Origin of the sequence: Microcoleus sp. B6-A1 (assembly GCF_036705085.1) — a bacterium.
In the GTDB taxonomy this organism is placed as follows: Bacteria; Cyanobacteriota; Cyanobacteriia; order Cyanobacteriales; family Microcoleaceae; genus Microcoleus.
In genome coordinates, this window is the sequence record NZ_JAUBTU010000034.1 from 1 (window position 1) to 56,438 (window position 56,438).

Here is a 56,438-nt window from a genome sequence, read left to right on the forward strand (position 1 = left end):
TCACGCTTTGTCTCGGATGATTCACTTTTACCCCCTCAATCCGCGTATGTGCCAGTTGGGGGTGCGGAATGTGGGTTTTAACAATTGGTATTACTCAGGTTTGCACGGAAAACTCCTCTGGATCAATATCCCAATTTACCCAGCGAATTGCTTCTTTAGCCGTTAGCGAAGCCCTCGAAGAGGATCGCACATCAGGCGGCACTCGCAAAGCGTGAATGTGTCCCGTGCTAGGACAAGTCATTTTTAACAAATAAATCGGCTCGACATCGGCGTTATCGATTTTTAATAGCGTGTATTCTTGCCAAGTATCTAATTTTACTGCTTGCAATTGTTGACAAATGCGATCGTAACCAATCCTCTCAATTAACACTCGACGCAGTTCGGCATTTTCTTCCGATAGAAGCCATTCTGCTTGCCACAAATCCGGGTGAACTTTTCCGTATTGTTCGGGTAATTTAACGCCGTGGTGAAAGTATAAACTGTAGCCGTCCGCAAAGGCGATCGTCGGTTCTCCTTCAGCGTGTAGCCGATTTTTAGCGTCAAAGCGAAGGTGCAGGGGGCGATCGCAAATTATGCAAATTTTCTCAAACGGAAATATCCAACCGCACTCCTCGAACAACTGTTCCTTGCAGCGAAATATTTCTTGTGCTTTGCGATCGAGAGTGATACCAAATTTCGAGATCAAAAATTCAGTCAAATGGATTTCCTTCACCAGAAGCGTAGGGGCTAGTGGCTTTAAATATTTAGAATATGAGAATAAATGAGCCAGCGATTCTCGGTAATTGGCTAAGAGTCCCTGAAATTCTGACACGAGTATACGATCTGCATCCGGTTTTAGTATTATTTCATTCCACAGTTCATCCCACAACACTAGACCCAACAATCCTACCTTTATCGATTGAAATAGATCGGGTAAAAACGACTTTCCCCATACTAAATTTTCCTCCGCTATTGGCGATATTTGAAGTTTCGAGCTGCTGGATATTTTGAGCTGTTTAAGTAGTTTTAGAGAAACTGCCTGCGGACTGCTGCAAATCATAATTTGGGCAGATTCTAGACCAATAGCTGCATATAATTTTTTTACTGTTTCTGTAGCTTGTTGAGAATCCATTGGCGCTGTAGAGAGGGTCTGGTAATTGTGTGTAAGTTCCCTCGACTGATTTAAGTCAGTAATGGATTGTTTTGGAGAGATATTTTGGTCAGATTAGTGAGTGCCGACAGCGGAGTGATGTCTGTAATTTGATTGCTGCTGATATCTAGTTCTGTCAGGTTGGTGAGTGCCGACAGCGCAGTGATATCGGTAATTTTATTGTTGTAGAGATACAGTCTAGTTAGGTTGGTGAGTGCCGACAGCCCAGTGATATCGGTAATTTCATTGTGTGCAAGACGCAGTTCGGTCAGGTTGGTGAGTGCCGACAGCAGAGTGATGTCGGTAATTTGAGTGTAGGCGAGATTCAGCGTGGTCAGGTTGGTGAGTGCCGACAGCCCAGTGATGTCGCTAATTTCATTGCTGCTGATATCTAGTTTTGCCAGGTTAGTGAGTGCTGACAGCCCAGTGATGTAGGTAATTTGATTGCTACTGAGAGAGAGTTCTGTCAGGTTGGTGAGTGCCGACAGCCCAGTGATATCGGTAATTTGATTGCCGTAGAGATGGAGTATGGTCAGATTGGTGATTTCCGACAGCGAAGTTATATAGGTAATTTGATTGTGGCCGAGATTCAGTTCTGTCAGGTTGGTTAGTCCCGACAGCCCAGTGATGTCGCTAATTTTATTGTAGCCGAGATTCAGGTAGGTCAGGTTGGTGAGTCCCGACAGCGGAGTGATGTCGGTAATTTCATTTTCGTAAAGATCCAGTTCAGTGAGGTTTAAAAGTACCTTCTCGGCTTCATTGCAGTCAGAAGTCCCAGCCCGTTCTAACAGCACTTCAACTGTATATCTTGCCGATTTTGAAAGACTATCTTTGTGCAAGCACCAATCGGCAAAGCTACTAAAATTAATTGGTTGTTTTGCTTCTTGTTTTCGCATAATAAATTCCGATTCAAGTTTGGTAAAATTAAGGCTTTCACAAGCGGGTTCTCCGGCCCACCCACCATAAAATTCACAAGACTTACCCAGTCCGATGGAAGAAACCGGGTTTTTCACCGAATCTGAGGGCTGCAACGAAGTATTCGTAAAAAACCCGGTTTCTGCGCCCCCCATGCGTAAGTCCTGTTAACCTTAATCTGCGACATACCTCCAACCTTGGGGCTCATATTCGCGCTGAATTCGCACCATCCAATTACCTTCGGGAATTGCGATCGCATGGTGTTCTTCATGGCTCAATAAAGCTGTCGGTGAAAGCACCCGCAAGTACAGAGTGCCGTCTTTTTCGTAAAGTTCAGCTTGTCCCTCAATAATCTGGTGAGAATGTCCGGTGACTTCACCTTCGGCGAGAGTGAGGTGAGGTTTTTTTTCTCCTTCGATTTTCGGCACGGGGGTCAGAATTACGTCGCCTTGTCGGATGGGTTGCATAGGTTTTTTCTCAATTTTGTTTACTGGTGTCGGTTGATCGAGCTTTTCTACCGTAATTTAATACTACATATGTAATACATAGCGGTCAAGAGCCACAAACCAAATTCCACTTTTCCTCTAAACCGCCGAAATCCCGCGCCGAAACTCCTTAACTGCTTCCACCCTAGAAGCCATCAGCAAGCAGCGAGACAGCAGGTTGATGTCTAAACCGGGCAGAACTTCGCTTTGGTCAATTTTTTCATATCCGTGCGATCGCAAATGATACAAACCAAACACCCCGTCTTCCCAAAACCAAACTTCGGGGACTCCCAAGGCTTGGTAACGATTCAACTTGCTTTCTCCCCCACTGGTAAAGACTACTTCGATGGCCAGATCGGGGGTAATACCTGTTGACTTGCCAATTAAAAAAGATTCATCAGCTTGTACTGAGACTTCCTGTCCCTTCTCTTGGGTAAAGCTACCTAATGGGTTAAACTCGATGTCTTTTTCAACAAAGTAGTCCATCAGCAAACTTGCGATCGTTCTGCTGAAAGATTCATGTTCTTGCGAAACTGCCAAGATTTCTACCTCACCTTTGAAATAAAAAAGTCGGATGCCGGGGGAATCAGAAAACCCCTGCTCGATTAGCTTGAATTGTTGCCAATCAATTCCGGAGTGAATTAGGCGCTGGTCTTTTGGTTTGTCTAAGGTTGCTGTCATGGCACGACCTCCTTTAACTATTTTATAGCAATTTGAATTCACCCAATTTTGCCAGCACATTGGTATGGTGCGTCCGATCCAAAAAACCTGTTTAAATCGAAACGATCGATGTCAGACGCACCATACAAGCTGATTTAACTATTATATTATCCTTGAAATGTGGCAACCGAAACCCGATCGCGCCCTGCTTCTTTCGCCCGATAAAGCGACTCATCGGCCATCGCAATTAGCTCCCCCGGCTGCGAGCTCGCCTCTGGAATGCAGCAAGCTACACCCAAACTCAGCGTCACATATTCGCTGACAGCAGACTTAGCGTGAGCTATGTGCAAACCCCGCACCTGTTGTGCGATCATTTCAGCTACGCAAGTGGCACCTTCAATATCCGTATTCGGCAAAACTACTACAAATTCTTCTCCACCGTAACGCGCTACTAAATCTGCCGGTCGCTTTACCGAATGTTGGATCACCGCCGCCACTTGCCGCAAACATTCATCCCCCGCTTGATGGCCGTAAGTGTCGTTGTAAAGTTTGAAATAATCAATGTCGCCCATAATCAAAGACAGCGGTGCTTCTTCCCTTGCCAAACGCCGCCATTCCGTATCCAGGTATTCATTAAAAGAGTGGCGGTTTCTTACCTCAGTCAAACTGTCGTAATTTGCCAAATACTGCAAGGCTCCATTCACTGTTTCTAACTGCTGTTTCTGCTGCTGCAACTGACGGTTGAGCTCCGCCAACTGCTGTTCGGCTGAGTGCGATCGCAACAAATTTCTCACCCTCGCCAGCAATTCCCTCTCGTCAAAAGGCTTTGAAATATAATCGTCGGCACCCGCATCCAAACTTTCGATCCGAGCTTCCATCCCCGATCGCGCTGTCAAAAAGATTACCGGAGTAGATTTCAATTCTGGCGTTTTCCGAATCTCCTTGAGCAAATCCAGTCCGTTTTGTCTGGGCATGATTTGGTCGCTCACAATCAAATTTGGCTGCAAACTTTTGGCTTTTTCTAAACCTTCAACCCCGTCAATAGCCACGGCGACTCGATAGTACGGAGTCAATAAAGTTTGGAGGTAAGCTAGCAGAAAATTGTTGTCTTCTACTACCAGCAACAGCGGTAATTCTCGGCTGTCACTTGTTAATTGTTCCAGATGATTTTTGTCGTCAAAACTGTTAGGTTCCGGCAGTGGGGCCTGGGGTGTGGTCGCCCGGACATTTCCCGAACCCCACTCTCCGGAGCCGAATCCAGTCAGTCCAGCCAATTGGGCGATCGCGCTCACCAACTGATTCGCTTCCACCGGCTTCGACAAATGCCTCTGAAACCCCGCCTCCAGCGCTTCGGCCGAATCTTCTTCCTCAATCCCTCCCGTCAGCGCCACGGCCGGCAGCAGTTCCCTGTGCTCGGACATTTCCATTGCTCTGATGCGGCGGATCAAATCGCAGCCGTCGGCTCCCGATACCGTCATATCGCTCACCAACACGTCGGGCCGCGACTGTTGCAACTCGGCCATCGCTTCGGCGGCGCTACCCACCGCTATTACCTGGGCTCCAAATGCTTCGAGGCCAGTTTTGAGAAATTTCCGGATCTCGGCGCTGCTTTCCACCACCAGGACTTGTTTTCCCGCTAGGGGTTTGGAAAGCGATCCGGGTCTGCTTTCCCTTTGGGCGATCGCAGTAGTGCGATCGTCGGGTGCATTTTTGTTGGCAATCGGTAGCAGCACCCCAAAGGTCGCCCCCTGACCGATACCGGGACTCGAAGCCCAAACACTTCCCCCGTGCAGTTCCACCAACTGCTGCACAATTGAGAGCCCCAGCCCCAGCCGATTTTGTTCCTTAGCCTGGAAGTTGTCTGCGGGGCGGAAGTAGTCAAAGATGTGCGACAGAAATTTGGGATCGATGCCGCAACCGCTGTCGCTGACCCGAATCAAGACGCCGGACGGACTAGGCTCGATCCGCACTTGAACTGGGTATGGTGTCGATTCTGGGGTGAATTTGATGGCGTTGGCAAGGAGGTTCCACACTACTTGCTGCAAGCGTTCTGCATCCGCCAAAATGTAGTCAACGGCGGGGTCGAAATGTTTTTCTACGCGGATGTTTTTAGCCTCGGCGTCGGGACGGAGGGTATCGATCGCAGATTCTATGATAGACGGGAGGTGAACTCGGCCGATGTTCAGGCATACTTTCCCCCGCAGCAACCGCGAGAGCTCGAGGAGATTGTCTATTTGTCGGTTTTGTAATTTGGCGTTGCGCTCGATGATTTCCAAAGCGCGGCTGGTGGTGGCTTCGTTGAAATTGCGCGATCGAGCTAGCTGCGCCCATCCCAAAATCGCGCTCAGGGGCGATCGCAGTTCGTGGGAGGCGATCGCCAGAAATTCGTCTTTTGCCCGGTTGGCTTCGGCTTGGGCTGCTTCAACGGCTTTGCGATCAGTGATGTCGAATCCGATCGCCAAATACTGACAGGGTTTTCCCTTACACCCCAACAGTGGAACTACGGCTGCGTATACCCAATAATCACTTCCATTCTTGGCTTTATTCTGAATGTCTCCTTGCCAAACTTCACCTTTGGCAACAGTTAATAGCAGATTTTTGATTATTTCCGAAGATTTATATTCCGAATGGAGGATGCCAAAGTGGCTGCCGATTAGTTCGACCTGGGAATAGTTGGAGATGGAGCAAACTCGTTCGCTGACATAGTTGATAATTCCTCGCGCGTCAGTCCTCAGCGCCAGTGTCGATCGGTCGATCGCTATTTTAAAATCTAAACATTCTTGTAGCGACGAATCTAGTTCTTTTGTCGTATAAAATTGATCGAGCCGATCGGGCGCGTTTTGTGGCTGGCGATCGGGCTTATCCTTACTCCGTTGTTGGATTTCCATTGCTTCTATTTTCCCCTGACGGCTGACACCTAATCTACTCGCATCCTGATTCATTATCACAATTTTCTTTCCCGCGCCGGCGGGTGTAATATTTTGTATCTCTTCATCTTCCTGACAAATTGGCAGGTACCACATCCACTCGGGAGTCACCTTAATTTTTGTTTATAGTTGGCTAAATTTTGTCAATCTGAGGACTGATTTTTGCCTATCTAGACAATCAGCGGCTGCTTGCTAATTCCCTTTTATATTTTATATTTTATATTTGACTAGGGGGAATCACTGAGAAATTTATGGTGTGGAACACACACCGACAGTTACATTCTTGTTTTAAACGGGTATCATAACCGTCAACTTTTTGGGAGCATCTCATATTTGTAAAAACACTTCTTCTGGCTCCTTCTTTCTTCCTCCTGACTCTTTCCTCCTGACTCCTGACTCCTGACTCCTAACTCCAATTTTGGGCTGAGCTGCTTTCATTGAGATGCTCCCAACTTTTTTGTGACAATTACTCCTGGTAGCTGGCACAAAGTCTCGTCTTCAGAAGGCTTTCCGGTCTGTGCCATTGTGTCTCATCTCCACAGAAGGAGATATATGTGCAGGGCTAGACAGTTCCCAAATCACGGGCGGGTTTGGGCGCACAAAGTCCCTGTCTGGCGATCGTCCGTAAATTCTTTTAAATTATTTTCTTCAACATCTTGACAGCTCTGTATATTTTTTGTATTATCAGATGTAATATGCTTTCCGAGAAGAGAATCGGCAAAGTGCCTTGACGCACTCAACTATTAACAATTTGAGGAAAATCGTCTGTGAATTTAGACGCTGTACGCGAGCAATTTGAACAAAGAGCCTTTGATTATGACGGCTTAATTCCTCGCCTCATTCCGCGCTATGGCGAGCAACACGATGTAATATTGCAGTTAATCCCATCTGAAACTAATGGTAACATAAAAGTTCTGGATTTAGGCGCGGGAACTGGCATACTGTCGGCTGTGATTCTGCAAGCATTTCCTCAAGCAAAAGTCCTAGCCTTTGACATGGCCCAAAATATGCTGAAAACTTGCCAAACTAACTTGTCCGCTTTCCAAGAACGGCTGACCTTGCAGCAAGGAAACTTTGCCGAAGATGATTTCGGCAGCGGTTACGATTTGGTAGTTTCAGGGTTAGCAATCCACCACCTCGACAGCGTAGGCAAACAACAGCTATTTCACAAACTTTTCCACTCGATGAATCCAGGGGGAATCTTGCTAATTCGAGATATTGTCACAGGTTCTACCCCCCGACTGACTGAGCAATATGAAAAATTATGGCGGCAGTATATGAAAGCTAACGGAGAAGACGATGCAGCCTGGTTTCACAACTATCTAAAAGAAGATATTCCCTCCTCTGTGGAAGAGCAGACAAAGTGGCTTGCAGAAGCGGGTTTTGCCGACGCAGGATGTCACTGGCGCTATCTCAATTTTGCTGTTTTTGGCGGAGTTGTCCCAAGGTAAAATGCATTCGGCAGAAGGCAAACTTTTTGAAAATTATCAAAAGATAAAGGTCGTAAAGAATGGGACAGCAAACACTTTTTTATTCCGGGCGCCTAACCTAATTTTGTAGTTTTTAATGGCGCAAATTACCGCTATTATTCGCGCGCAAGACCATTTTTTACATCCGGGAATCATTTTCCAAAAACCTGTAGAGGTGGGTTCACTCAACCGTTCTCTGGCAGTGCCAACAGATTCACTCTACCCGCCCCCCACCAAACGATATAACCCGCTAGTGACATTTTGCAAAATGTGATTTAAAAGCTCAATAAATAAAGTAAAGTCATGAACGATTCTCGATTAATAAAAATCAGCAGATATCTCAGCAGACACCTGCGCCACGCGCCCTCGCGTATCGGCATTGACCTCGCTCCAGGCGGCTGGGTTCCTGTTAGCGAACTCCTCGATGCGTGCCAAAACAATAACTTTCCAGTTCAGCTTGCAGAACTCAAGGAAGTAGTCGCGCAAAACGACAAACAGCGCTTTTCATTTGACTCCACAGGCACTCTAATTCGTGCTAACCAAGGACACAGCGTAGAGGTTGACTTGCAGTTAGAACCTGCTGTTCCCCCGGATATTTTATATCACGGAACAGGTAGCACAGCCGTCGAGTCTATTCTCACTCAAGGAATTAGGAAAATGTCGCGGCATCACGTTCATTTGTCGGTGAATATCCAGACGGCGCGCCAAGTAGGTGCAAGACATGGCATCCCGGCAGTCTTTACTGTAGATGCCACAGCTATGCAAGGTGATGGTCATACATTTTACTGCTCGGAAAACAAAGTTTGGTTGGTAGATTTTGTGCCGCCCGCTTATCTCAAAATAAGTTGATAAATTCCAGTTTTTTTGTAGAATGTTTACCACAAAAAATGTAAAATAAGAGTAAGTAGGATTTTTGCAAAATGAGTGCGGAAGATATGGGCGATCGCGAAAACAATTTTCATCAAAACAATTCTCAAAATAGAGGTCTGCTAGGCTCTGGTTGGCGACCTTTTTATCGTCAGTTTGATTGGGAACACCTGGTACATTTAGCGTCTAGCGATCCCTTAGAACTAGCTCAAAAAACTTTAGGTGCAGCTAGCGACATTGCCGACGCAATGGGACGACACCAATATACTTGGTGGGCAAATATGTTAAATGTATTTTCGGAAAATACTCGCTACGAAATTGATGAATTTTGGGATTACATTACTCCGCAGCCAGTTTACCCGGATTACCGCTACAAAGATGTTTTAGTTACCGAAACGCCTGTGGTGCAATTGGTCAGCCGCGCTAGCATTCCCATCGACTACGTTCTCAACAAACTCCAAGAGATTACTGTTTTCAAAGTTCTGGATTTGCTAGGGAAACCGGATGCAATTACTCAGTCTTTTATGGAGCGACATTTTTCTTATCCCCCGGAGCGATTTGTTAGCTGGGAACGCTTAGAAGTTTTGGGTACTGTTTATGCTTCTTGGGCCCGATTCGGCTGCTGGCTGCAAATTGACAGCTACGACAGGGGAAGACGCTGCTACACTCTAATTTGCCAAGATATTGCGCCGCTCGTTAGCAAGGCAACTTATAATTTAGCGGTGATTCTGGGCGGGTACAAAAGCCGCGTCGGACAGGTTCACAGCCAGTTCCCAATTCGCACGTTTTCTGCGGAGGTTCAAAGTTTTACCGATACAGTTCAGCAGGCAATTCTAGATCAAAATCAGTTGGCTGTTTTGGTAAGTGGCGAACCGGGGACGGGCAAAACTGCTTGGACGCAAGCGGTAGCAAAGGAAATTTTAGTGCCGCTGGGTTATGTGATTTTTATCTTAGACCACGATGCTGTGGAAAATTTTGTGCCTCCGAGTTATTTAGAGCGGATTTGTATTATTATCAATGAGGCTGATAATTTGGCTCAAGATCGATCGACTGCAGAGGCCCAACGCACTAACAAAACTGAACATATTTTGAGTTTGCTGGATGGAACTTTGTATCAAAGCGTCATTGACGAACACGGCATTCAATTTCAGCAAAAACTCGTGGTGTTGATGACTTGCAACACCACTGAAAGATTAGATCCTGCAATGTTACGGAAAGGGAGAGTGGATTTTACCAGTGAATTTACGCACAAATTTGTTTGAGCGCTCTCTTGCATTCTCAAGCTATCTGGCGATCGCACTGGCTACAGGATCTAATACTATGTTCGATGTGGGATTTTTACTTAAAGAATTGGGAATGACTGAGGAAGCTCATGGTTTGGATGGCGGGCCTACAGTTGCATTCTTTTGGGAACTTGTATAAAATACCGAACAATCATCAGGAAATTTTCTGACTCTCACAGTGTGGGGGAAAATTTCTTGAGTACCTATAGATCATTTGTGTCAACAATCGCCTAAAACCCTTTGTCTCTCTCGTTTTGGCCGAGTCTCGTTCCCCTCTTACGCCCCGGAATAGTCGGGGCAGACAAGAGATCGCTCCAGTCCCCTCCGACTATTCCGGGGGCGCCGGCGTGATATATGCCTAATGGTCAAACAGCAGGCGGGCACTACCTTTAGCCTTAAGTTGATAGCAATGCCTATAGACATATCCCCATCAAAAATGATATCAATGATGGGTGATACCCTCTAAGGGTATTGTCCGAGAGAGCAAATCAGGGGAAAACAGCATTTTTGGTCTCAAACAGAGTTTTTCAAACTTGACAGCTATGGAGGAAATCCCAAACCGTGCAAACTAAGCCAGTTCAGCAAAAAAGTCAGGGACTGGGAAGGTACGTTGACGGGAATGTCCCTATCGCCCAACAACCCGCAGAGGCAGCAGTGTCGGAGAGTAAAGAGCGATTTCGGCGGTTTGTGGAGCGCTCCGCCGAAGCCGTGGCAATGGTAGATTGTGAAATGCGCTATCTGTCGGTTTCCCGTCGCTGGGAAACAGATTGCGGGTTGGGCGACGGCGAGGCGATCGGCCGATCTCATTGGGAACTGTTCCCCAATCTCCCGGAATATTGGGAGCAAAATTCCCAGGCTTGTTTGACGGGAGTTTTGGAATACAGCGAGTTTGTGGCAGGGCGATCGATCGCCTCTGTATCAGGAGAAATCGCAAGCGGCTGTGTCAGCGAGTCGGTAAGATGGGTATTTCAGCCTTGGAAAAATAGCGAAGGTGCGATCGGCGGTTTGATTTTGTTTGCATCTAAGATAGCTGAGGCTCCCGCTCAAACCAATTGCTATAATAAATTTCAGTCCGAGGTTAAAAGAAAGCAGTTAGAAACAATACCACAACTAACTCAAATTGCCCTCGAAAATGCTGCTGATACAATCTTTTTTAGTACCTCCGACGGTCAAATTTGCTACGCGAACAAAGCCGCTTGCCATCTTTTCGGCTACTCGGAATCGGAACTGCTAAACATGAGAGTTAGCGACATCGATTCGCATTTGCCAGCATCGGATTGGCGAGAACACTGGGCTCAACTCAAGCAGCAAACCAACCTCACTTTTGAAACCAGTTACAAAACCAAAGACGGCGCCAGTTTTTCCGTCGAAGTTAAAGTCAATTATTTAGTATACGGCGGCTGCGAATACCGCTGCGCGATCGCCCGCGACATTTCTGCTCGCCTCGCAGCAGAATCAGCGCTCGTACAGGCAAAAGAGCAACTTCAAGCCGTTTTAGACGCCGTGCCCGGATTAGTTTCTTGGGTAAGTTCCGATTTGCGCTACTTGGGAGTAAACCGACATTTAGCTAGCGCTTATAAAATGCCGTCCGAACTATTTATCGGTCAAAAAGTAGGTTTTTTAGATACAAGTCCCACATTTAACGATTTAGTATACGATTTCTTTGCCAACCATAAAAAGAAGACATCTCAAGAAGTAACAGCGAGCATCAGAGGAGAAAATAAAACTTATCTAATAGTAGCTCAAAAATACCATAACAATACGGCGGCGGTATTTGTGGGATTGGATATTACAGAAAGCAAACAGTCTCTTTTAGCTTTGCAAGAATCAGAAGAACGCCTGCGACAACAAGCGTCTAAATTAGAGCAGACGCTGTTAATTTTGCAGCAAACTCAAACTCAACTGATTCAAACAGAAAAGATGTCATCTCTGGGGCAGTTAGTAGCAGGAATAGCGCACGAAATCAACAATCCAGTTAGTTTTATTTCTGGCAATGTCAGCCACGCCACTGGCTACATTCAAGAACTGCTGCGAACGATCGACCTTTACCAAAAGTATTATCCCCATCCCGTGCGGGAAATTCAAGATTTGATAGAAGAATTAGACTTAGACTTCATCAAAAAAGACTTGCCCAAACTGCTAAATTCCATGAAAGTCGGTTCGGAAAGGATTCGCGATGTCGTGCGATCGCTCCGCTTGTTCTCGCGTACCGACGAAGCCCAAATGAAGCCTGCTGATATCCACGAAGGTTTGGACAGCACTTTGCTGATCTTGCAAAATCGCCTGCAAGCTAAAGGGGGACGGCCGGGGATTTCTCTAGTTAAAGAGTACGGAGATTTGCCGCGAGTTCACTGCTATCCGGGGCACTTAAACCAAGTGTTCATGCACTTGTTGACAAATGCGATCGACGCTTTGGAAGAAGGGGGGAGAAATGCCGAAAAGTATGGTAAGATTCAAAATCAGTCTTACTTGGCTTCAGCCCGGTCGAGCTCTGAAATATTCAATCCCGAAATTCGGATTCGCACCTCCGTGGTAGGGGAAAACGAAGTTGCGATCGCCATTAGTGACAACGGCCCTGGCATGACTGAAGAAGTCCTCGACTGCATCTTTGACCCTTTGTTTACCACTAAATGTCCAGACACGAGCACTGGTTTGGGTCTAGCAATATCCCAGCATTTAGTAGTAGAAAAGCACGGCGGTAAGTTGCACTGTGTTTCGCGTCCGGGAGAGGGAACGGAGTTGATAATTAAAATTGCGATCGGTAACGATTAATTAGCTATTGACAAATAGGAAATAAGATGGTAATTGAGTGGCTAAAATTTAAAGTACCTCAAGAAAAGTGGGAGCAGTTTATTCAGCGAGATCAGGAAGTTTGGACGGCAGGACTAAAAAGTTGGGACGGTTTTTTGGGCAAAGAAGTTTGGGTGGATGCGGTGGAAAATGAGGTGGTGATGTTGATTCGCTGGGAAACTAGGGAGAAGTGGAAGTCGGTTCCGCAAAGCATAATAGATGAGTTGGATAGCCAAATGGGCGATTTGCAAATTGCGATCGCCGAAAGTCGCGAATATCAAGTTCGCAAGTTTTTACATTAGTTAGTCAGCAGTCAGTTGCTCGTGTTAATTTTTGAAAGATTAATCATGAGTTTTACCTTGATTGCACCGCAGACATCGATTTGGTATTTGGTGGGAGGGGCGATCGATCTCGGTAGAATCATCGCAGTGTTTGGTATTTGGTGTGAGGGGCGATCGCACTTTCATTTTATGCGCTCGCCCTTGATTGACTATTTCATGCGATTACTCTGGCGGTTCAGTACCTAGAGGGGCTTGACGGCGGTGACGAACGTGTATTATTGCGACGGTATCGCCCTCCACCACAAACAGAATTCGATAGGTTCTTCCTTTACCAACCCACAGTTGTCGAATTTCCCTACCAATGATGGCAGCTTCGGGTGCAACTGAGCAACGGTAAGGAAACTGTTCCAGGGATGCGATCACATCTTGGAGGTCGTAGTACCACTGATTTGCGGCATCAGCACTCAGATAATCGCACATCCAACGGTAGGCGTTTTCAATTTCTTGAAAGGCGGGTGGTTGGATTAGGACTTGATAACTCATAGACGAGGGGGGATGTTGAACTGCTGCTGTAGCGCTGTCATAGCTCTCTCGGCTGGAATACCTTCACCTCGATCGAAGCTTTCAAGTCCTTTGCGGATGCCGATGATAGCTTCGAGGTAGTCGATACGCTCTAGCAGTTGTTCGTAGGTATTAAGTTGGGGGTTTGGAGTGGATTTTAGCGATCGTACCAAACTGAGAAGATCCGCAAGCAGTTCGTCAGGGGTGCTATCGATTTCTTGGATGAGGAGTTCTTTGAGGGTCATCGCGGCATCTCACGAGGATTGATACTTTGATTGTAACGGCGATCGCTATTAGTTTTGATGGGCGATCGCACTTGGTAGAATCATCGCAGTGTTGGGTATTTGGTGTGAAGGGATCTCGCGATCCCTTGGACAAGCCTTGCAAGAGCGCGATCGCACGCTACGCAATCTGCCCGCTCAATGGCAATGATTTTGAGATATACTTGTACCTAAATATAGGAGGTAAACTTTACACTTTGAGTTTAGATCCGAGTAGTTTAGATGAAATTCGAGAAGATATCGCTAAAATTGCCAGTCGCTATGGGGTCTTTCAATGTGTTGAATGCAGTCAGGCTATCAAAGAGTTCTTGACCATCAGAAACCTAAATGGTAAGCAGATTAAACTGGATTTAGAAAGGCAAGACCTACCTTGGTCAGTGATTTATGATTTACGACGACAGCAGCAAATTGCTACTAATGGCTACCATCAAGGGATATCAATTACAATCGACGAACAGGAAATTGTGTTTGATAATATAGATTGTAGTGGCGTGAATCGGCAGGAATGGCTACAAAATTTAACATCACCTACTCTGGAACTGGGTATGGGAAGTTTTAAGATTATAGAAGAGGAATTTTGAGCAGCAAAACTTACAGTTATTTTCAAAAAAATGAGGTGAAAAATGCACGATTTATATACGCTGATTGAGAAAATTAAGAAAGCTCCTTCAATGTACTTGGGACGACATTCAATTATTTGTCTTCAGGCTTTTTTATCGGGTTACAGCATTGCTAAATATGAGTTAGGAGAACAGCCAACGAAACAAGATAGCGATTTTATGCAGTTTCCTGAGTGGATACGAAAAAGATTCAACGTGCAGACTAGCCAATCTTGGGCTAACGTCATTCTGTTTTATTCGGAGGATGAAAGCAAAGCACTCGATCGGTTTTTTGAGCTGTTAGATGAGTTTATCGCTCGTCATTCTTCGGCTGATGCTTTAGGCGAAGGGGGATTGGATATAGAGGAAAAAGTGCAAGTTTTCAGGAGTTGATAGAAAGGACGATCGATCTTGGTAGAATCATCGCAGTGTTGGGTATTTGGTGTGAAGGGCGATCGATCTTTCATTTTAGGCGATCGGTCATCTGAAACAAGAAAGGGCGATCGCTCTTTCATTTTAGGATATTCCTCATCAGAAGAAAGAAAGGGCGATCGCTCCGGGTTGAAAAAATAGTCAGGGCGATCGATCTTTCATTTTAGGCTCTAGATCGTCTGAAAAAAGAAATAGCGCCTTGGAAACCGTTATTTTTCAATAACTACTGTTCTAGTAATCAAATCATGAAGTGCCTGATTATTATCAGTGAAAGGAACTGAAAGAAAGTCAACTAAAACTAATACAGTGAATAACACAAAACAGAAATACCTTCCGGTTGCTCGGCCAAATGAAATTTGATTTTCATTTAGGTCAGATACAATAATTCCAAAAGCTCTTTTACCGAGTGTTGCTTGTCTAGGAGAACTATGATTTATCGAGTGGTAAGGCCAACCCACAATAATAAATATCAACCAAAATAGTTGATCGCTAGCTCCTGTAGAGGTAGTCGTAATGTCTTTAAATAGCGCTGGAAATAGAGCTGGAAAAAATCCGGTTACTAATCCATAGATGATTGAGGTTAAGACCAACCAGATAATCAAGTCAAGGAAAAAAGCCAAGGAGCGCTTTCCAATGTTCGCATACTGCATTTCTAAAATCCTTAAATCTACTATTTGATACTTCTCCTATAGCTCTTATAAATCCTAAATTTTTTAATAAAAAAATGTTCTATTTTGCCTGAATCTTTACTCTTATTTCACTGTTTTTACTGCTTTTTAGTACATTTTTGTACAAAAATGTACTAAAAAGTAGTAAAATGTGATCGATAATACATAAACTATTTCAATTTTCTTGAACCGATGAATCTTAAAGAAATGTTAAAGCTGGCTGATGGGATAGTATTTGCCAAAACTGGTAAGCACCTTGACGATTTACAAGCAGCGATACTCCAAGGCACTCTACAACGCGAGACATACAAGCACATAGCCAAAGACTTTGACTGTTCTGAAAGTAGCGTTCGGCAAGTCGGATCGCAATTATGGCAGATACTTTCAGAAGAGTTGGGAGAAGATGTTAATAAAACGAATGTTCGATCGGCAATGGAGAGGTTGCAAGTCTCGATAGTTTCACATTATGCACAAGACTCTGTGCAAATAGGCTTCGTTAATTTTTGTGGAGAAAACAGAGACCCGCCAGATATCCCAAACTCCCACTCACCAAATCAGGAAACAGCTAACGCAAAACCAACCAAAACTTTACATCAAGATTTAAGCGAGATGCCGGAGTTGGGTGCTTTTTACGATCGCACCCCTCAACTCCAAACCCTCACAACCTGGATTCTACAACAAAACTGCCGCCTCATCACCCTCACCGGTATCAGCGGAATCGGCAAAACATCCCTAGCAGTACAACTCGTACAACAAATCAAAGACGAGTTTGAATACGCAGCTTGGTACACACTAGACGAATTTCCCACCATCGATAAATTTCAATCTAACCTAATACAGCTTTTTTCCCAGTCAGAAAAACAAGATTCATCCCCAACAAACCAGAAACCCTTACCGCTGATTAAATATTTACAAAACCATCGCTGTTTAGTAGTCTTAGATGACATTCACAACCTTTTCTGTAGTGGCGAATTGGCAGGAAAATATAAACCAAAATACGAAGAATATCGCTCCCTATTCAAACAAATAGAAAAATTATCCCATCAAAGTTGCTTGCTGCTAGTCGGTTGGGAACCGCCGAAAGAAGTTCCTCAACTCACCAGCGAAAATACTCCCATTCATACCTTACAACTCACTGGCTTAGACACCGTAGCCGCAGGAGAAATTCTCAGAGATAAAGGATTAGTAGAAATCGATAACTGCGAAGCACTCATTCACCGCTACCAAGGCAACCCCTTCTGGTTAAAAAGCGTGGCGACTTTGATTCAAGAGTTGGGAATCGGCGCGAGTGAGTTATTAATAGATGATACCATATTGTTACCCGAAGATTTGAAAGATGTTTTACAACAGCAGTACGATCGCACTTCCGAACTAGAAAAACAAGTGATGTCATTGTTGGCGACAGAAAACCAGCCAGTAAACTTCGCCAAATTGCTACAAAACGGACAAATATCATCATCCGATTTGCTAAACGCATTGCAATCTCTATCGCGGCGCTGCTTGATCGAAAAAGAAGCAAGTCTTTACACTTTGTCAACTGTACTGAAGCAATATATCAAAGGGTTGTAACTAACATCTTGCACCATTCTCGATAAATCTTTTAGGAACAGGCAAGATGCCTGTTCCACAAGAAAATTCATCTTTTGTGGAACGGGCCGGAGAGCCCGTTCTTGAGAATGGTGCGAGATTGTGGGTTTTAGGCAATTATTGTTGGTGAACCCGCCCCTACAAATTTTTGACAGAGGGTAAGATTTCAGTTATACCCAATCCGGCTTAAATACCTCCTTTATTTCTTAGTCTGCAGAGGCAGACTTTGTTTGACAAGAAGCGGTTTCAACCGCCCCATCATAAAGAGTGGTGACTGTGCTATCATAGAATACAAAACTTATTTAGTCGAGTTATATGACCACAATAACTACAGTCACAACAGCCTCAAAACTAGCTGATTACTACATCTGGTTCGCGAATGATGTAGGCTCCTATCTCAGCAACCACAAGCTACAAAAACTATTGTACTACGCCCAAGCATGGTATTTAGCCTTTGAAGATACACCGCTTTTTGATGAAGATTTTGAAGCTTGGGTGCACGGGCCAACTATCCCGGCTTTATTTTATGAATACAAAGAACAATTTGACTGGAAGCCAATTCTGAAAGAAGTCGAAAAACCCGAATTTCCCGAAGAAGTACAAGAGTTTTTAGACGAGTTATCCGACGAATATTTCTTTTGCGATGCCTATGAGTTAGAATTGATGGTGCGCCGCGAAGACCCTTGGATTAATGCTAGAGGTGATTTGCCAAAAGATGAACCTTCTCATGCTATTATTACGAAGGAATCAATGAGAGAATTTTACAAAAGCCGTGTCATCGAAGAAAATTAAGAAAGCAGATATACGCCGCCAGGAATCTTTATCTAGCATCAATCGTCTCGATGTAAAAATACCGGAAGGAGTTAGTTTTTCTTTCAGGTATTATCAGGATGATAAAGATAAGTTTTCAATTAGCGGTAGAGATGCTAAGTATCTAGCGTCTTTACTGAGAAGGCTGCGCGATTTGTCACAATTGAACGCTCAAGAAATTATCAATAATCAAAGTAAAAGTCTGCGCTGTCATGGCATAGTTTGGAAAAATACTACTGAACCTAATGGCTTTGGGATTCCCAATGAAGATATCCTAATCAATATCCCCTACCAGTTTCAAATATCTGCTAATGAATACGGCAGAGTGCATGGCTTTTTTAGTGAAAATGTTTTTTATATTGTCTGGCTAGACCCCGACCACAATCTTTACAGTTGAAATTATAATAAATTTTGAAAAAAACACAATATTCCACATTCCCGCCAACTTCGGCGAAATGGGAAATCTAAAAAAAGAACGTTACTCATCAGTCATTTTCAGGACTTACGCATCAAAGCCAAAGAAACCGGGTTTTTCATGGAATCTGTGGCTGCGACAAAATATTCTCGCAAAAAACCCGGTTTCTGAACCCCATGCGTCCAAGACTAATTTTAAGAAAATTTTGCATAGAGAGCTGAAATAAAATTAACGCTTAAAAAGCCTACTCCTAGTACGAGAATGATAAAGATGGCGATACTGAAAATAGATTTTAGCCGATCGCCAATTCCGGGTCTTTCTGAGTTCATTGGTCAATTTTTGCTGTAAATTTGAGAGGGGCAATTGAGAAAGAGTAAATTATACCAATGCGCGAACAAAAAGGCAACTCCCGACACGCTCCAAACGACGATCGCCCTCAGTAGGTCGCATTTTTTAACTTTTAATCTAAAATCTAAAATCTAAAATCGTCTTAGGCATTGTTCGGTTAGCCCGGACAGCTATTGTCGATCGCCCGAACCCGATGGCGCTAACTCCTGTAAAATAGAGGGCGCGTTGGGGCGAACCTTTTAACAGCCGGAATTGGGCGCGATCGCCACAGGCTCCCAAATACATAATAATATGGCAGTCATCCTTAACTTACTCACAAAGGTAAAAATAGAAGAGTGCCAAGAAATAATCTAAAACATATAACTGAAAAAGGATAGAAATCGATGCTCCACCCAGTCTCGCAACCTTACCCACAACGAGCAAATACTATGACCCAAAGAGCCGTGCGGAAGCCAAAACCCTCTGTTGCAAACCACTTGACACCAAGTTTTCCTCAAAGGCACTGGCTGGAGCTGGCAGAGTACGCCTCTCTGGCGGCCTCTGGTGTGGGTTCCCTGGCGGTGGCAGTGTCGGGTCAAGCTTTTTACGGGGTTGCTCCCCTAACCTTGGCTTTGTCGCTGAATGTTGCTAACCGGTATCGGTTCGAGCAGCAAGTGCGGGTGCATCAAAATTCGGAAATGGCCCAAGTCCAAAAGTCTGTCAATAAAGTCGAAAAAACGGCGGTGACGGTAATTGTTAAATTACGCAGGCAGTTGTCTGCAGATATTGCAGCGCTGCGCCAGCAAATGGCCGCACTGCCTAGGCATGAGGCTGTTGAGGAGTCGATAGACATCCAGAGGCAGTTGCTGAGTTTAGGAGAGTCGGTAGCTTCTTTGCAAGAAATCGTGGCGTCTGCTGTGCTCGATGTCCGCCAGCAGGTGAGCGAACAAGTGCAAGATTTATCGGTTGGCCAACGGGCGAATCTCCAAGCTGTGGAACAGGCTATAGAGCAACTGCAAAGCGCCACGCAAGGCTTGGCAGAAACTTCTATCAGCCGAGACGACTGGGAAGTAGTAAATACTAGATTTTTGGAAATCCAAAAAGTCATGGCCAATTTGCAAAGCCAACTGCAAGCTCCCGCACACCAATCGACTGCGGATTTGTCTATTGTCCAAGCTCAAATCCACCGTTTGGAACACGAGCAGCAAGAAGTTGTCAAACCTCACCTCAAGCGCTTAATCTCAGTTGTCAAGGAGTTGCAGCACACACAAGAGACCCGTCATTAGTCATTAGTCAGCAGTCATTAGTCATCAGTCATTAGTCAGCAGTCATTAGTCAATAGTCATTAGTCAGCAGTCAGCAGTCATCAGTCAACAGTCATTAGTCAGCAGTCAACAGTCAACAGTCAACAGTCAACAGTCAGCAGTCATTAGTCATCAGTCAGAAGGAATACTTTTCCCCTCGGACACGCTCGACACTCTCCGACTCTCCGACTCACGCCCGATCGAGTCCTACTTTTTCGACAACTGTGTTAAAAGATTAAAAGCTAATCTGTCTAGTTCACCTATTTTCAACCTGTTACAAGAAAATTAAATGACTGCAACCGTAACTATTGCTGATAACCCGTTACTAATCGGTCAAGGATTGCCTCCATTTGACGCGATCAAACCAGAACACGTAGTCCCCGCTGTTACCCAACTGCTGACCGAACTAGAAGCCTCGCTAGCTGACTTAGAAGCCTCTGTAGAACCGACTTGGAGCGGCTTAGTAGAACCATTGCAGCGACTCGGAGAGCGTTTAAATTGGAGCTGGAGCATTGTCGGACATTTGATGGGTGTGAAAAATAGCCCGGAACTGCGATCGGCTCACGAAACAGTGCAGCCGGAAGTAGTAAAATTTTGGAGCAAGCTCAGTCAAAGCAAACCGCTTTATGAAGCTTTTAAAGCGCTGCGGGCTAGTGAAAATTGGGACAGCTTAGAGTCAGCTCAAAAGCGAATTGTCGAAGCCGCTCTCCGAGACGCCCAACTCTCCGGCGTCGGTTTAGAAGGCGAGCAAAAAGAGCGTTTTAATGCCATTCAATTAGAATTGGCCGAAATTACTACCCAATTTTCCAATCACGTCCTCGACGCTACCAAAGCATTCAGCATCACCCTCACAAACAAAGACGAAATTGACGGTTTGCCGCCGAGTTTGTTGAGTTTAGCAGCTCAAGCCGCTCGCAGCGCTGGCGAAGAAAATGCAGATCCCGAAAACGGCCCTTGGCGGATTACTTTAGACTTTCCGAGTTACGGCCCTTTCATGCAGCACAGCACCCGCCGCGACTTGCGCGAAAAGTTGTACAAAGCTTTTGTCGGCAGAGCAAGTAGCGGAGAATTGAATAACTGGCCGTTAACCGATCGCATTTTAGCTTTGCGCCAGGAAAAAGCTGCTTTGCTAGGGTTTAGTAGTTATGCCGAATTGAGCTTGGCGAGCAAAATGGCTCCCGACGTTACAGCAGTGGAAGCTTTGTTAGAAGAATTGCGTCAGGCTAGTTATGATGCTGCTGTCAAAGATTTGGAAGAATTGAAGGCTTTTGCTGCGGAAAAAGGCGCGGCGGAAGCTGGAGATTTGAAGCACTGGGATATTGGTTTTTGGTCGGAACGGCGCAGGGAAGAAAAGTTTGCTTTTAGTGCCGAAGAATTGCGCCCTTATTTTGCTTTGCCACAGGTATTAGAGGGGTTATTTGGATTAGTAAAGCGGCTGTTTGGCGTGACAGTAACTGCGGCGGACGGTCAAACTCCTGTGTGGCACAAAGATGTGCGCTATTTCCAAATAGATGATGAAGCAGGAAATACGATCGCCAATTTCTATTTAGACCCCTACAGCCGCCCCGAAGAAAAGCGCGGCGGTGCTTGGATGGACGAGTGCGTGGTGCGCGCTAAATTTGTGGAAGCGGGAAAAACAACCACGCGGTTGCCGGTGGCTTATTTGGTGTGCAACCAAAGTCCTCCGGTTGACGGCAAACCGAGTTTAATGACTTTCTTGGAAGTCGAAACTTTGTTTCACGAATTCGGTCACGGTTTGCAGCATATGCTGACAACGGTAGACTATCCGGGGGCTTCGGGCATCAATAATGTTGAGTGGGATGCAGTGGAATTGCCCAGTCAATTTATGGAAAATTGGTGTTACGATCGCGCGACTTTGTTCGGGATGGCAAAGCATTACGAAACCGGGGAAACTTTGCCGGAACACTATTACCAAAAACTGCTAGCAGCGCGCCACTACATGAGCGGCACCGTCATGCTCAGGCAAGTACATTTTAGCAGCGTTGACATCGAATTGCACCACCGCTATCGATCGGGCGGCAGCGAAACTGTGGCCGATGTCCGCAACCGTATCGCTAAAACTACCACTGTTTTGCCTCCTCTGGAAGAAGACGCATTTTTGTGCGCTTTCGGACACATTTTTGCGGGTGGCTATGCGGCGGGGTATTACAGTTATAAATGGGCGGAAGTGCTCAGCGCTGATGCTTTTGCAGCTTTTGAGGAAGCGGGTTTGGAAGATGAAAGTGCGATCGCCTCTACAGGCAAGCGCTTCCGAGATACAGTGTTAGGATTGGGCGGCAGTTTGCACCCGATGGAAGTGTTTAAAACTTTCCGGGGACGCGAACCGAGCACTAAAGCTTTGTTGAGGCACAGCGGTTTAGTTGCCGCTTAATTTAAGTGTGCAATTAGTGGGGATTAATGCGGGTGAATTTATCTGCATTAATCCCTGTTTTTTGTTAAACAAGATTTACACATATCCTGTATGTGTAGGGTGCGGTGTGCATGAATTATTACCGCTATAATTCATATCAAATCCAGTAGCATCGTAATTATATCTCTCTGTTCTCTTCCTCTGTGTTCTCTGTGTCCTCTGCGGTTTAATCATTCCAATTCAACCGGAATTCATATCATGCGTCAAACCACTTTTTGCCTAACTTGTGCTGAATTCAAAATGTTTGTAGTAAAAACTAAAAGGTTCAGATTTTTATACTAATTCCCCCCATTCTTGCTAGCTATAATCCTGCTATCATCTGTAGGGAAACGGCAATGCCGTGTCCGGCGCGGGACTCGACAAAATTTCATAATAGTTATAAAATTGAGAATTCTAGCAACACTTTTTTATTGGTATTAATAGGACTAAAGTCCTCACTACAAACCAATTTTATTGTAGAAAATCATGCAATAAACATCTGTAGTTTGGCACATCATCCCCAATATTTTTGTGGAAAATCGGGCAAAAAGTGCGTTAGCGAAGCCCGCCCCTACGGGGGCTACGCCAACGAAGAGGATCGCCAGCAGCTTTTAGTTTAGGTTTAATGCTCATCAAACTAGCATTTGTGAATATTTGTTGTCATTGATCACTGATTATACTTAACTTTCCCTCTCCCTGAAATTAACTTTATATTTCGCAACATTGACGGACTCTTTTCTCGCTACAGCTAATGCTTTTATTTGCAACTAAAAATCGACGCTTTTACCAAATCTTTAAGATAGAGCTACAACAGCGAGTCTTTTTTGAATTTTTGATAAAGAACGGCGTACTGGGTGTCAAAAGGGTAAAAATTTTAGGTAGAAACTAAAAAACTTAGTTGAGATTAATTTGAGGATTATCAGAAAAAATCGTTGTATATTATATGATAAAAAGTAAGGATTGATAGTTAGTCGTTCACCCATAGATTAAGATTTTCATGGATATTCAATTAATTAATATCGGTTTTGGTAACATTGTGTCTGCTAATCGAGTGATTGCCATTGTCAGTCCAGAGTCAGCGCCAATTAAGCGGATTATTACTGATGCGCGGGAGCGGGGACAACTGGTTGACGCTACTTACGGGCGCCGCACGAGAGCGGTAATTATTACAGATTCGAGTCACGTCATCCTCTCGGCGATTCAGCCGGAAACGGTTGCTAATCGTTTTGTGGTGAGCAAAGACGGTCAAAGTCGGGATGATTGAGGTTTGTCAGTTGCAATTTGAGCGCTTACAGTTTAGAGTAAGCGAAAACTTGAATTGTTACACGTTTCTCTTCTAAAAATGAAATCTGGTAAATTAATTGTTCTGACGGGGCCTAGCGGTGTGGGGAAAGGCACCTTAGTACGATCGCTCCTCAATCGCCATTCCGAATTATATCTTTCGGTATCGGTGACAACTCGTGAGCCCCGTGAGGGAGAAATTGAGGGACAGCACTACTATTTTGTCAGCCGCAGCCGCTTTGAACAAATGGTTGAGGCTGGAGAGTTGGCGGAATGGGCCGAGTTTGCCGGTAATTTTTACGGTACTCCTTATTTTGGTCTCAAGCAAGGAATTGGTGAGGGAAAATGGGTATTGCTCGAAATTGAGCTCGAAGGGGCTAGGCAAATTAGAAATAAGTTTCCAGAGGCGCTGCGAATTTTTATTTTACCTCCTTCTTGGGAAGAATTGGAGCGGCGGCTGCGGAGTCGGGGTCAAGATTCCGAAAGTGCGATCGCCCGTCGGTTGGTGCGGGCTAAAGAGGAAATTGAAGCTGCGGGGGAATTCGATTTCCAAGTTGTTAATGACGACTTGGAATTTGCTTTGAAAAAGCTAGAATCAATACTTAATTTGGAGTAATTTTTAGGTGGGGATGAGTGAATTTTGAAGTTTTATTGAGACTAATGCCCAACAGCACGACACGGAAGTCACGGATACACTGATAGTTGTTTTTTCTTCTCACTTCTGAATCACCATTAAGAATTAATCCGTGTATCCGTGTCAAAATCAGTGTCGTGCATTCCTTGTTCCTTCAATCTTACCCATTTCTCCGTCCTGGCTAAAACTTCGCTACTTTGTTTGATAGCAACACAAACTTTGAAATTCAATTCCAGAATATTCAATGAAGGCGAAAATTTTCTCAACGGTTCAATTTCGCGAGCCGAACAGCCCAACATTTCCATATAAGCTAGCGTCCAGCCAATAGCTGCAATGTCCCCTACATTGCCTTCTCCGGCGCAAAGGTAACAACCCAATTCGCCCTCGGGCCCACACTCAGGACAAACCCAATTGCCCAGTTGTGAATGGGGCAGGTTTGTGCGGGATGCGGATGCAATTGTTAATGCTTTAATATGATTTTGAACTACTTGTTTAAAACCTCGGTTTTGGTCGCTGCGGTGGTCGGAATTACCGTGCGATCGCCCGATTGCTACTGCTTGCTGTTGTGGCGAAGCAAGAGAGGCTGTTTGGTTCTCCCTGGTTACTCTAGATTCGCCTAGGTTCGCTGTTAGCTGAATACCATAGTCTTTCGACTCCGCAGTCTGAGAGTGGTTGAGTGCGCTGGAGGAATCGGGTTCGGAAGTTGTGAAGGATTGTTCTATGCGATCGGCAAAATCTTGCATTGAGAGGTGATGTTCGATCGCCAAAGACCAAGTTCTTTTATGTCTGAGGTCGCCATATTTTCTGGCTTCTTCCTCAGTAATGCCGATCGCCGCCGCCTCTTGGCGCAGCACATTCATCGAAGTCATTGTATCTGATATCATTAGTTTGTTTGCAGTTAAAATTACGATCGCCCGTTCAGCCTACAAATAAATTACCTTAGATATAGTACAATAGTCCGGACTATTTTGAGATTGTATTCTGAAACCCTTGATTTTTCGTTAGCAAGTCGATTCGGCAATCGCCCTGAAACCCTTATTTTACGCTTGGCAATCACACACTGCCCGAAGCATTGATAGTAGCTAAAATCTAAAATCTAAAATCTAAAATCTAAAATTGGATGACTTCAATTCTTCCCGATACAGCTTTATCTGTGGCCGGACTAACATCATACCTGCAAGACTTGTTGGAGGGCGATCGCAACCTGCAATCAGTTTGGCTGACAGGCGAGGTGTCGAACGTTTCGCACCACCCCAGCGGCTGCTTTTTCACTCTCTGCGACACCGACAAAAGCGCTGCTATTCGCTGCGTGGTGTGGAATTCTCAGCGGCAAAAATTGGTGCAAATCCCGGAAAAAGGGGAACAGTTGCTGGTTTTGGGAAGCATCCGGGTTTACAAAAATCGCGGCGAGTACCAGTTGACTGTTGTGCAATCGCTACCGGCTGGGGCAGGATTGCAGGCTTTGCGGTTGCAGCAATTGCGATCGCGCTTGGATGCTGAGGGTTTCTTCGATCCCGCCCGAAAGCGTCCGATTCCCGCACACCCGCAAATTGTGGCCGTGGTGACATCCGATACTGGCGCTGCTTGGGGAGACATTCAGCGGACTCTAGCCCAAAGATATCCGGGTTTGCGGGTGTTGCTGTCGCCGACTGGAGTGCAGGGAGAATTGGCTGCTGCTGCGATCGCCCGCGCGATCGCCCGGGTAGAATTGGACGGTAGGGCGGATGTGATCATTTTAGGGCGGGGCGGCGGTTCTGCGGAAGATTTGGCTTGTTTTAATGATGAGAAAGTTGTCAGGGCGATCGCCAATTGTGCGATTCCAATTATCACCGGTATCGGGCACGAAAGAGACGAATCTCTCGCCGATTTAGTAGCAGATAAACGAGCGCACACTCCCACTGCGGCGGCCGCTCAAGCAGTACCAATTTTAGCAGATCTTTACTTTGAACACAAGCAGCGAATGGTCAATTTAGCAAGTGCTGTGCGGGCAAGATTTCAGACAGAAGAAGAGCATTTGCAACTGTTACAAAATCGATTAAAACGTTTGCCTGCGACATCCCGAACTTTGCGGCAAGCAACTGGTAAACTAGAAGTATTGCAAGAAAAGTTATCCGCACTGAATCCGGCGGCGGTATTGCAAAGGGGTTATGCGGCGGTAATCCAAAGTGACGGTACGATCGTCCGCACAACTTACGGTTTGGAATTGGGAGAGGAATTGACTGTGAGGTTGAGTCGGGGCGTGCTGAAAGTTAAGATTGTAGAAGTATTGGATGCGGAAGAAAAGTTATGATTGATTCGCAGTTGCGCCAGTCTGACTGGAATTATGAGGAAACGGTCGATCGAATTGAAGCGATTATCGATCGGGTGGAATCGGGAGAATTGCCTCTTGAGGAGGTTTTCGAGCAGTTTGGGGTGGCTGTGGAGTGTTGGCAGGAGTGCGAAAGCTTTTTGGCGCGGGGGAAGGAACAGATGGATTTGTCGATCGAGCTTTTGGCTGCGGAACCCGATTTTTAAGCGCAGGTGAACGGGGATTAATGTAGGTGAAATATGTTGATTCGTTATTGGATAATTTGTGCGATCGTAGGGGCGGGTTTTACCAACCATCTATGTTGAAAACTAAATATCTCCTAAACCCGCCCCGCCTAGATACTGGTTTTTAAAGAGCACAACAAGTAATTGCGATCGACCTCAGTTTTATGCAAATTCCCAGAATAAATTATATCAAACCCCATTGATGACAAAGGATTTGCTCAGCTCAGACCCATACAAATTTTACATTCAAGGCGCTATAAAATTATTGTGGGGTGGGCATCTCGCCCGCCCCAAAAATAAAATTTAGATGATCGACAGCTTACAATTTGTCGATCGACCTTTTGGCTTTATCTGCCAGATTTTTCACCGCATTTTTAGCATCTTCTGCAGCGTGGCGGGCGGCAGCTTCCGCTTGTTTGGCTTTACCTTCAACCTGGTCTTTTCTGTTTCCCGTGATGTTGCCGAAAATTTCCTGAGCTTTGCCTTCTAAATTTTTGCCGATCGCCTTCGCTCTGTCTTCTGTACTCATGATAAGCTCCGTTTGGCAAGTTGCTTTAGTAACATTGTAAAATCAACTCGCCTGCAATTGCCTTTAACTTCATATTAATTTATATTCTGCTTGACATCGATCTTCTGCTGATGATTTACTTAGTACAAATTACTCACTCAAAAAGCGAAGGATTCCTTTTTTTTACCACTGAATACGTCGGCCAAATTCGTCATAACTGAGATGTTGCACCATTCTCAAGAACGGGCTCTCCGGCCCGTTCCACAAAAGATAAATTTTCTTGTGGAACAGGCATCTTGCCTGTTCATAAAAGCCTAATTGAGAATGCTGTAAAATATGAGTCCTAAACAACTATTTCAAACTCGCCGCAGCAACTTTAATCGGTTCCAGCAATTCTAACGGCAAATGCAGCATATTCAATTGGGTGCTATCTGCTGCTTTCCTTTCCGGATCTGGGCCGTGATAATCGCTGCCACCCGTTGCCAGCAAACCGTAATGAAGACACAAATCTTTCAACTTTTGGATTTGGCTAGAACTGTGGGTGGGATGGTATACTTCAACTCCCATTAAACCCGCATCTACTAATTCTTTTAAGACTTCCTCAACAGCGCCGCCGCGAAATAAATAAGGGTGAGCCCACACCGGTACTGCGCCGCAACTTTTCAGTAAATCAATGCCTTCGACGATCGAGAATTTCTCGTAATGAACATAAGCCGGGCCGTCATCTCCCAGCCAGCGATCGAATGCTTCCCGCGATGATTTCGCGTGACCGGCTTTTACAAGTGCAGAGGCAATGTGAGGCCGTCCCGGTGCCATTCCTGGGGATGTTTTTGGCAGTTCGATCGCGTATCCCATTGCTGCTAATTTTTCGACCATTTCCTGCGATCGGCGAAACCTTCCTTCCAGGCGATCGTTCAAAGGAACTCGCAACTTATTTGCATCAGGATAAAAACCTAAAATGTGCAGGGAACGGCCGTTGTGAACGGTGCTGAGTTCGAGTCCGGGGACTATTTCTATACCGTGCAAAGCAGCAGCGGCGAAGGCTTCATCCCAACCCGACATCGTATCATGATCCGTGACAGCCAAGGCGCGAACCCCCGAAGACGCAGCCGCGGCTACGAGTTCGGCAGGGGTGAGAGTGCCGTCGGAATAAGTTGTGTGACAGTGGAGTTCTAGCATTTTTTTCGGTAAGTTAAAGTCTGCGAAATCGGCAATTATTCCCCTCACTCATGCCACATATATCGTCCCTGCGATCGACAAATTTTTGGGTAATTTCCATCTGTGAGCTGTAATAACTTTTCGCGCATTTAATGGGGAAATTTCTGTTTATTAAAAGCTTGCGTGGGGTGGGCATCTTGCCCGCCATTTCTGTTAAATTTAGATGCAGAACACCTTAGCTATTTCTTGATTTCTCGCATTGGGTAAAGGACACCCTCTGGCAATTTGGGAGGAACCGGCGATATTTCAATACTTTGTATGTTGTGAACTGGGATAACTACCAGTTTATCTGCCAATTCGAGAATTACCGGGTCTGCTGTCAACATTTTGTGCAGGCGAGTGCCTAAAGTTGCTTGCTCTCCTACTGTTCCCTCTGGCGCAATGAACTGGAAGTGTTGCTGTTTGCCGTTGGTATAGTGGATTGTCAGATTGATAATTCCTTCTTGGTTGGTTGCTTGCATAATTTTTTTCCCTAACAGTCGATCGGGACTTCGCAAAATTAACAATAAATCAAAACTGGCGATCGCACCACGATTGGAAAGCTCGTTGGAAAGCTTTTGACAAGACCCGGCTGTCGGTACGAAAGTCCGGTTACTGCTAATTTTATCACAAAAACTGTACGGAAACTCGCCAACTTACCCAGTATACAATTGCCAGTCGCGCTGTCTTTGCTCCTTAATGCGCGAGATCCTTCGCCAGCAATATTTGGTCGATCGGGCTTTCTTGTATGCCAGTTGGCAAAGTGGCTCAATTTAGCCTGTGTAGCGACTTGACTCAAAGCGGTCTCAAGTCTTACAGCAGAGGCATTTGAGCGCTTTGGGTGTCAAGGTTTTTCGAGGTGGGAACTGTGGAGGTTGAGATAGCGGCATTCTGCTGTCACTGCCGTAGAGGATTTTTTTATAAATTAATAACATAACATTCAGGTACAGCTTATGAAATCCACACTTTGTTTTCCCGAAACTTCTATTGAATCTAACACCGTTGCTGTTAATAATAATGCTAGTGACTCTTGTATCCTTGCAGCTTGGATTGACTTAGTAGGAGGAGATTTTGAGAGCTTGGGAGGAGATGATTGGCTTCCCTTGTGCGGCGACATTGATGACGGCGAAATTTACCGGGAATGGTTTTTGTGGCAAGACAGCGAAGTGACTCAAGAGTGGGAAGCTTACGATCCCATTACTAATTATCGAGTTGTGGCACCTAGCCGAGAAATGATGATTTCTCAAATCGACCAAATAGAAGATTCCAGAACAATTTAGTTGAGCGGGAGAATGTTAAAACTTGATTTTCAACTTTAATAAAAATTATGTAAACAAACCCGGTTTCTCCCAACCACATTAAAGAAACCGGGTTTGTCAGACCAAAACTCTAGGTGTGGGTTGAGTTCCAGGGGCCGAACCTAATAATTTAGGTCGCTACTGCTTTTTGTTTTTCTCGTTCTAATTTGCGCTGCTTCAAGGCGGCAAGATTTTGTTTAATTGTGTCGATCGCAAATCCAGCCCCCTGCTGTTGGTATAATTCGCTGGCACGGATCAAATCTGCAACAGCCTCGTCATCCGATCGCAAATTCGCACAAGCCAATGCACGATTGTGGTAAGCTTCTGCTAAAGTTGAAACTTGTTCTACAGCGCTGGTAAATTTATCTTTGGCTTTGCGGTACTTTCCCGACTGATAAGCCTCAATTCCTTGTTGGAAATAAACGGAAGCTTTGCTGCCGCTGTCGGTATCGGGAAATTCTGGGTTAGTTAAAATTGGTTCTTTAAAGAGTACAGAAATGCTGCCATTGCCGAAGTAAGCCCAAGTCATTGTTCCAAACCCAATCCCCAGCACGAGGGCAATAATGACAGACAGAGCAATAAAATTGGTGAGTTCCATAGAGCAATATTTGTTGTATTATAATATGATAAGTTAATTCCTAACTTCTGCAACAATGGCTGCACGGATTTACCTTAACTGGAAATGGTTTTTCCGGTCGCTAGCTTTAGTATTGTCGATCGGCTTAATTACTGCAACTGCAAGTTCTGAGGCAGCAACCAACGCGCAAACTCAAGCAGGGTGGCAATTGTTGCAGCGGGATGAAACGGGGTTGGTGGTAGCAATGCGACACGCGATCGCCCCAGGTACGGGAGATCCTGCTAACTTTAAGTTGGGTGACTGTTCCACCCAGCGCAATTTATCTGCACAGGGAAGAACCCAAGCCAAGCAAATTGGAGCCGAATTTCGCAACCGCAACATCAAAGTGGCCAGAGTTTTATCGAGTCAGTGGTGTCGGTGTTTGGAAACAGCAAAACTGATAAATATAGGCAAAGTCGAACCGTTCCCAGCCCTGAACTCGTTCTTTAGCGACAGCAGCAAAGAAGCCAGCCAAACAGCAGCAATTCGCAAATTAATTGTGGACAACCGCAACACTAAAGGCGCAATTATTATGGTAACTCATCAAGTAAATATTACCGCGATTACTGATATTGTACCGCAAAGCGGCGAAGCTGTGATTCTCCAAGGCTCTCCACATGGTAAAATCCAAATAGTCGGACGAATTGGAGGATTTTAAATCAATAAAAAGTTATAATAATATTACCAATTCCCCATTACCAATTTATATGAGTTTCCAATACAGCGCCGCCCTAGTGACTTTAGCAGACCTTGATAAAGAAGTTCTAGTTAAATTTTACACAAAATTTCTCGACATAGAACCCAACCCTTACATTCCCAATACTTATGCTGAATTTCAACTCCCAGGCTTAAGACTCGGCATATTCAAACCCAAAGATTCCCACAAATCGGAATTTGCAAGTCGAGCAAAAACAGGCATGAGTTTGTGTCTGGAAGTCAGCGATATCGAAACTGCGATCGCCCGAATTTGGGCTTTAGGTTATCCGCCCAGCGGAGAAATTATCAAAGCTTCTCACGGTCTAGAAATCTATGCCTTCGATCCTGCCGGGAACCGCATAATTTTACATCAATCCCATGAGAATGTAGGATGAGGGCTAATGATTTGTGAACTCTCGATCTTCTCTTCTATCCTCTTCTCTTCCTTTGTGGAACAGGCGTCCCGCCTGTGGTTCTTCCCGTCTTCGCGGTTCGTCAAAAAAAACATCAACTACCTAATCAGTTCAGCAAAACTATAAAAACTGATAATTAATAACAACAAAGCTGTCAGGTGAGTTAGCTGAAATTGAGGCCGTGGATCGATGGATTCCCGCACCAAAATTGAAAAAGACGAACCAATTATATAACTTAAAGACAGCGTTAAATACTGCCACTGCAATGTTACACTCCACAGCCCAAGCAAAATCATCGCCAAAGTCAACATCACCAACTCAACAAAGCGAGGCGGATTGTGCTGAGTAGACAGAATCAAAGTGTCAAACCAATATTGCCAAGGTCTCATGTTTTAGCGATCGAGCTTTTGGATTTAGCCTTCTAGCTTAACCTACGATCGCCATTCAGTTTGTTGCTGCAAACACCTTAAAGCCTCCGCCGTCTCAACCTGCGGAAATTGCCCGTAAAAGCGGCTGACACTGTAAAAAGGGTGAGGAGTCTCCAGAACGATCAACTTATCGCCCATTTGGGCCAAAAATCCCATCAAATCTGCCGGGGCCACAGGCGCGCAAATCCACAAAGCCAGCGGTTGCTGCGACTCCAAAGCCTTAGCCGCCACAGCCATCGTCATCCCTGTAGCAATGCCGTCATCTACCAAAATCGCCAAAGCCCCCGCCGCGCTGATATTGGGGCGTCCCGGAGACAAATCTGCCAGCAGAGATTGAGCATTATTTTGAGCCAGGGGCAGGGCTGATTTTTGCAAGCGTAAATTGTGCTGCTTTTGCTTTTCCCAGAGGACGTGACCGTCAGCAGTTGCAGCCCCGATCGCCAATTCTAAATTATCTGGGCGAGTAATTTTCTTGGCAACAACCACATCCAAAGGACAGCCCAAGCGGCGCGCAATCGGCACAGCAACGGGCAAACCCCCGCGCGGCAAGGCGTAAACAATCGGTTTCACCGCCTTCTGTGTCATTAAACTCAACTTGCCGAACTCGTCCACAACTGCCTCGGCCAGTTTTTCGCCTGCATCGGCGCGATCGTCAAAAAACGGGTTAGAGAACATATTTTTGCCTGTACGAGCTCAACCAAACAATTGGAGATTGTGCCAGTGTTAATTGGAGATTGTACGCTCGACAGCATCACCTACAAGCTTCTAGCCAATCTCAAATCACCAAACCCGATCTAAACTATAAACTCTAGACTCCAAAATATCTCCCTAATTGTAAAATTTATGTCCAGCGACTTGCAACTCAGCCTTTTTGACAACAATCAAAGTGCCACTTTCCAAACTGACTCAATACCAGCAAATGCCAAAATTCCCATTCCTCCCGGCACTTATCAAAATATGGAACAAATCGGCGAGCACTGCAACCGCTGCTACCGCTGCGAATTGGGCAACAGCCGCACTCACGCCGTCATCGGGCGCGGCAATCCTCAAGCCTCAATTTTGATTGTGGGAGAAGCGCCCGGACAAAACGAAGACGAAACCGGATTGCCCTTCGTCGGGCGATCGGGCAAACTGTTAGATAAGATTTTAGAATCCGTGGGATTGAGTGCAGAAACCGACGTATTCATTGCCAACGTCATCAAATGTCGCCCTCCCAACAACCGCCCTCCGACAGCAAAAGAAATCGAAGCTTGCAAACCATACTTGCTCGAACAAATTCGCATCTTAGACCCCAAAATTATTTTATTAACTGGTGCAACAGCCCTCAAAGCTTTGCTAAGCGACAAGCGGCCTATTAGTAAAATCAGAGGTCAATGGATTAAATGGGAAAATCGTTTGTGTATGCCAATTTTTCACCCGTCGTACTTGTTGCGAAACCCCTCCCGCGAACCGGAGACTCCAAAATGGTATATGTGGCAAGATATGCAGGCTATCAAGGCTAAACTGGATGAATTCAAAGAGCAATTCTAATCAATTTTTCTTGTTGATTTGTAGGCTGGTTTGAGGCACAATCTCGGATTTTTACCCACAATCTTAAAACCCGCCCCCACCCACCGAAAAATTATAATTAATTTTCATGTGCAATTAGTAGGGGACGGGTTTCACCAACAATCTCTGATTTTTACCTGCCATCTACAAAACAAGTTCCCGCTTTCCATTCATAAATTCACGCCCCGTAGTAAAAATCCGAATTATGGTTGTCTCTAGTATTTTTAGTGAAACTCCTATCAATAGACAAGAAATTCCTCAAGAACTATTAGACATTGAAGATAAACAACGTACTAATCCACTTCCTTGGAAAGGGCAATTTTCACCCCAGTTCGTCGAAACTTTGATTGATAAATACGCAACTAAAAATAGTGTTATTTTTGATCCATTTTTAGGTAGTGGAACAGTTTTATATGAGGCAGGAAGATTCGGAGTGGAAGCCTGCGGAACAGAAATCAATCCAGCAGCTTTAATCCTAGCTAACACTTATAAATTCATCACTATTTCACCCGGAAAGCGTGAAAAATGTATCAATTGTTTTCTCGCTCAACTAAAAACAGAGATATGGGAGAGAATGCCACTCTTCCAAACAATACAAAAAGAACTTACACCTAATGATTTAATAGATAAAATTGTAGATGTAGCCGTTGATGATGAAGAAAACTTCCTTAATATTCTACATGAAGTATTAGTGATATTGCTAGACTTAGAAAACAAAAAACTTACCAAATCAAGAGTTTTTACACTTGCGGAAAATATCGCTACTTTTGTCCTTAAACTACCCTATAGTAAAAAGCCGATAAATGCCTACAATGCCGATGCAAGACACGTTCCCTTACAAAACTCCAGCGTCAATCTTGTGATTACCTCCCCCCCTTATATCAATGTATTTAACTATCATCAGCAGTATCGCGGTTCTACTGAAGCACTAAACTGGAAAATTTTAGAGGTGGCAAAATCCGAGTTTGGTTCTAATCGCAAGCATAGAAGTAATAGATTTCTAACTGTCATTCAATATTGCTTAGACCTCGCCTATACTTTGCAAGAATTGTTAAGAATATGCCGCCCTAACAGTAGAATAATATTTGTAGTAGGTAAAGAATCAAATATTAGAGGAACGCCTTTTTTAAATGGGGAGTTAGTTGCAGAAGTTGCTCGTCAAGTATTGGGGATTAGCTTAGATATCCGTCAAGAAAGAAGTTTTGTAAATCGTTATGGAAAAATTATCAAAGAAGATATACTACACTTTACAAAAAGAGAAGACTTACAGTATTATTTTGCCATACATCAAGCCAGAACTCTTTCTATAGAAGCTTTAATATCTGCTTATTCCGTAGCCAATGAACAAGTAAAAGATGAAATCAAGGATGCTATCGATAAGGCTGCCACAGTACAGCCCTCACCTTATTTCGATCTGCAGCGTTCACGAAAAACCATTGAAATACTCAACCCAAAAGAAGAAAATTATGTTTAATTTAGCTCAACCACATGGGGACAAACTAGCAGCATTACTTGATAACGTGAAATTACCTCCTACAGATAAACGGCGTGTTAATCAAGCAATCGAATACTATAAAAAATGGTTGGAAACGCTTAAAAACATCAGGGGGGATGATCTGAAAGTTGTTCCAGAGATGGTATCCCATCTAACCTCCTATAAGCGATACATTGACGTTGAACTAATTTTTGACAGTGACAATGATTTTTTGTACCGTCAAAAAGGGCAATTAAAACTTGACAACTCAATTATTGAAGAATTTATACCTATCTTAGTTACAACCGTCTTTGCAGATTCATTAAAGGACAAAGAATTATCCTTTGGCCCAACACAGTGTTTTTCATCACTACGATTTGAGTCAAGTTTAAAACTCAGTCCAAAAGGCGGCGGGATGAGTATTCGAGCCAAGGATCAAGATTTTGCAATTAGTAGAAAAATATTCCTAAAAGCCTCTCATAACCAAGATTTTAAGGAGACTACCTCCCGTGAGGCAAATATTGCTTATGTTGCGGCTGAGTGTAAAACAAATCTTGATAAAACCATGTTTCAAGAGGGCGCAGCAACTGCCCTGGATGTAAAATTGAGTGTACCAGGAGCCAAGTATTTCTTGCTATGTGAGTGGCTTGATATGTCGCCGATTAGCTCATCACTCACAGCTATTGATGAGATACTAATTTTAAGAAAAGCAAAACGCTTATCGTCTAATATCAGAAGTGCTTTTAGTACGGTAGAGGGAAGAAAGAAAAATAAAGATTATTTTGTCAACCATCTCGATAACAACCCCTTTGCACCGGAAGTTTTTATGAGATTTTTAAAAGAGATTGAAGGGATGATTGGTAAAGATGAACTAGACGAAGATGACGTGCTGTCAAGAGGCTATTTTTAAGTGTAAAAAAATCATCTGAACCAGCGAAAGCTATGGCTTTGCCTGACAATCGCGCAACCACAAACGAATAGCCTCAGCAATTTCGCTTTCACTATCTTGACCTAATAAAGGACGAATCTCCGCCCCAGTACCAAACCGAGAAACGATTTTTACCAACTCCCACCCGTTCTCGGTTTTAGTGAAAAATAACCAATGATATTGCTCAATTTCGACTGGTTTTCCCCCGCGATACTGCCGTTCCAAAGTAGTAATGAAAACTTGACTGGCATTTTCAGGAAGTGCATCTTCAAAATTTAAAGGTAGCGGTTCAAACTCCGGGCGGCCGGCTAAAATTATTTGCGGCAGCGCGTAACCGGGCGGTGTATTAGTGTTAGGAGAAAAGTGCGATCGCACAATTACGCGATTAGCATAACTCGGCAAATCTTGCAACAGGCGATCGACCAAAGTTTCTAAATCAGCGGGACAGGGCGATCGTACTAATAAATCATACCGACTGGCATTTATACTGTTAGTATGATTTGTCACAAAATTAACTGCTAAAGTCGGAGTTGCCACCGCAGATATCAGCAGATAAACACAGATGAACGCAGATAAAATTCCCTTGGCGTTCATCGGCGTTTATCGGCGGTAAAAACTGAGATGTTGCACCATTCTCAATAAGCCTTTTATGAACAAGCAAGATGCCTGTTCCACAAAGAGTGAATTTTCTTGTGGAACAGGCATCTTGCCTGTTCTTGAGAATGGTGCAAGATGTGAGATTTAAACAAACTGACCCGTTGAAGTCGATCGCACCCGACGAATTCCAATCACCGACGGCATCGGCGAACGACGCCGATCGTTCTCAATATTACTCGGCCACAAACTGCCGCGAGACACACTCCGAGTCTGATTGAAAACAGCACCGTTCAAATCCAACATTTCAATTTGCCGACTCAGTACAGTACCATCATCGATCGGGCAATCTTCCCCAGGATGCTGCACCGCAAGCAACAGCGTATCTCCCACAAAAGTCGGCCCAGTCATTTCGCACCGATTCGGGCCGTAAGCAAACGGAATTACTGTTCCTGCATTCGGCCCAGAAGTCGGAATATAAAACAGCCAATTGTTGCCGAAAACTCCAGTAAAATCTGACACATTTCCCGTCTTCTTGTGGTCGATCGTCGTTGGCTTTCCAGCCGCACCGACATCAAAACCGTTGTGCGTGCTCGTAGACATATCAGTGACGCCCCAAACATTGCCTTGAGTGTCAAAAGCCAAATTATCTACACTAGCAAATCCCGCCCCAGCTACCGAACCCGCTTCTCCACCTTGAGCCAAACGCTGCCAGCGGAACGTCAAACCTGCACCGTCTGGACTGTCTTCAATTATTTTGTAAAGTCCTCCCGACTGCTGAGTGCTGTTGACGGCGCTACCGTATTTAGCAACAGTAAAAATGCGAGAATCTGGATAGCCGTCGCTTCCGGGTGCTGCGTCCGTATAAGCAATGAAAACTTCCTTAGTAGTAGGATTAACTTCCAAATCTTCCGGGCGCGCCGTCGGAGTGCCACCAATCAAATTAGCAGCTAAGAAAGCATCAACTAACACCGCACCTTGGCTGCTGTAGAAATTAGCCAGAGTTTTATTTTGGTAGCCCGGAATTGCTGTTGCTTCATTGGTTGTATCTACTACAAAAGAACCGCCGTCTTCGGTTTGACCAGCAATTCCGGCGCGTTTGGGCAAGCGAGTATTTGCATCTCTTTGAGCTTTGCCAAAACTTGCTAATTCCGCCTCGCCAACTTTAGAAGGACGCACCGGATTTGTCGGGGTATTTAATGTCAGTGGCAGCCATCTTCCAGTACCGTTGCGGTTATATTGGGCCACGTACAAAACGCCGTCTTCAAATAATCGGCTGTTGTTTTTATCTGCGGGATTCGTGACAGTACCGTTGCTGACAAATTTCCAGGTGTGTCCGCCGCGCCGATCGTCCCCCATGTACCCTATTAACTTGCGGCCTGCTTCAGCGCGAATCCCGACGTTTTCGTGGCGGAAACGGCCCAACCATGTGTGCTTCCGGGGGCGGAAACTCGGATCTAGGGGATCGACTTCTACCATCCAGCCGTATTTTTCGCCGACTAAGCCGAATTCCTCACCGATAGTGCCCTTGGCGTAGCTGGTTTGGCCACCGTTGGGTTTGATGTTTTCCTGAACTCCGACGAAGAATAGTTCGCTACCTTGGAAGTTTTCTTCGGCGGAGAGGATTGTTCCCCAAGGGGTTGTGGCGCCGGAACAGTTGTAAGCTGTACCGATGATGCGGTTGCCGAGTCCGTCGGTGTTGACTTGCGCGAAGACTTGGGTAGCTGCGGGGCCCGTGCCGGTGAGGTACTCGTTATCGCCTTGTCTGGTGCCCCAGGATGTGACATCTTTGTATTTGTCGGTACGCTGGCTGTTGATTCCTAGCCCTGAAAGTCCGTGAATGCGTCGGTTGAGGGGGTCGCCGGCGATCGCCTGAAATCTACCGTTAGACTGTTTGGTGATGCGGACGATCGAACCACCGAGATTGTACAGAAATTCGCCGAGGGTATCCCGATTCTTGACCGATAAGTCTATACCGAGGACGGCGCGATCGGTTGTGGGAAATGGTGCCAGATCAGACGGCGCTTCCGGCGCCACTTTCGACATCGGGAAACCTACATACTCGTGGTTAACCCAGAGATAACCGTCGTCATTGCTGCCGCGAAGGCCTACAAAGCCGGTGTAGTCGTTGTTGTAGCCGAAATAGTCGGCCGGATCGGGGAAAACTCGATCCCCCCAGCGGACAATCACGTAACGTTCGTATTCCGGCGGCACAACCACATCGTCAACAACGCTGTAACTCGTTAATCTAGTATCCTGCGAGGCAGCCATCACGGTTCCCTGTCCCCCCGGCGCCATCGCCATGAAGCTGGGCATTTCTCGATAAATCGGCAGCGGGTGGGGAAGTCTTAACGGAGTGAAAGATAGCGAAACTACAGCTTCTGCCGAGGTGGAATTGATGCCGAATAGTGTTTTAGTTACTTGAGGGGCAAGCACAGTGGTAGCTGCACTGCTGCCGAAGAAAATTAGCAGTTGTCGGCGAGTTATTTTAGACATAAATTCCTGTTCAGCCCAACTTCCCTAATCAGATGATTCCGTATGAAACTCTATCACTATTAAATTAAGGGAAGTTAACCTGAAGGTTAATTAAAATTGGGAGATATTTAGGTTAACAAAAAGTTAAATATTCTAATTGGCAAGTGGTAATTGGGAATAGAGAGAGAGATTCAGGAAAAAATATCTATCCGTGTATCCGTGATTTCCGTGTCGTGCTGTTGGTTATTTGTTGTTTGCGACCAATGCCCGATGCCCGATGCCCAATGCCCCATGCCCCATGCCCCATTACCAATATTTCAATCATCTCGAAAACCCGGATCATTTTCTCTGGAGGTCGATCGACTAGGCGCAGGTACATTAATCACTTGCGAAAACCCAGAATTTGCGGGCGAGATATTGCCATCTCTGAATCCCAGCAGCAATTGAGCATCGGCAAAATATCTAGTCCACTGTTCGATTCTCGCATCTTTCTGCCAGTCGCGGCGCGATACTCTCGATCGCAAAACGGGAACCCTTTGTCGGCTGCGATCGGCTGTAATGATGACTGTAACTTCTGTTAATGCCGGATTTTCTTGAAACTCGCGGGCGATCGACTCTTTCGCTAAATCTTCCGCCTGCTGCACTAAACTTGCAAAAGATTGACTGCCGTCCGAATCTAAGGTAAGGTAGCGCTCTTTGGTTTCAGCCAAAGCTATCGATATACTTGCTGTTAAACTGATAATTGCTAGAATGACGGCCGACAATAAGCGTAGGTACAAATTCATTATTTTTGAAACTAAATACTAACACTTGTCAATGATAGTTAATAAAATTTAACAGTCGGTTAATATTTGATTAAAATAATGTTTTGGGTCACCATGTTTCCCTCAAAAAGTGTCCTGTAGGATCAATTTACCACCAAAAATTAGGCTTTTAGAGGCGGGTTTTACTCGAAATATTTGTCGGTAGTAAAGGAGATCGATCAACCCGCCCCCGCGTTACTCTTCTTCCCTCTTCCTTCTTCCTGACATCCGTTACATCCGTTACATCCGTTACACAATCCGTTGCCGAACCTTCCTTCCTTATGAAACTAACAAAATGTGCGATCGCCCTCGGTAGCAACTTAGGCGACTCCCTAGCCACACTCTCTAGCGCGATCGTAACCCTCAACAACACCCCAGGAATAGCAGTAAAATCCCATTCAAGCTGGTATCAAACCGCCCCCGTCGGGCCGCCGCAACCTGATTACATCAACGCCTGCGCCATCCTAGAAGTGGCACTAGAACCCGAACAATTGCTAGCAGCTTTATTAGAAATTGAAATACAATTTAATCGAATTCGCCGAGAAAAATGGGGGCCAAGAACCCTAGACCTAGATTTGCTGCTGTACGACAATTTAATCCTAGAAACTCCGACACTGACTCTACCTCATCCCCGGATGACCGAAAGAGCTTTTGTATTAGTACCTTTAGCAGAAATTGCCCCGGATTGGGTGCATCCGGTGACGAAAAGTGCGATCGTCCAACTCCTGCAAACCGCAGACTGTTCCGGAGTGCAAAAATTGCAACTGTAAAAATTGAGTACAATTCAGGGATCGTACCAGTTTCACAAAAAATGCAACCGTAAAAGCTGCAAACTGTGATAGCTATCAGTCATTCCCAATCTAAAATCTAAAATCTAAAATCTAAAATCCTATGAGATCGCCTATGATGTCTTAAATCGGTGCCATCAAACATTATTCGCTTGTCGCTTATGTCGATCGGTCAAGAACTACCCCAACTCCTCAAACAACGCCTATTTTACCAAGGGCGCAAATTCAACTTTGACGTAGCCACCCTCCGTCTTCCCAACGGTTCCGAAGGCGAGTGGGAATGTATTCGCCACCCAGGCGGAGCACTTGCAGTTCCCGTCACACCCGAAGGTAAACTCGTCTTGGTACGCCAATATCGCTTTGCCACAAAAGGGCGAATTTTAGAATTTCCCGCTGGTACGGTAGAAATCAATGAAAATCCCGCCGAAACTATCAAACGCGAAATCGAAGAAGAAACCGGATATCGCGCCGGAAAATGGCGGAAATTAGGGCAATTTTTTCTCGCCCCCGGTTATTCCGACGAAATCATTTATGCTTTTTTAGCCCAAGATTTGGAAAAACTGGAAAAGCCGCCAGCACAAGACGATGACGAAGACATGGAGACAGTTTTATTCACCCCTGAAGAATTAGAAAAAGCTATCTTAGCTGGGGAACCCATTGATGCAAAATCTATTTCTAGCTTTTTCTTAGCCCGTCCCTTTTTGACTTAAATAGGACTGACGGAAAAAACCCGGTTTCTTATAAAAATCGTGCATCAAACCGATAAATCTTAACTTAGAAACCGGGTTTTTGAACCCGCTTGTGTCCAGAACAGTAAAATCTAAAATCTAAAATCTAAAATCTAAAATCGAATGTCCGATATATCCAATCTAATTTTATTTTGGCACCGCCGCGACTTGCGTATTTCTGACAACATCGGACTGGCAGCAGCGCGCCAGCAAAGCCCGAAAGTAGTCGGAATTTTTTGTCTCGATCGCAATATCCTAAATCAGGATGACGTAGCGCCAGCCAGAGTCACATACATGATCGGCTGCTTGCAAAAACTCTCCTCGCGTTACAGGGAAGCAGGCAGCCAATTGCTGATCATTCAAGATGACCCGATCCTAGGAATACCGAGATTAGCAACAGCTATAAATGCTCAAGCAGTATTTTGGAACTGGGATGTAGAACCCTACGCAAAACAGCGCGATCAGTCCGTATCAAACGCCCTCCAACAAGCAGGAATTCAAGTTCAAAATTTCTGGGATCAACTCCTGCACGCCCCAGATGAAATTCGCAGCGGTACAGGGACTCCCTACACAGTTTATACACCATTTTGGAAAAAATGGAACAGTAAACCTAAAGCCCAACCAGTAGAGACACTGCCGATAACTTATCTGGAATTAATGACCGGATTAACCGCCGAAGAACAAGCAATCGCAAACGAAGCAGGTGCAATGGAAACAGTGCCAACTGCCTTTAGTTTGGGATTTATTTGGGAAAATCCATTAGTAATAGAACCCGGAGAAGATGCAGCGCAACAAAAATTAGAAGAATTTTGCGATCGGGCAATTTACCAATATCAAGAACAGCGCAATTTCCCCGCCATTAACGGCACATCCCAACTCAGCGCAGCCCTCAAATTTGGTGCAATAGGCATCCGCACAGTTTGGCAAGCTACTCAGATAGTAATGGACACTTGCCGCAGCGAAGAAGCGTCTACAAGCATCCGCACTTGGCAACAGGAAATAGCGTGGCGGGAATTTTACCAACACGCCATGTATAACTTCCCAGAATTAGCAGACGGCCCCTACCGTCAAGCATTCAAAGACTTTCCTTGGGAGAACGATGAAAAGCTCTTTCAAGCTTGGTGTAAAGGCAAAACAGGCTATCCTATTATCGATGCAGCAATGCGGCAGTTAAATCAGACAGCTTGGATGCACAATCGCTGCCGCATGATAGTCGCCAGTTTCCTCACCAAAGATTTAATTATTAACTGGCAGTGGGGTGAAAAATACTTCATGCAAAAATTGATAGATGCCGACCTTTCTGCTAACAACGGCGGCTGGCAGTGGAGTGCATCAAGCGGTATGGACCCGAAACCTTTGCGAATATTCAATCCGGCGAGTCAAGCTCAAAAATTCGACCCGGAAGGGGAATATATTCGGCACTGGGTTCCAGAATTGCGCCGCGTTGATACTAAATTTTTGATAACAGGAAATATTTCGCCTTTAGAACGCCGACTTCTTCATTATCCCTCTCCGATCGTAGATCACAACGAGCAGCAGCGCAAGTTTAAGGAACTTTACAGCCAGCAAAAAAACGCAGATTAGACAGCTCGATTTTGGGCGATAGTTACCAGTAAATTAAGTTGAGGTGGCGCTGTACACCCCTCAACTTAAAAGATTGTATCAGTTATAGCCTTTCTCCGAAAGATGAGGTACTCATGGGCATAGGCCTCCGTGGGCATAGGGCATACCTCACTTTTTTGAGAACCGCTATATAATAAACTTAAATAAATCGGAGGTTGAAATGGTAACGCTGCAATTAAGACAAATCATTGTACCACCAGGACATAGAGTGCTGTTAGATGATGTCAACTGGCAGGAATTTGAAGCAATTTTAGAAGAGTTGGGAGAACACCGTGGGTCTAGAATAGCTTACAGTCAAGGAACTTTGGAGATTAGGATGCCACTACCAGAACATGAGAAAGCTAAAATCATTATTGGCTATTTAGTGAAAATTCTGTTTGAGGAACTAGAAATCGACTTTGAACCATTTGGTTCGACGACTTTCAAGCGAAAAAGTATGTTACAAGGAATTGAACCTGATGAATGTTTTTACATTCAGAATCACGCTCTAATGATTGGTAAAAAGCGGATCGACTTAACTGTCGATCCGCCGCCTGACTTAGCAATTGAAGTCGATCTAACTTCCAAAACTCAACTTGATGCTTACGAAGCTTTGGGAGTACCTGAAATCTGGCGCTATGAAAATAACAAGCTTCAGATTAATGTGCTTCAAGATGGGAAATATGTTGAAGCAGAAATGAGTCCGACCTTTCCCAATCTGCCAATTATTGAAGCTATTTCTCAATATTGCGAACAAAGCCAAACAGTGGGTACGAGTCAAACTCTCAGATTGTTTCGCAAGTGGGTGAAAGACCAAATACAAAATTGATATGAAATCCCTAAGCTGTTCTGCATCTAAATCGTATTTTTTGTGCGGGCTTTCTGGCCCAACCCCTACTCCACACACGAACTTTATCAAATTTTAGTTCACAGTTTAAATGTGCAACAGCTTAGTCCACGCACTTGCTGTCAGAAATCCGGCTTATTTACGATCGCCAAAAAGCCATTTTCTCACAGCCAGCCTCCTAATTCCGTTGTATTGTTAATTTCGCTTCTGAGAAATAGAGAGAGAGTAAGGGTGTTGACCTTGAGATCGATCGCCCACAAAAATAACATAAGTCCCCTTGTCCCCATAGCCGGAAAATTCTACATTCCCCGCAGCAGCATTCGCCGGCAGCACGCAGAAACGCCCCCTCGGCCCCTGAATCATCAAACTCGGAGCTCCAGCGGTTTGTACTGCAATCCGCCAGTAAGGCAAATCCTGCGTTACTTCGATGACGTGGTTCGGCCCTTGGGACACAAAACCACAGTCGCCGCTATTGTTCGGGCCGCCGGAAACTCCAGAAACTCCCAGCGGTTCGGGAAATCCCGGAGCAATTTGTAGCGGTTGGCTCCGAAGGGCACCGGCATCCGCTAAAATCATTGCCAAGGCTAGGGTCACGATCGGGCTAAACCACAGTTTGCCGCGATCGCCCGGATAATGGATCTTCATGTTTCCTCACACAATGACATTTGGTTCTAGTTCTTTGACGGTAGGGGATAATGGCGGTTCCAAACACATTAATCTAAAATAACTTCCGAATTTTTTTATGAATCCTCAAAATAACTTCAATTGGCAACAAGCGTTCGGAGAACTAAAAGCTAAAGTAGAACGATCGCCACTCATCACACAAAATTCAGACAGCTATCAAGCCCTCGGAACCTTATACAATCAATTACTGGACCAGTTTCAAAGACTCCCCAAACCCGGGCAGGTGGCAGCCTTTGCCGTCGCAGCGATAATTGTCCTGACAGTCTTCAATAGCATCGTAAAGCTAATTTCCGCCCTGATGACTCTTGCCGTTCTCGGAGTGCTAATCTACATAGCGTTTGACACTCACCGACCGTCCTAAAGGCGAGGTGATTCTTGGCTCCACGACTGACCTTACTACTCACTATCCTTACGGCAATACTTAAACCTTTCAACCGTGGAATACCACCAATTGACGAGCTTAACTTAGTTAATCCCAGAGGGTCTATCTCCCCAAGCGTACTAGGATATGAACCTAGAGTTCAGGCGTGCCCCGCCTTACTTCAGTAGTCAACAAAGTATTGGGTTCTCTGGTATTGGGATATTATTTTTTTTATCCCTAGCTGTATAGCGAGTTTTCGCCGCTCTTTGCCCCTAAATTTATGCCTGAAAGTGTGTCTCAACTGTTTCACGATGGCAATGGAGTTTCACCCTGACAACTTAATTATAACCTGGTTTGGGGTTGCTTTGCCAAGCGTAAATTCACGCTCATCCAATAGAAAGCCGTCAAGCCAACGACGGGGTTTTAAACCCAAATTTCTGATAAATTGGCAATATCTCCTGATTCCTCCAACTAACGACTAACAATAGGAAATTATAAATATGGCTAATCCCACCGCGCCCAGCGGCATCAATCAACCCGATCCGTCTTGGCAAACACAATCCAAGCAAATGCCACTGCTGGTTCGCAGGTGCGGCGCTTGGGCAGTGGAAATTTCGTTAATTGCGGCCAGCGCCCTCGTTCCCTTCAGTATCGGGGCATTGGTCAACCAGGAATCTCAAACCGTGCCGCTCAATTCCTCAGTAGCAGCAGCATCCGAAACCGTCGCCCGTACCTTGGGCATACCCGTGCGCGATCGCAGCCCCAGAGTCGCACCCCTAACTAATCTATTCTGGTCAGGGGCCCTGCTGGCACCGGCAGTTTTAGCGGGGTGGCAACTGTTTTTGCTCGCCAGAACCGGTCAAACTCTCCCCAAACGCTGGTTCGGGGTCAAAGTTGTCACAGCGTCGGGTACTCCTCCGGGTTTTGGGCAAGTGCTAATTCGCGAAAGTTTGGGGCGCTGGGGAGTGCCTCTGGGCGTCGCTTACGGCATTTGGCGCTTGACGGGAGCGTTTCCTGATTTGCTGATTTTAGGGGGGCTCAGCGGCTTGGCAGTGCTCGCAGACGGCGCGGTTGCATTGCGCTACAAACGGCAAGCGGGACACGATCGCCTCGCCAATACTTTGGTCGTCAATGCTCGATCGAATCAACTGTCTGACAATCCTGTCAAGAGTCCAGATTGGACTGAGGAAGACGCGCAGATTGCGGCTTTGGTTGTGACTCCACAAAGCGGTCTGAAAACAAATGCCAGTTTGTGGAATTGGATGCGCCAACACCCAGGCACAACTTTAGTGATAGTTATCATCGGCAGCGCGGGATTGATTTTAACTTTGTTTGTCGGCACTCTCATCTACACTCAAAGTCAAGCAAATATGCGGGATTCCCGGCAGCGGAACGACGAATTATTTGTAGCTTTAGTCAGCAAATTGTCTCCCACATCGGCTAGCGGGGCATCGGGCAGGCGATCGGCCATTTTGGCTTTGGGGGCCGTGGAAGACTCCCGCGCCGTACCTTTGCTAGCGGATTTGCTCGCTCAAGAAGACAACCGCGCCATGTTGGACGCGATCCAGCAAGCTTTAGTCAGTAGCGGGCCGAAAGCTTTGCCTGAGTTGCAGCGGTTGAATCAGGCCCTCAGCAACGACCTCGATTCCCTGCGCTTTGGCGGCAAGGCCCCGGAACGCGAGTTAGCGGCCGCCCGCCAGCGAACAGTACAAAGGGCGATCGGCAAAATTCTCACAGTGTATAGCAGCCAGCTCAACGGCGCGGATCTCAGCCGCACGGATTTAGCTCAAAGTCCTGCCGGCCCATCTCAGTTTACTTTAGTTTTAAACAAAGTTGACTTGTCGGGAATTAAGTTGAGAAATGCCAATTTAACCAATGCCAGCTTGCAGGGAACTCGCTTTTACGGCACCGGCGAAGACAGGCGTCCGGCTACCTTTGACGATTGGATTTCTGACTTGAGCGGCGCTAATTTGGAAGGAGTAAATTTGACCGGGGCGTCTTTGAACAGTGCTGTAATGAACCGCACTACTTTTGTGCGCGCTGTCATGAACAAAGCTAATTTGTCAAACGGCAATTTGAATTCAGCTAATTTCAGCAGTGCTATTTTAATTGGAGCAAATTTGCAGGAAGCACTGTTAAAAAATGCAAGTTTTACCGGGGCAGATATAGGAAGCGCGAATTTGTCGCGAGCGGATTTGTCGGGTGCGCGTTTGGGCAAAGTGAAGGCTCAAGGCGCTCAGTTGTCCTTGACAAATTTGTCTAAATCGGAATGGCAAGGTGCTGATTTGTCCGGTGCTGATTTGAGCGGCGCAAACTTACAAAATGCCGATTTGACTTCGACTAAACTCGCCAACGTGAATTTAAAAGATGCTCGGTTGCAAGATGCGAATTTTCGCAATGCAGAGGTGAGTTCGGTTGATTTTAGGGGCGCGAATTTAGCGGGAGCGGATTTTAAAGGCGCTGTGTTTCTGGGGAAGGCAGCTTCGGATCAATTTATTCAAAATCCGACTGGTAGTAAATCCGGTCGATTCCTAGGAGTTGATTTTGCGGAGGCTAAGAATTTAGATAAAAGTCAAATTGCTTACATTTGTTTGCAGGGGGGGATTCATCCGAAGTGCCCGCAGAAGAAGTAAGGATTGGTTGTTAACGAGTAGGCTAATACAGTTGAGCATTTAAATTGTATATTCAGGGCGGGTGGGACACCCCAAAAAAGTTTGATTATTTTTTGACATACAATTTAAATGCCACAACAGCTTAGTCAACAATCAATAATCATGAGGAGTGCAACCGGGATTGAGATTATGCAATAGCATCCGAAGTGACAAGATTCTCAAATTGCGCCAATAGCATTCCATCACCATTATTTGGAACTCCAAAAATTTTAGGTAACTGGCCTGTTTGGGCGAGAACTTGTCTCACTTCTCGGTTAGATACATCGGCTAGATTTTTGTTATTTAGAATGGCATTAATTGCAGCGATACCCACACCTTGACCAACTGCGGCGTTGAATTCAACAATTCTGCCCACAGAACAGGCTAACCCTTCAAATCCCGAACACGGACTGACTACTGCCAGGTTAGGAACGTTTTTAATTAATGCGTGGCGGATGCCAATATTAAAGATAGGCTGTTTAAAACTCAGACTTTTCAACCATCCTAGACTGTTTGCTTTCTCGCCAATACCCGGAATGCCTCCGCGGACATCAAAATGATAGCTAAATGTTGCCAGTGCCTCATTAGCAGGTACGCCACCTAACAGCATTTGTGCGCCAGTTAAAGGTTCTACAACTCCTGTCACATTGCCAGCGTGTCTGATATAAAGTTCTGAGGCATAAGTAACAGAAGTAGCCCCCAAACTCCTCAGCCAAGTTGTAATAAATAACATCTCTCTTTGCATATTAGCCGTGGGTTTGCTCCCGCTTCTAGCTAAGGCTTCGGCTTCGCTGGCTGTGACTGCAAATAAAAGCGCATTCCACGAAAGTCGGTCATTTGGAAGTATTGCTATATTTCCCTCATCTAAAATTATGCCAGTTTCAGAAAAAGATAGTTTTCTTCCTCTAAATGAGTGGTAAGCTACAGACAGAGCCGGTGCGCGAACATCGATGTAATCGTTACCCGCCCACAGAGTTTTGAGATTGCCTTGAGTGTCCCTCATTTCCCGCCGAAGCTCTTCTGCTAGTTTGGCATCCTTGCCGGCAGCGTACAGCAAAAATTTTTGACTCTCTGCATCGGCCAGGTTGGTAAAGCGTTTTAGATAAATATAATCGAATTCTTTCAGTGCTCTTGCACTGAGTCCTTGGGTTTCAAAAACGAGGGTGACTGGAAGTTCTGAATTAGGCAGACCAAATGTTTCAAATCCCTTCAGCTTTCTCACACCGGCAGCTTGAGCTAATTCGGCATTGACAGTGGCATCAATAAATTGCTTGCCGGCATAAACTACGCCTTTAGAGGTGGTTATACTGGCAATTTTTTGACCTTCTTTACTGACTGATTTAATTTCTACTTTGCTGAGGAGATCAGCCCCAGCTTGTACCAGCATTTCTTTCAGCGCTGCACTGGCTTTGCGGGGGTCGAGTGCAATTGCCTTAACGCCGGATTTTTGTAAGAATTCTTTATAGATTGTCGCCGGTGAACCAAAGGTATCTAACTTTAAAGATTGTTGAAGTTCTTCACTAATCTGACTTCTATCTAAATAAGCAAGACCGCCTCTTACCAAATGCCCGCCAATTCCTTCTTGCAAGCTTGCTTTAGACATCAATAGAATTCGCGGATAACGCTTTGTTCGGCGAAGATATTCTCTGGCGGCAGAGATAACAGCTAGAACTCCTGGAACTTCATCACCAAAACAGATGACATCGTAAGAACGCACATCCATGACCATTATTTAAGAACGTCTCCTAATTTTCATGTTTTCGAGCTGGATCTCAATGTTTGCCGTCCAACTCTCTGTTTTTCCCAAATCTAGCTCGATATTTCCTGCTTCTTGCGATAAATATTCACACATTTCTGGAGGCAGCAACCGGGTTTTTCCCAGAAAATCTTTCGTTGAGGACGATCGATCGGGCGTTGAAAAACCCGGTTGCTGAGCGTCCAGAGTCCGTCAGTCTGGTACTCTTGATTGCCATCAGCCCAGATTATCAGGATCTATCCCCAACTCCCGCAATCGCTGAGCTAGTCGATCGGAACGTTGGGCCAGTCGATCGGCGCGTTGCGATTCCTGTTGGGCGCGCTGGGATTCCTGTTGGGCGCGCTGGGATTCCTGTTGGGCGCGCTGGGATTCCTGTTGGGCGCGCTGCGCTGATTCTTTCACCTGTTCTTCAGGAGTCAGATAACGTTTTCCATCGGCATCGTACCAATACAACCACTCCCTTGTCACCCCAGAATAACTTCCCCTTTCACAACCAATCCCCAAACCAATTTCAGGCATCCAAACTGGATTTCCTGACTGTAACTCGTACTTCCCATTGACTAACTTGTGTACTTCCAAATGAGGTTTACGACGGCGGCGGGAAGAATAAATGACGTAATAAAGTACGCCTAAAGCTTGATAAGTGTCTAATTTTGTGCTGTATTCCTTGCGATAAGTTGGGGAAACAACTTCTAGCACGAAAAGTGGCATGACATTTTCATCCCACAGCACGTAACTGGGGCGCAATTCTTCGTCGTAAAATCGTTCTACTCCTAAACTTAAGAAAGCATCTGGGACAAGGGGCGGTTCGTCAGGGTGATGATAAATACCCATATCTATGCCAAAAAACCAGTCCATCCGTTCTGCCCAAAGTATGAGCAATATTGCTTTTAACAACCCTGGTATTAATTCTTGCAGTTCGTTATCCACAGGCGTTTCATCTGAGTCTGGTAGTTCATCGGCTGAGGGCCAGTGCCTCGGAAATTTGTAATCTAACATGGCGGCTTTCCTCAAAACTCACTAATATTATACCGTTGATTTGTTTGGCAATAGTATTTATGGAACGAACCGCGAAGACGCGAAGGAAGAGAAGAGAAGATGATAGGTAATTTTGACTTAGTTAATCTGAAGTAATTTTTGTAAAAGATTTGCTGAGACTTACGCGATCGACTAAACTATGTCTAACCAGTCGGTTCTAATGGGGACTTACTAAAATCCTAGACATTTCTGGAGAAATCCCGAAATAGCTAAGTAAGTCCCGGCTTTCGTTATTAGGGAGCGTTAAAGTTCATACCTTGGGGTGCGTGCCAGCCCCAAGCACTATAACTTCGCAGTTAAACAGGCAAGGATTTGTAAAGCCAGTGCTGTGGAGAAAGTACCGCCTAATAACTATGCCGAGGCAACCTTTACTAATTAGGAATAGACGCAACCATGTCTAAAACCCCAAATCAAGTATTCGTACTTGATATCGACAAAAAACCTCTAACTCCGTGCCTGCCAGTGATAGCTAGAAAGCTGTTAAATGCAGGCAAAGCAAAGGTTTTTAGGCTGTATCCCTGGACAATTATTCTGAAGAAATCTGTCAACGATTTACCAGAACCAATTGAGATCCGCCTCGATCCTGGTAGCAAAACGAATGGCATAGCTTTGGTTCAGGGAACCCAAGTCATTTGGGGCGCCCAAGTCACCCATCGGGGTCAAGCCATCAAATCTCGACTTGAAACCCGTCGAGCCGTTCGACGCAACCGCCGTAACCGCAAAACTCGTTATCGAAAAGCGAGATTCTTAAATCGTACTCGTCCGAAAGGCTGGCTGCCTCCGAGCTTGCAGCACCGAGTATTAACGACTATGACGTGGGTTTCTCGCCTTCGCAAGCTAGCACCCATCCAATCAATTGCTTTCGAGTTAGTAAGCTTTGACACTCAAAAAATGCAAAATCCCGAGATTTCTGGCGTTGAGTATCAGCAAGGGGAATTGCAAGGTTACGAGGTTAGAGAATACCTACTCGAAAAGTGGAATCGGAAGTGTGCTTACTGTGGTAGTGAAAATTTACCGCTGCAAGTCGAGCATATTAACCCACGAGCTAAGGGTGGCAGTAATCGTGTTTCCAACCTTTGCTTAGCGTGCGAAAAATGCAACATTAAAAAGGGGACTCAAGATGTCAGGGATTTTCTCAAGAAAAAGCCCGAAGTTCTCAAGAAAATAATGAGTCAAGCTAAAACCCCATTGAAAGATGCAGCGGCAGTTAACGCAACCAAGTCCGCTTTGTTCCAAGCTTTGAAGGCTACAGAGATTGAACCTATTTATGTAGGACGCGGTTCTTTAACTAAATTCAATCGGACTAATTTGAAGTTCCAAAAAGCTCACTGGAGCGACGCTGCTTGCTGTGGAGATGTAAGTCAAGGTTTGACTTTGGCTGTCAATCAACCGCTGTTGATTAAGGCGATGGGTTGGGGCAGTCGTCAAGTTGTACCGACCGATAAATATGGGTTTCCACGTTCGGGATATAAACCCAAGAAAAAAGTCGAAGATTGGAATACAGGAGATATTGTTTCAATAATTGACGGAAAACATCAGGGGGTTAAGTGCAAAAGGATTAAAACCACTAGGTTCAAAGGTAACTTTGATATTCGGGTGAACGATAGCGTAATTAGCGTTTCTCGAAATCACCTTAAGCCCGTTCATCGTAACGATGGTTATAACTACTCGTTTGCATGAGATTGTCATAAAATGTCTAAAAAAGCAGTAAGAGCAGCCGTTAGAGGAAACGGGGAAAGTTCGGTGCAAGTCCGGCGCTGTCCCGCAACTGTAATGAGAGTTTTGTCGCTTTCTGAGTCAGGATGCCCGCCGATGTGTTAATTTACATAGTCTCATCTGCGAGGTTCAGCGTGAAGACCAGAAATCGGAAATTGGTCAGCTTGGGATTGATGGCTGGCTTGAGTTGTTATATTGTCCTGGGCTCGGCAACGCCCGCCGCAGCTATGCACATTTCGGAAGGTTTTTTGCCGGTGCAATGGGCTGCGTTTTGGTGGATTGTGGCGTTGCCTTTTTTTGCAGTAGGTTTGCGATCGATTACTCGTATTACAAAAGAACACCCGGAACTTAAACTATTGCTTGCTTTGGCGGGTGCGTTTACTTTTGTGCTTTCTGCTTTAAAAATTCCTTCGGTAACGGGCAGTTGTTCTCACCCAACGGGTACGGGTTTGGGTGCAATTTTGTTCGGCCCTTCGGTGATGGCGGTACTGGGGGCTTTAGTTCTGCTGTTTCAAACATTACTGTTAGCGCATGGTGGCTTGACAACGCTGGGAGCGAATATGTTTTCGATGGCGATTGTCGGCCCTTTCGCTGCGTATTTTATCTATCAATTGCTGTTGCGAACTGGTAGCCAGCGGGCGGCAATTTTTTGTGCGGCTGCTTTGGCAGATTTACTGACTTATGTGACGACTTCGATTCAATTAGCGTTAGCTTTTCCGGCAGCCAGCGGCGGTTTTATGGCTTCATTTATCAAGTTTGCTGGCATCTTTGCTATCACTCAAGTACCCCTGGCTATTAGTGAGGGATTGCTGACTCTATTGGTCTGGAATTGGCTGCATTCTTACGGGAAGCCGGAGTTGGAAACTTTGAAATTATTGAGACAGGAGTGAGGCGCCGTGAGTCAAAAACCTACAAAAAATTACCAATCTACTTCGCGGCAAAATTGGCTGTTGGCTGGCGCTGTGATTTTTCTGGCAGCGTTTCCTCTCGTTTTTGTGCGGGGTAAATACGGCGGTTCCGATGACCAAGCTAAGAAAGCAATTACTGAAATTCAACCGGGTTATAAACCTTGGTTTAATCATTTGTTTGAACCGGCTAGCAGCGAAATTTCAAGTCTATTGTTTGCGTCTCAAGCGGCGATGGGGGCTGGCGTAGTTGGGTATGTCATTGGGTTGTATAAAGGCCGATCGCAATCTCGGCAGCAGTCTGATCATAAATCGTCGGAATGAACCATCAGATTGATAGTCTGGCTTATACCAATCGCTTGCGCGGGTTGCCGCCAATCCACAAGTTATCATTTGCGATCGCCCTTTTAATTCTGTCTCTAGTTTCTGGGGCGATCGTCCAATTGTCGATCGGCCTTTGGTTAGCAGTCTGGATCGTCATTTATGCGGGCATTCCGGGGAAACTGTATTTGCGGTTGCTGTCGCTACCGTTGATGTTTTTGCTGACAAGTTTGCCTGCTTTGGCGTTGGGTGCGGTTGCGGGCGATCGTATCCCCGCAATTGAATGGGATATTTGGCAAGGTTGGGGCATTAGCATCGGCACTTTTTATCTGTATGTAAGTCGCACTGGAATATACCAAGTGAGCTTGCTATTTGTTCGCGCCTTCGCATCGACAAGTTGTATGTATTTCATTCTCTTGACGGTTCCATTTACCGAAATCTTGCAGATTCTCAGACAATTACGCTGTCCAGAGTTAGTCACAGAACTGCTATTACTAATGTATCGGTTTATTTTTAGCTTATTGGCGATCGCGGATGAACTTTGGATAGCCCAAAACTCGCGCTGTGGCTACCGCACTTGGAAGCGGGGAATGCACAGTTTAAGCATTTTAATCGGGCAATTGCTTCAGCGAACTTTGGAAAACTACCGTCAAGTTTCGTTGAGTTTAGCGTCGCGCGGCTTTAATGGAGAACTGCGAGTTTGGAATTCTTACCCTTACAAACCTTCGCGAAGATATACATTTGAAGCTTTGTTTGGTTGCACGGTTTTAACTTTGTTAAGTGTGGTATTTCAACGCTAAATTTATGGTTATTTCTGGACGAATGGGGGCAAGAAACTGGGCTTTTTACCGAATCTACGAGCTATAACGTGTCTTTTCGTAAAAAACCCGGTTTCTTTGGTCGGAGTGGGTAAGTCCTGCATTATATTCACGATTAGTGGCGGTGGCGGTGGTTAATATCAACGAGACTTACGCATCACAAGCAAAGAAACCGGGTTTTTACTGAATCTGCGGGTTGTAACCAAGTATTCTCGCCAAAAACCCGGTTTCTGAGCACCCGCGCGTCCTGGACTATTGTTGATAATTTTCGTATTCTCGTTAGTTTAGCGGGCCGGATTTGAAGAAGGGCGATCGCACTTCCTGCAACAGTTATTACAAATATGACTTTTATGAACTTAATTAATGAATTATATGAATTGACGTGAACAGTAATTAAATGAATAATTACAGTATCAAAATACCGAGAAAAAGTATGTATCAAGATACTAACAAAAGAAACAGCCCGCCGCCCATTGTTTTTATTATTGCCATCGGCTTAATTGGGTTTGGCGCCTACAAGTTCCTTCCCGGTTTATTGAAAGCCAAAACTGCAAATACACCTACATCTACATCTACATCGGCAACGCTCGCACCCGGAGCGATCGCCAATCGTATCAGTTTAGGAAATCAAATATTGGTAGCCTCCCAAACAACAGCAGCAAAACAAGCAGGAGTTCAAGCTTTTGCTGAGGGAAATTACCAAGCTGCCGCCGCATCTTTTGAGAAATCGCTGCAACAAAATCGCAACGACCCGGAAACCATTATCTATTTGAATAATGCCCGATCCAGCAATGGTTCTTCCTTGAAAATTGCTGTCAGCGTCCCGATTAGTAGTAACCCCAATGTCGCCCAAGAAATCCTCCGAGGTGTCGCCCAAGCTCAGGATGAAGTCAATAATAGCGGTCGCATAAATGGGGCAAAACTGCAAGTAGAAATTGTCAACGATGACAACAGTCAAGAGGTTGTCAGAGAAGTTGCAAGGACATTGACAAAAGATCCGAGTATACTAGGAGTAATTGGACACAACGCTAGCAATGCGTCTCTCGAAGCAGCTCCGATCTATCAGCAAGAAAAACTGGTAATGGTGACACCGACTAGCTTTGCCAATAATCTATCAGGATTTGGCAGCTACATATTTCGGACAGTACCCAATATTAGCGTAATGGCTGCTCCTTTAGCAGAATATGCAGTGAAAACAGCAGGTAAAACTAATATTGCCGTTTGTTATGACTCCCAAGCACCGGATAACATATCATTTAAAGATGAATTTGTGGCATCTCTTACTGCTGCTGGCGGCAAATTAGTGCCTACTGTTTGCGACTTTTCCTTACCCTCTTTTAATGCGGAAAATGCCCTGGCCGATGCTGTCAGCAAAGGTGCACAAGGATTGATGGTAGCACCCCACATCGATCGCATTGACCGTGCGATTTCTCTGGCTCGCAGCAATCGAGGCAAATTGCCACTCTACGGCAGCACTACGCTCTACACCTTTCAAACTTTAAAAGACGGACAAAAAGACGTTGACGGGCTTGTTTTGCCCGTTCCCTGGCATCCTGACACTAATCCCGGTAGCCGTTTCCCAGAAAATGCCCGCCAGCGTTGGGGAGGCATTGTGAATTGGCGAACAGCAACGAGTTTTGACGCGACTCAAGCTGTCATCGCTGGCTTGCGGCAAAGCAATACGCGGGAAGGATTGCAACAAGCACTCAGAAATGCGAGTTTTTCGACAGCAGGATCGAGCGAGGATGTGAAGTTTTTGCCCACAGGCGATCGGGCTGGTAAGCCGATTTTAGTGCAAGTTAAACAAGGAGGAAGCACTGGCTATAACTTTGTCCCGCTGCGGTAACTTTGTTAAGTGCGATCGCACGGGCGGGCTCTTCGGCCCAACCCCTACTCCCCACAAGAAAATTCAATCTTTGTGGAACAGGCCGGAAAGCCTGTTCTTGATGCCAAACTCACGCCCCACCAGAAAATTCCCTCTTTGTGGAACAGGCATCTTGCCTGTTTCTTAGCATGATTAAATTCTCCTTTTCTGTTGAATTAGCCAAATTTTTAAGATAAAATAAAATGAGTAGATTAAAGGAGAGCGTTGTGTATGATCGCGCAAGTTGAAACCAAAACCTACACCGCTGAGGAATATCTAGAATTAGAAATCAATTCTCAGGATCGGCATGAATTTATTAATGGGGAGATTGTTCTGATGGCTGGCGGCACACCGGATCACAATGAAATTACCACTAATTTAGTTGTTGCGCTGAAACTGGCGTTAAAAGGGAAACCATATCGGACTTTTAGTTCGGATCAGCGGCTATGGGTTTCGCAGCTTAATAATTATACTTACCCGGATGTGATGGTGGTAGCGCGCCCGATCGAGCTGCAATCTGGACGGACGGATACAATTACTAATCCGCTGCTAATTGCTGAGGTGCTGTCTAAAGGTACCAAAGCTTATGACCGCGATGAAAAGTTTGCTGCTTATCGCAGTATTCCTAGTTTTCAGGAATATTTATTAATCGACCAATATCGGCTACAGGTCGAGCAATATTCTAAAACAGAAGCGAATAAGTGGATTTTTTCGGAATATAGCTGTATGGGCGA

60 protein-coding genes and 1 riboswitch (1 of these 61 running past the window's edge) are annotated in these 56,438 nt (G+C 45.3%); of the genes, 37 read left to right on the forward strand and 23 right to left on the reverse strand.

What is annotated here, in order from left to right; all coding sequences use genetic code 11:
- Positions 1–94 precede the first annotated feature (94 nt).
- The 5 genes from QUB11_RS14610 to QUB11_RS14630 all read right to left on the reverse strand — a co-directional run bounded on the left by QUB11_RS14610 (position 95) and on the right by QUB11_RS14630 (position 6,227).
- Positions 95–1,111, reverse strand: a complete 1,017-nt coding sequence (locus QUB11_RS14610) for a DUF6745 domain-containing protein (RefSeq protein WP_333206946.1) — start codon at positions 1,109–1,111, stop codon at positions 95–97.
- Between the two features lie 50 nt (positions 1,112–1,161).
- Positions 1,162–2,025, reverse strand: a complete 864-nt coding sequence (locus QUB11_RS14615) for a leucine-rich repeat domain-containing protein (protein ID WP_333206945.1) — start codon at positions 2,023–2,025, stop codon at positions 1,162–1,164.
- Positions 2,026–2,217: 192 nt separating this feature from the next.
- Positions 2,218–2,511, reverse strand: coding sequence for a hypothetical protein (locus QUB11_RS14620; RefSeq protein WP_006632553.1), 294 nt, complete (start codon positions 2,509–2,511; stop codon positions 2,218–2,220).
- A 117-nt stretch (positions 2,512–2,628) separates the two neighbouring features.
- A complete protein-coding gene (locus QUB11_RS14625) occupies positions 2,629–3,210 on the reverse strand; it encodes a Uma2 family endonuclease (RefSeq protein WP_333206944.1) in 582 nt (193 codons plus the stop codon).
- 146 nt (positions 3,211–3,356) lie between these two features.
- A complete protein-coding gene (locus QUB11_RS14630) occupies positions 3,357–6,227 on the reverse strand; it encodes a diguanylate cyclase (protein WP_333206943.1) in 2,871 nt (956 codons plus the stop codon).
- A 656-nt stretch (positions 6,228–6,883) separates the two neighbouring features.
- Between QUB11_RS14630 and QUB11_RS14635 the strand changes: the two genes are divergently transcribed.
- From QUB11_RS14635 to QUB11_RS14665, 7 genes are all read left to right on the forward strand, one after another.
- Positions 6,884–7,567, forward strand: coding sequence for a class I SAM-dependent methyltransferase (locus QUB11_RS14635; RefSeq protein WP_333206942.1), 684 nt, complete (start codon positions 6,884–6,886; stop codon positions 7,565–7,567).
- A 321-nt stretch (positions 7,568–7,888) separates the two neighbouring features.
- A complete protein-coding gene (locus QUB11_RS14640) occupies positions 7,889–8,434 on the forward strand; it encodes an RNA 2'-phosphotransferase (protein ID WP_333206941.1) in 546 nt (181 codons plus the stop codon).
- Between the two features lie 71 nt (positions 8,435–8,505).
- Positions 8,506–9,714, forward strand: a complete 1,209-nt coding sequence (locus QUB11_RS14645; RefSeq protein ID WP_333206940.1) for an AAA family ATPase — start codon at positions 8,506–8,508, stop codon at positions 9,712–9,714.
- Positions 9,689–9,874 (forward strand): hypothetical protein, encoded by a 186-nt coding sequence (locus tag QUB11_RS14650; RefSeq protein WP_333206939.1) that lies wholly within the window; start codon positions 9,689–9,691, stop codon positions 9,872–9,874. Before QUB11_RS14645 ends, QUB11_RS14650 begins: the two co-directional genes overlap by 26 nt.
- Positions 9,875–10,296: 422 nt before the next feature.
- Positions 10,297–12,507 carry a PAS domain S-box protein gene (locus QUB11_RS14655; protein WP_333206938.1) on the forward strand — a complete coding sequence of 737 codons (2,211 nt, stop codon included), beginning with the start codon at positions 10,297–10,299 and terminating at the stop codon, positions 12,505–12,507.
- A gap of 26 nt (positions 12,508–12,533) precedes the next feature.
- A complete protein-coding gene (locus QUB11_RS14660; RefSeq protein ID WP_333155646.1) occupies positions 12,534–12,827 on the forward strand; it encodes a TIGR03792 family protein in 294 nt (97 codons plus the stop codon).
- Positions 12,828–12,872: 45 nt separating this feature from the next.
- Entirely contained in the window at positions 12,873–13,052 is a 180-nt protein-coding gene (locus QUB11_RS14665; protein ID WP_333206937.1) for a hypothetical protein, read from the forward strand.
- Here QUB11_RS14665 and QUB11_RS14670 read toward each other — a convergent pair.
- Together QUB11_RS14670 and QUB11_RS14675 are read right to left on the reverse strand one after the other, a co-directional pair.
- Positions 13,029–13,349, reverse strand: a complete 321-nt coding sequence (locus QUB11_RS14670) for a type II toxin-antitoxin system RelE/ParE family toxin (RefSeq protein ID WP_333155644.1) — start codon at positions 13,347–13,349, stop codon at positions 13,029–13,031. The two genes, QUB11_RS14665 and QUB11_RS14670, sit on opposite strands and share 24 nt — an antisense overlap.
- A complete protein-coding gene (locus tag QUB11_RS14675) occupies positions 13,346–13,612 on the reverse strand; it encodes a hypothetical protein (protein WP_333206936.1) in 267 nt (88 codons plus the stop codon). Before QUB11_RS14675 ends, QUB11_RS14670 begins: the two co-directional genes overlap by 4 nt.
- A gap of 26 nt (positions 13,613–13,638) precedes the next feature.
- Between QUB11_RS14675 and QUB11_RS14680 the strand changes: the two genes are divergently transcribed.
- Genes QUB11_RS14680 through QUB11_RS14690 form a run of 3 tightly spaced genes read left to right on the forward strand, consistent with a single transcriptional unit; the run spans position 13,639 to position 14,820 of the window.
- Positions 13,639–14,229, forward strand: coding sequence for a papain fold toxin domain-containing protein (locus QUB11_RS14680; protein WP_333206935.1), 591 nt, complete (start codon positions 13,639–13,641; stop codon positions 14,227–14,229).
- Positions 14,230–14,271: 42 nt separating this feature from the next.
- Complete coding sequence (locus tag QUB11_RS14685) at positions 14,272–14,640, forward strand: hypothetical protein (RefSeq protein ID WP_333206934.1); 369 nt, start codon at positions 14,272–14,274, stop codon at positions 14,638–14,640.
- Positions 14,641–14,658: 18 nt separating this feature from the next.
- The gene (locus tag QUB11_RS14690; protein ID WP_333206933.1) at positions 14,659–14,820 is read left to right on the forward strand and encodes a hypothetical protein; all 162 of its coding nucleotides are present in this window, start codon (positions 14,659–14,661) and stop codon (positions 14,818–14,820) included.
- A gap of 68 nt (positions 14,821–14,888) precedes the next feature.
- Here QUB11_RS14690 and QUB11_RS14695 read toward each other — a convergent pair whose 3' ends face one another.
- Complete coding sequence (locus tag QUB11_RS14695) at positions 14,889–15,329, reverse strand: RDD family protein (RefSeq protein ID WP_333206932.1); 441 nt, start codon at positions 15,327–15,329, stop codon at positions 14,889–14,891.
- A 210-nt stretch (positions 15,330–15,539) separates the two neighbouring features.
- Here QUB11_RS14695 and QUB11_RS14700 point away from each other — a divergent pair, with 210 nt between their 5' ends.
- From QUB11_RS14700 to QUB11_RS14710, 3 genes are all read left to right on the forward strand, one after another.
- A complete protein-coding gene (locus tag QUB11_RS14700; protein ID WP_333206931.1) occupies positions 15,540–16,916 on the forward strand; it encodes an NB-ARC domain-containing protein in 1,377 nt (458 codons plus the stop codon).
- A gap of 333 nt (positions 16,917–17,249) precedes the next feature.
- Entirely contained in the window at positions 17,250–17,726 is a 477-nt protein-coding gene (locus QUB11_RS14705) for a type II toxin-antitoxin system antitoxin SocA domain-containing protein (RefSeq protein ID WP_333164858.1), read from the forward strand.
- Entirely contained in the window at positions 17,707–18,141 is a 435-nt protein-coding gene (locus QUB11_RS14710) for a hypothetical protein (RefSeq protein WP_333206930.1), read from the forward strand. The genes QUB11_RS14705 and QUB11_RS14710 overlap by 20 nt, the downstream gene beginning before the upstream one ends.
- A 483-nt stretch (positions 18,142–18,624) precedes the next feature.
- Here QUB11_RS14710 and QUB11_RS14715 read toward each other — a convergent pair whose 3' ends face one another.
- A complete protein-coding gene (locus QUB11_RS14715) occupies positions 18,625–18,792 on the reverse strand; it encodes a hypothetical protein (protein ID WP_333257737.1) in 168 nt (55 codons plus the stop codon).
- Between the two features lie 143 nt (positions 18,793–18,935).
- Between QUB11_RS14715 and QUB11_RS14720 the strand changes: the two genes are divergently transcribed.
- The 4 genes from QUB11_RS14720 to gmk all read left to right on the forward strand — a co-directional run bounded on the left by QUB11_RS14720 (position 18,936) and on the right by gmk (position 24,097).
- Positions 18,936–19,772, forward strand: a complete 837-nt coding sequence (locus QUB11_RS14720; protein ID WP_333206928.1) for a hypothetical protein — start codon at positions 18,936–18,938, stop codon at positions 19,770–19,772.
- 307 nt (positions 19,773–20,079) lie between these two features.
- Complete coding sequence (locus QUB11_RS14725) at positions 20,080–22,182, forward strand: M3 family metallopeptidase (protein ID WP_333390960.1); 2,103 nt, start codon at positions 20,080–20,082, stop codon at positions 22,180–22,182.
- A 1,015-nt stretch (positions 22,183–23,197) separates the two neighbouring features.
- Positions 23,198–23,464 (forward strand): extracellular matrix/biofilm regulator RemA, encoded by a 267-nt coding sequence (gene remA / locus QUB11_RS14730; RefSeq protein ID WP_236503792.1) that lies wholly within the window; start codon positions 23,198–23,200, stop codon positions 23,462–23,464.
- 78 nt (positions 23,465–23,542) lie between these two features.
- Complete coding sequence (gmk, locus tag QUB11_RS14735; protein WP_333206187.1) at positions 23,543–24,097, forward strand: guanylate kinase; 555 nt, start codon at positions 23,543–23,545, stop codon at positions 24,095–24,097.
- A 116-nt stretch (positions 24,098–24,213) separates the two neighbouring features.
- On the opposite strand, the gene QUB11_RS14740 is transcribed toward gmk, so the two are convergent.
- Positions 24,214–24,999, reverse strand: coding sequence for a hypothetical protein (locus QUB11_RS14740; RefSeq protein ID WP_333206188.1), 786 nt, complete (start codon positions 24,997–24,999; stop codon positions 24,214–24,216).
- Between the two features lie 236 nt (positions 25,000–25,235).
- Between QUB11_RS14740 and xseA the strand changes: the two genes are divergently transcribed.
- Positions 25,236–26,405, forward strand: coding sequence for an exodeoxyribonuclease VII large subunit (gene xseA / locus QUB11_RS14745; RefSeq protein WP_333206189.1), 1,170 nt, complete (start codon positions 25,236–25,238; stop codon positions 26,403–26,405).
- Positions 26,402–26,629 (forward strand): exodeoxyribonuclease VII small subunit, encoded by a 228-nt coding sequence (xseB, locus tag QUB11_RS14750; RefSeq protein ID WP_333082161.1) that lies wholly within the window; start codon positions 26,402–26,404, stop codon positions 26,627–26,629. Before xseA ends, xseB begins: the two co-directional genes overlap by 4 nt.
- 337 nt (positions 26,630–26,966) lie before the next feature.
- On the opposite strand, the gene QUB11_RS14755 is transcribed toward xseB, so the two are convergent.
- From QUB11_RS14755 to QUB11_RS14765, 3 genes are all read right to left on the reverse strand, one after another.
- A complete protein-coding gene (locus tag QUB11_RS14755; RefSeq protein ID WP_006632574.1) occupies positions 26,967–27,176 on the reverse strand; it encodes a CsbD family protein in 210 nt (69 codons plus the stop codon).
- A 330-nt stretch (positions 27,177–27,506) separates the two neighbouring features.
- Entirely contained in the window at positions 27,507–28,334 is an 828-nt protein-coding gene (locus QUB11_RS14760; protein ID WP_333206190.1) for a PHP domain-containing protein, read from the reverse strand.
- Between the two features lie 218 nt (positions 28,335–28,552).
- Positions 28,553–28,834 (reverse strand): hypothetical protein, encoded by a 282-nt coding sequence (locus tag QUB11_RS14765; RefSeq protein ID WP_190740781.1) that lies wholly within the window; start codon positions 28,832–28,834, stop codon positions 28,553–28,555.
- 471 nt (positions 28,835–29,305) lie between these two features.
- On the opposite strand from QUB11_RS14765, the gene QUB11_RS14770 reads away from it, so the two are divergent.
- Positions 29,306–29,632, forward strand: a complete 327-nt coding sequence (locus QUB11_RS14770; RefSeq protein ID WP_333206191.1) for a hypothetical protein — start codon at positions 29,306–29,308, stop codon at positions 29,630–29,632.
- Between the two features lie 148 nt (positions 29,633–29,780).
- On the opposite strand, the gene QUB11_RS14775 is transcribed toward QUB11_RS14770, so the two are convergent.
- Complete coding sequence (locus QUB11_RS14775; protein ID WP_333206192.1) at positions 29,781–30,248, reverse strand: hypothetical protein; 468 nt, start codon at positions 30,246–30,248, stop codon at positions 29,781–29,783.
- Positions 30,249–30,303: 55 nt separating this feature from the next.
- Here QUB11_RS14775 and QUB11_RS14780 point away from each other — a divergent pair, with 55 nt between their 5' ends.
- A complete protein-coding gene (locus QUB11_RS14780; RefSeq protein WP_333206193.1) occupies positions 30,304–30,924 on the forward strand; it encodes a histidine phosphatase family protein in 621 nt (206 codons plus the stop codon).
- Positions 30,925–30,973: 49 nt separating this feature from the next.
- Positions 30,974–31,357 (forward strand): VOC family protein, encoded by a 384-nt coding sequence (locus tag QUB11_RS14785; RefSeq protein ID WP_333206194.1) that lies wholly within the window; start codon positions 30,974–30,976, stop codon positions 31,355–31,357.
- Positions 31,358–31,473: 116 nt separating this feature from the next.
- Here the strand turns inward: QUB11_RS14785 and QUB11_RS14790 are convergent, their stop codons facing one another.
- Both QUB11_RS14790 and QUB11_RS14795 read right to left on the reverse strand, forming a co-directional pair.
- Positions 31,474–31,764, reverse strand: a complete 291-nt coding sequence (locus QUB11_RS14790) for a hypothetical protein (RefSeq protein ID WP_333206195.1) — start codon at positions 31,762–31,764, stop codon at positions 31,474–31,476.
- A 42-nt stretch (positions 31,765–31,806) separates the two neighbouring features.
- On the reverse strand, positions 31,807–32,478 hold the full coding sequence (locus QUB11_RS14795) for a phosphoribosyltransferase family protein (RefSeq protein WP_333062723.1): 672 nt from the start codon (positions 32,476–32,478) through the stop codon (positions 31,807–31,809).
- Positions 32,479–32,646: 168 nt separating this feature from the next.
- Here QUB11_RS14795 and QUB11_RS14800 point away from each other — a divergent pair, with 168 nt between their 5' ends.
- From QUB11_RS14800 to QUB11_RS14810, 3 genes are all read left to right on the forward strand, one after another.
- Positions 32,647–33,333, forward strand: a complete 687-nt coding sequence (locus QUB11_RS14800; protein ID WP_333206196.1) for a uracil-DNA glycosylase — start codon at positions 32,647–32,649, stop codon at positions 33,331–33,333.
- A 223-nt stretch (positions 33,334–33,556) separates the two neighbouring features.
- Complete coding sequence (locus tag QUB11_RS14805) at positions 33,557–34,825, forward strand: DNA methyltransferase (RefSeq protein WP_333206197.1); 1,269 nt, start codon at positions 33,557–33,559, stop codon at positions 34,823–34,825.
- Positions 34,818–35,735 (forward strand): Bpu10I family restriction endonuclease, encoded by a 918-nt coding sequence (locus QUB11_RS14810; protein WP_333206198.1) that lies wholly within the window; start codon positions 34,818–34,820, stop codon positions 35,733–35,735. Before QUB11_RS14805 ends, QUB11_RS14810 begins: the two co-directional genes overlap by 8 nt.
- 30 nt (positions 35,736–35,765) lie before the next feature.
- Here QUB11_RS14810 and QUB11_RS14815 read toward each other — a convergent pair whose 3' ends face one another.
- The 3 genes from QUB11_RS14815 to QUB11_RS14825 all read right to left on the reverse strand — a co-directional run bounded on the left by QUB11_RS14815 (position 35,766) and on the right by QUB11_RS14825 (position 39,607).
- The gene (locus tag QUB11_RS14815; RefSeq protein WP_333206199.1) at positions 35,766–36,347 is read right to left on the reverse strand and encodes a hypothetical protein; all 582 of its coding nucleotides are present in this window, start codon (positions 36,345–36,347) and stop codon (positions 35,766–35,768) included.
- Between the two features lie 147 nt (positions 36,348–36,494).
- Positions 36,495–38,843: a PhoX family phosphatase gene (locus QUB11_RS14820; RefSeq protein ID WP_333205592.1), complete on the reverse strand. Its 2,349-nt coding sequence runs from the start codon at positions 38,841–38,843 to the stop codon at positions 36,495–36,497.
- 296 nt (positions 38,844–39,139) lie between these two features.
- Positions 39,140–39,607, reverse strand: a complete 468-nt coding sequence (locus tag QUB11_RS14825) for a hypothetical protein (RefSeq protein ID WP_333205593.1) — start codon at positions 39,605–39,607, stop codon at positions 39,140–39,142.
- 299 nt (positions 39,608–39,906) lie between these two features.
- Between QUB11_RS14825 and folK the strand changes: the two genes are divergently transcribed.
- The 4 genes from folK to QUB11_RS14845 all read left to right on the forward strand — a co-directional run bounded on the left by folK (position 39,907) and on the right by QUB11_RS14845 (position 43,572).
- Entirely contained in the window at positions 39,907–40,395 is a 489-nt protein-coding gene (gene folK, locus QUB11_RS14830; RefSeq protein ID WP_333390963.1) for a 2-amino-4-hydroxy-6-hydroxymethyldihydropteridine diphosphokinase, read from the forward strand.
- A 179-nt stretch (positions 40,396–40,574) separates the two neighbouring features.
- On the forward strand, positions 40,575–41,123 hold the full coding sequence (locus tag QUB11_RS14835; RefSeq protein WP_333156764.1) for an NUDIX hydrolase: 549 nt from the start codon (positions 40,575–40,577) through the stop codon (positions 41,121–41,123).
- A gap of 150 nt (positions 41,124–41,273) precedes the next feature.
- Positions 41,274–42,725 carry an FAD-binding domain-containing protein gene (locus tag QUB11_RS14840; RefSeq protein WP_333390976.1) on the forward strand — a complete coding sequence of 484 codons (1,452 nt, stop codon included), beginning with the start codon at positions 41,274–41,276 and terminating at the stop codon, positions 42,723–42,725.
- A gap of 199 nt (positions 42,726–42,924) precedes the next feature.
- Positions 42,925–43,572, forward strand: a complete 648-nt coding sequence (locus tag QUB11_RS14845; RefSeq protein WP_333390966.1) for a Uma2 family endonuclease — start codon at positions 42,925–42,927, stop codon at positions 43,570–43,572.
- 213 nt (positions 43,573–43,785) lie between these two features.
- Here QUB11_RS14845 and QUB11_RS14850 read toward each other — a convergent pair whose 3' ends face one another.
- Positions 43,786–44,235 (reverse strand): hypothetical protein, encoded by a 450-nt coding sequence (locus QUB11_RS14850; RefSeq protein ID WP_333068508.1) that lies wholly within the window; start codon positions 44,233–44,235, stop codon positions 43,786–43,788.
- A gap of 97 nt (positions 44,236–44,332) precedes the next feature.
- On the opposite strand from QUB11_RS14850, the gene QUB11_RS14855 reads away from it, so the two are divergent.
- Together QUB11_RS14855 and QUB11_RS14860 are read left to right on the forward strand one after the other, a co-directional pair.
- A complete protein-coding gene (locus tag QUB11_RS14855; protein WP_333205598.1) occupies positions 44,333–44,635 on the forward strand; it encodes a hypothetical protein in 303 nt (100 codons plus the stop codon).
- A 500-nt stretch (positions 44,636–45,135) separates the two neighbouring features.
- Complete coding sequence (locus tag QUB11_RS14860) at positions 45,136–47,268, forward strand: pentapeptide repeat-containing protein (protein ID WP_333390969.1); 2,133 nt, start codon at positions 45,136–45,138, stop codon at positions 47,266–47,268.
- Between the two features lie 166 nt (positions 47,269–47,434).
- On the opposite strand, the gene QUB11_RS14865 is transcribed toward QUB11_RS14860, so the two are convergent.
- The 3 genes from QUB11_RS14865 to QUB11_RS14875 form a co-directional block, all read right to left on the reverse strand.
- Positions 47,435–49,009 (reverse strand): FAD-dependent oxidoreductase, encoded by a 1,575-nt coding sequence (locus QUB11_RS14865; protein ID WP_333205600.1) that lies wholly within the window; start codon positions 49,007–49,009, stop codon positions 47,435–47,437.
- Positions 49,010–49,018: 9 nt separating this feature from the next.
- On the reverse strand, positions 49,019–49,153 hold the full coding sequence (locus tag QUB11_RS14870) for a hypothetical protein (protein WP_333205601.1): 135 nt from the start codon (positions 49,151–49,153) through the stop codon (positions 49,019–49,021).
- Between the two features lie 105 nt (positions 49,154–49,258).
- Positions 49,259–50,041, reverse strand: coding sequence for a Uma2 family endonuclease (locus tag QUB11_RS14875; RefSeq protein ID WP_333205602.1), 783 nt, complete (start codon positions 50,039–50,041; stop codon positions 49,259–49,261).
- A 432-nt stretch (positions 50,042–50,473) separates the two neighbouring features.
- Between QUB11_RS14875 and iscB the strand changes: the two genes are divergently transcribed.
- The 6 genes from iscB to QUB11_RS14905 all read left to right on the forward strand — a co-directional run.
- Complete coding sequence (iscB, locus tag QUB11_RS14880; RefSeq protein WP_333390972.1) at positions 50,474–51,760, forward strand: RNA-guided endonuclease IscB; 1,287 nt, start codon at positions 50,474–50,476, stop codon at positions 51,758–51,760.
- Positions 51,761–51,768: 8 nt separating this feature from the next.
- A riboswitch (cobalamin riboswitch) is annotated at positions 51,769–51,908 on the forward strand.
- Between the two features lie 61 nt (positions 51,909–51,969).
- Positions 51,970–52,686: an energy-coupling factor ABC transporter permease gene (locus QUB11_RS14885; protein WP_333207033.1), complete on the forward strand. Its 717-nt coding sequence runs from the start codon at positions 51,970–51,972 to the stop codon at positions 52,684–52,686.
- A gap of 6 nt (positions 52,687–52,692) precedes the next feature.
- A complete protein-coding gene (locus tag QUB11_RS14890) occupies positions 52,693–53,025 on the forward strand; it encodes an energy-coupling factor ABC transporter substrate-binding protein (protein WP_333207017.1) in 333 nt (110 codons plus the stop codon).
- A complete protein-coding gene (gene cbiQ / locus QUB11_RS14895) occupies positions 53,022–53,822 on the forward strand; it encodes a cobalt ECF transporter T component CbiQ (RefSeq protein WP_333207018.1) in 801 nt (266 codons plus the stop codon). Before QUB11_RS14890 ends, cbiQ begins: the two co-directional genes overlap by 4 nt.
- Before the next feature lie 415 nt (positions 53,823–54,237).
- Positions 54,238–55,686 carry an ABC transporter substrate-binding protein gene (locus QUB11_RS14900; protein WP_333207019.1) on the forward strand — a complete coding sequence of 483 codons (1,449 nt, stop codon included), beginning with the start codon at positions 54,238–54,240 and terminating at the stop codon, positions 55,684–55,686.
- 249 nt (positions 55,687–55,935) lie between these two features.
- On the forward strand, positions 55,936–56,438 hold the 5' portion of the coding sequence (locus tag QUB11_RS14905; RefSeq protein WP_333207020.1) for a Uma2 family endonuclease. 76 nt of this gene lie beyond the right edge of the window; only the first 503 of its 579 coding nucleotides appear in the window; its start codon is at positions 55,936–55,938; the stop codon falls past the right edge of the window.

Coding starts and splice junctions, on each gene's coding strand:
- QUB11_RS14610 (WP_333206946.1), bottom strand. CDS start 1,111: ATGGATTCTCAACAAGCTACAGAAACAGTAAAAAAATTATATGCAGCT.
- QUB11_RS14615 (WP_333206945.1), bottom strand. CDS start 2,025: ATGCGAAAACAAGAAGCAAAACAACCAATTAATTTTAGTAGCTTTGCC.
- QUB11_RS14620 (WP_006632553.1), bottom strand. CDS start 2,511: ATGCAACCCATCCGACAAGGCGACGTAATTCTGACCCCCGTGCCGAAA.
- QUB11_RS14625 (WP_333206944.1), bottom strand. CDS start 3,210: ATGACAGCAACCTTAGACAAACCAAAAGACCAGCGCCTAATTCACTCC.
- QUB11_RS14640 (WP_333206941.1), top strand. CDS start 7,889: ATGAACGATTCTCGATTAATAAAAATCAGCAGATATCTCAGCAGACAC.
- QUB11_RS14645 (WP_333206940.1), top strand. CDS start 8,506: ATGAGTGCGGAAGATATGGGCGATCGCGAAAACAATTTTCATCAAAAC.
- QUB11_RS14660 (WP_333155646.1), top strand. CDS start 12,534: ATGGTAATTGAGTGGCTAAAATTTAAAGTACCTCAAGAAAAGTGGGAG.
- QUB11_RS14665 (WP_333206937.1), top strand. CDS start 12,873: ATGAGTTTTACCTTGATTGCACCGCAGACATCGATTTGGTATTTGGTG.
- QUB11_RS14670 (WP_333155644.1), bottom strand. CDS start 13,349: ATGAGTTATCAAGTCCTAATCCAACCACCCGCCTTTCAAGAAATTGAA.
- QUB11_RS14675 (WP_333206936.1), bottom strand. CDS start 13,612: ATGACCCTCAAAGAACTCCTCATCCAAGAAATCGATAGCACCCCTGAC.
- QUB11_RS14685 (WP_333206934.1), top strand. CDS start 14,272: ATGCACGATTTATATACGCTGATTGAGAAAATTAAGAAAGCTCCTTCA.
- QUB11_RS14695 (WP_333206932.1), bottom strand. CDS start 15,329: ATGCAGTATGCGAACATTGGAAAGCGCTCCTTGGCTTTTTTCCTTGAC.
- QUB11_RS14700 (WP_333206931.1), top strand. CDS start 15,540: ATGAATCTTAAAGAAATGTTAAAGCTGGCTGATGGGATAGTATTTGCC.
- QUB11_RS14705 (WP_333164858.1), top strand. CDS start 17,250: ATGACCACAATAACTACAGTCACAACAGCCTCAAAACTAGCTGATTAC.
- QUB11_RS14715 (WP_333257737.1), bottom strand. CDS start 18,792: ATGTATTTGGGAGCCTGTGGCGATCGCGCCCAATTCCGGCTGTTAAAA.
- QUB11_RS14720 (WP_333206928.1), top strand. CDS start 18,936: ATGACCCAAAGAGCCGTGCGGAAGCCAAAACCCTCTGTTGCAAACCAC.
- QUB11_RS14725 (WP_333390960.1), top strand. CDS start 20,080: ATGACTGCAACCGTAACTATTGCTGATAACCCGTTACTAATCGGTCAA.
- remA (WP_236503792.1), top strand. CDS start 23,198: ATGGATATTCAATTAATTAATATCGGTTTTGGTAACATTGTGTCTGCT.
- gmk (WP_333206187.1), top strand. CDS start 23,543: ATGAAATCTGGTAAATTAATTGTTCTGACGGGGCCTAGCGGTGTGGGG.
- QUB11_RS14740 (WP_333206188.1), bottom strand. CDS start 24,999: ATGATATCAGATACAATGACTTCGATGAATGTGCTGCGCCAAGAGGCG.
- xseA (WP_333206189.1), top strand. CDS start 25,236: ATGACTTCAATTCTTCCCGATACAGCTTTATCTGTGGCCGGACTAACA.
- xseB (WP_333082161.1), top strand. CDS start 26,402: ATGATTGATTCGCAGTTGCGCCAGTCTGACTGGAATTATGAGGAAACG.
- QUB11_RS14755 (WP_006632574.1), bottom strand. CDS start 27,176: ATGAGTACAGAAGACAGAGCGAAGGCGATCGGCAAAAATTTAGAAGGC.
- QUB11_RS14760 (WP_333206190.1), bottom strand. CDS start 28,334: ATGCTAGAACTCCACTGTCACACAACTTATTCCGACGGCACTCTCACC.
- QUB11_RS14765 (WP_190740781.1), bottom strand. CDS start 28,834: ATGCAAGCAACCAACCAAGAAGGAATTATCAATCTGACAATCCACTAT.
- QUB11_RS14770 (WP_333206191.1), top strand. CDS start 29,306: ATGAAATCCACACTTTGTTTTCCCGAAACTTCTATTGAATCTAACACC.
- QUB11_RS14775 (WP_333206192.1), bottom strand. CDS start 30,248: ATGGAACTCACCAATTTTATTGCTCTGTCTGTCATTATTGCCCTCGTG.
- QUB11_RS14780 (WP_333206193.1), top strand. CDS start 30,304: ATGGCTGCACGGATTTACCTTAACTGGAAATGGTTTTTCCGGTCGCTA.
- QUB11_RS14785 (WP_333206194.1), top strand. CDS start 30,974: ATGAGTTTCCAATACAGCGCCGCCCTAGTGACTTTAGCAGACCTTGAT.
- QUB11_RS14790 (WP_333206195.1), bottom strand. CDS start 31,764: ATGAGACCTTGGCAATATTGGTTTGACACTTTGATTCTGTCTACTCAG.
- QUB11_RS14795 (WP_333062723.1), bottom strand. CDS start 32,478: ATGTTCTCTAACCCGTTTTTTGACGATCGCGCCGATGCAGGCGAAAAA.
- QUB11_RS14800 (WP_333206196.1), top strand. CDS start 32,647: ATGTCCAGCGACTTGCAACTCAGCCTTTTTGACAACAATCAAAGTGCC.
- QUB11_RS14805 (WP_333206197.1), top strand. CDS start 33,557: ATGGTTGTCTCTAGTATTTTTAGTGAAACTCCTATCAATAGACAAGAA.
- QUB11_RS14810 (WP_333206198.1), top strand. CDS start 34,818: ATGTTTAATTTAGCTCAACCACATGGGGACAAACTAGCAGCATTACTT.
- QUB11_RS14815 (WP_333206199.1), bottom strand. CDS start 36,347: ATGAACGCCAAGGGAATTTTATCTGCGTTCATCTGTGTTTATCTGCTG.
- QUB11_RS14820 (WP_333205592.1), bottom strand. CDS start 38,843: ATGTCTAAAATAACTCGCCGACAACTGCTAATTTTCTTCGGCAGCAGT.
- QUB11_RS14825 (WP_333205593.1), bottom strand. CDS start 39,607: ATGAATTTGTACCTACGCTTATTGTCGGCCGTCATTCTAGCAATTATC.
- folK (WP_333390963.1), top strand. CDS start 39,907: ATGAAACTAACAAAATGTGCGATCGCCCTCGGTAGCAACTTAGGCGAC.
- QUB11_RS14835 (WP_333156764.1), top strand. CDS start 40,575: ATGTCGATCGGTCAAGAACTACCCCAACTCCTCAAACAACGCCTATTT.
- QUB11_RS14845 (WP_333390966.1), top strand. CDS start 42,925: ATGGTAACGCTGCAATTAAGACAAATCATTGTACCACCAGGACATAGA.
- QUB11_RS14850 (WP_333068508.1), bottom strand. CDS start 44,235: ATGAAGATCCATTATCCGGGCGATCGCGGCAAACTGTGGTTTAGCCCG.
- QUB11_RS14855 (WP_333205598.1), top strand. CDS start 44,333: ATGAATCCTCAAAATAACTTCAATTGGCAACAAGCGTTCGGAGAACTA.
- QUB11_RS14860 (WP_333390969.1), top strand. CDS start 45,136: ATGGCTAATCCCACCGCGCCCAGCGGCATCAATCAACCCGATCCGTCT.
- QUB11_RS14865 (WP_333205600.1), bottom strand. CDS start 49,009: ATGGATGTGCGTTCTTACGATGTCATCTGTTTTGGTGATGAAGTTCCA.
- QUB11_RS14875 (WP_333205602.1), bottom strand. CDS start 50,041: ATGTTAGATTACAAATTTCCGAGGCACTGGCCCTCAGCCGATGAACTA.
- iscB (WP_333390972.1), top strand. CDS start 50,474: ATGTCTAAAACCCCAAATCAAGTATTCGTACTTGATATCGACAAAAAA.
- QUB11_RS14885 (WP_333207033.1), top strand. CDS start 51,970: ATGGCTGGCTTGAGTTGTTATATTGTCCTGGGCTCGGCAACGCCCGCC.
- cbiQ (WP_333207018.1), top strand. CDS start 53,022: ATGAACCATCAGATTGATAGTCTGGCTTATACCAATCGCTTGCGCGGG.
- QUB11_RS14900 (WP_333207019.1), top strand. CDS start 54,238: ATGAATAATTACAGTATCAAAATACCGAGAAAAAGTATGTATCAAGAT.